Source organism: Acinetobacter sp. AKBS16 (assembly GCF_002899995.1).
In the GTDB taxonomy this organism is placed as follows: Bacteria; Pseudomonadota; Gammaproteobacteria; order Pseudomonadales; family Moraxellaceae; genus Acinetobacter; species Acinetobacter baumannii.
Window position 1 is genome coordinate 1 of record NZ_POYH01000006.1, and the last position, 46,479, is coordinate 46,479.

Genomic DNA, 46,479 nt, shown 5'->3' on the forward strand with positions numbered 1-46,479 from the left:
ATTCTCTAAACCACCTCATCATCAAATTCATCGCTTAAAGCAACTAATCTAATCACAAGTAACTGTTTTTCAACAAGTTTCTATCTGCATCACCGCCGATGGATGTGCATTATAGACCATTAATAACCCTTTGCAAGCGAAAATTAAAATTTAATGACTCGAGCGTTTATTTTTAAATCAAAGATAATATTAAGCCTTTGTTTTATATAAATAATTATTTTAATTTTTTATTTTTGACTTAAATAAGCCAGTATCATGCTCGATAATTCTCGCTTAAGTTGTTGTTCTGAGATAAGAAAATTGTTTTGGCTTACATAACGCATCATCGTAAAAAGCGTACTATTAATAATTACAAAGGACTTATGCTTCACCTGTTCGAAGTCCCATTGATGAGGATTTCTACTGAATGTATATAACCCTACTTCAAAAAAATGCTTTTCTAAAATCTGAGCGGCTTGCGAATGACTATAGTCATGCCAATGTTTCAACACTTCTATAAAAAATCCATGATCGGCTTTTAATGCATTAAATCCCAACTCTATTGCTAAGGGAATAAGCAGCTCTAAAGGAATGTTTTCTTGCTGTATAACTAATTCTTTAAGTTGTTGCCCCAACAATTCGCTTTTACGGCGCAATAGTTCTTCTATGATTTGATCTTTATTCTCAAAGTATTGATAAATCGAGCCAACACTTACTCCAGATTTCTCTGCAATTTTAGGCGTCGTCGTATGTAGTAATCCATACTGGGCGATACACTGCTGTGTCGCCTCTAAAATATGGTCAACAATAATTTTTGAACGCTGTTGCTGTGGGACTTTTCTCATCGTTTTTTATTCGTTAAATGCGAATTGAATGCGAATAATTATTCATATTAGCCTATTTATTACTCAGTTCAATAAGTAAGTAACGATATGCAAATGATTAGCCCGACTCGACTTGCTTCTTTTAATGACATGCAAGACAGTAATTTCTTTACTCAGTTTTTAAATATCTGTTGTGAAAAACCAGTACAACCAAGCTATACGGAATATGTGTCTTTACAACATGCCCTTTATGAAGGGGATATTGAAATGGACAAGGTGATTGATTGGGTTATGCAAAATCCCAAAGATCACCGAATAATTTTTGAGAAGATATTATTTCAAGGCCGTGATGAACTCTCTGAGCTTATACCTACTGAGTTAGAAAATTTCTTTAATTACATCGAACAAAAGCCTGAATGGTTAGATCAGCGCCAAATCGATGAGGCTGTTAAATTTACCCATCGTTTAGGAATAAATAATGGTTTTATTCTTAGAGATTTATCCTTAATGGCGGGATATTTATATCCGGGATTTAATCAACCCCTAATTTTAACGGGTGCATTAAAGAAAGAAGCGGGAACACGTTTAGCAGAAACCACAAAATGGTGGGTAGATATTACTGAACCCCAAGGGCTTTCTCGTTTGAGTGCAGGTTTTACGTCAACGATTTATGTTCGCTTTATTCATGCACTCGTTCGCCGGCAATTAAAAAAGTCTGACCGTTGGGATAGTGAGGTTTGGGGAATTCCTCTTAATCAATTTGATTTAGCAATGACTAATTTGGCTTTTAGCAGTGTCGTTTTACTCGGTATTAGAGCTTTAGGTATATGGCCAACAAAACAAGAGACAGGGAGTTTTTTACATTTCTGGCGTTATGTTGGTTGGTTAATGGGTATTGAGGAAAAATGGCTTATTCAGTCTGAACCTGAGGGTTGGAGGTTACTTTACTGGATGCAGTTTGCTCATCCTCGCTCCGATCACAGCAGTATTGAATTAGGATTGAGCTTGTCGAAAGAACCTTTTGAGAGAAAATATCTGCATTTACGCTCTTTACAGCAGAAACTTGCTTATCGACAACATTTAGAACTTACCCAATTTTTTATTGGTAAGAAAAGAATGAAACTACTCGGATTGCCTCAGCAATCTGCCTCATGGTTTGCTTATTATTTAATTGTGCGTAATTTACTACTTTATAATGGCGCAAAGCTTTCACCAAAAGTTGAAAAGTTTTTATCTAAATCAGGCCGTAATATACAAAAACTTGGCTTAACGCTTTATCAGAATCAAGGTAAGGCAAAAACCTTAGCAAGTATGCATCAATAATTCTGGAATCTAAAAAAGCAAAAAATGGAAGCCCGTTATCCAGACTTCCATTTTCAACTATTAAGAACCTTATTGAGTTGATGAACTATGCATTTCAGCGTGATTCATTTGCTCATGTGACTCCATCATCTGCTTCTTTTTTTGACTTGGCATGTAGTCAGGCTCATTGTTGATGGCCAAGTAAAAAATAATCATAAACAATACACTCAAGATAGAAGCCACAATAAGTAACTTCCATCCCCACCAAGACTGTTCAGGCGATAATTTATTAGTCATTTCATTTCTCTCATTAAATTAATAATTTCAGTTCTTTAATTCGCTAAAGCTTATTAAAACTTCATACTCATACGAACCCAGTAATTTCTTCCGATATTGTTAAACTGCTCTTCGCTCGCAAATCCAAAGCCTGCACTACCCGCTTTATTTAAGTGTTCGGTATAGGTCTTATCTAATACGTTATCGATGCCAACTGAGACATCAATATCTTTACGAAGGTTATAACTTCCGTTTAAAGAAAGTGTTGAGAAACCTTTACTTGGTTTTAGGTCATATCCCACGATATTACCTTGATGTAGACTCACACGGTTTTGCTCAGCAACAGCTCGCCATAACAGACCAAAGTTATATTTGTCAGCCACATAGCGAATATTTAAACGACCTTCTAAAGGTGAAATTTGAGGTAGAGGTTTGTCATCTGTGGTGTTTTTGCCCCACGCATACATCGCACTCAAATCTGCCTGAATACGGTCAGTGAATTGGTACCCAATACCCGCTTCTGCACCAGCGATGGTTGCATCGACATTTTTGGCTCCCGCAGTAATATCATGGCTCATATCATGTCCATCCATTCCCATACTTGGGTGATGGTGGTAACTCATTAATATGTAGTCATCTACTAAACCTGCATAGGCAGAAGCCCATGTGTTTAAAGCACCATGTTGTTGCTGAAAACCCAGGTCCACCTGTAGTGTTTTCTCAGGATTCACACCGTTAAAAGTATTGGTTGAACCCGCATTACCATGTTTAGGCGAGAAAAGTTCCCAATAATCAGGCATACGCTCTACATAACCTAAACCAATATAACTTTTTAGGTCATGCTCAGGATGTTGATTTTCCCAGCGAACAAATGCGCTTGGCAAAGTCTTTTCAAGCTTCGTGTTAAAGCCTTTTGCTTGAGAATCGGTACGTTCATCTTCAACTGTGACTCGATCTAAACGTGCACCTGTAACCAGCTTATTTTGATCGTTCCATTGATAACCAAGTTCACCAAAAGCACCGTATGATTGAAAATGCATATCTTGACGATATGGAACATTCATAGAAGGCATTGTTGGCGATGACATGCTGCCACCATGTTTATTAAATTGAGAGTCAACGCCTGTGATCAAACTCCATTTGTTCCATTCAGAAGTCATTGCCAAACGTGAGTTTAATGTACGGCGTGTCACCTGCATGGCCATTGCATTTGGCATCAGCATGGTCATACCACCATGATTCATTTCAACTAATGGTGGTGTACGCAAGCTAAAGTTATCCATAATATGGTCGTTATAGCTATAGTTCACCTGCCCTTCAATTTTCTTGATCACATCAGTGATATTTTTCTTTTCAAAACGAAGCCCTAAACTTTCACGCGCAAATTGAGATCCGTCCATTGAACGTCCAGCATAAAGCGATTCACCATCAGATTTCCCACCCGTGATTTCGACCCACGTGTTTTCATCTGGAGTAAAGCCAAGCGCTACATCAGCATTCCACTTTTTCCATGCTGATGGAACTGTATTGCCATCACCATCTTGATAACTATTCGACTCTGAACGGTTAGCATTTAAACGGATATATTTTTTCTCATCGCCAACGGCCGCTTCAATATTATGGTCAATACGCCCATATGAACCTAGTAAGACACTCGCTTGACCGCGATAGGGTTTTTCAGAGGTAAGCTTTTCAGGCTGACGTTCAAATAGAACTGTTGCAGCTGAACCAGTATTGGCATATTGAACCGTTTGTGGCCCCTTAATCACAGAAATCCGGTCATAACTTTCTGGAGAAATATAAGAAGTTGGAGCATCCATTCGGTTTGGGCAGGCACCCAAGTTCTCTGTGCCATCCGTTAGAATTTTAATACGTGAACCAAACATACCTCGGAATGTCACATCACCATTTGTTCCACCGCTTTGTATCGAGTTAAAACCCATAATACTTTGCAGATAGTCTGCGCCATCTGTGGCAGGGACTGGCTGAATCGGTTGCTTTGGATCTGCGTGTACGATCAGACCATTTGCATCATTGCCTTGCTGTGCTGTAACAACAATAGGTGCTAATGAATGAAGTGTGTTGGTTTCGGCATCATTTTTTTCTGATTCGGCAAACACTAGACCCGAATGAGAGACAGCAAGCATCGCAACCCATAAAGGTTGTAGTAAAAATTTAGAATGTGGCATTTTTTATACGCTCTAAAACATAAATAAAGTGATATCGAAGTCAGTTAAGACCCCAACAAAAATTGCTTTTATTTATGCAAATAGAGGCGGCGCACGTCCTTGCGGGAGTAGGAAAAGTCGCTGTAGCGCAAAGTAAACATGCCGGAAAGCTTGTTGATACGCGACTAAGCGAACTTGTATACGAACAAGCACCTCTTTTACGCCGAATTCAGGTGGTAAAACCAGATTGGCATAAACGGTACAATATTGACACTGATGGTTTGCATCATGGTGATCATGATGGTCAGGTACTTGCGCCTGTTCGATATGATGCTGGTGATGTGAATGGTGCATGGCATGTGACATGGCTTCCGTCTGTGCTTTTGGTTTAAGCAAAGCACGGGTAATAGTTTCACAGACCGGAGCAATTTGATATTGCTTCGGTAATAGCGGCTGTAGAAATACCGCAATCTGTAAAAATACTGCTGCACAGGCAAGCAGCAAACCACTACGAAAAACCAAAAATCACATCCACACTATATTGGTGTTTGAAAAATATTAACGTTTTACCGCAACTTTTTCACGTTCGCGTTGGCGAACAATTTTTTCGACTTTTTCACGCGCACGCTGACGCTTAAGTGGTGACAAATAATCCACAAACAATTTGCCATTTAAGTGATCCATTTCATGTTGGATACAAACAGCGAGAAGTCCGTCAGCTTCTATCTCAAATGCTTGACCTTCAAGGTTAATTGCCTCAATTTTCACGCGTGACGGGCGATCAACTTTGTCGTATATTTGTGGCACTGATAGACAGCCTTCTTCGTACGGCTGCGTCTCTTCAGTCAGCGGAGTTACTTTGGGGTTAATGAAAACCATAGGTTCATCTTTAGATTCAGACAAATCCATGACGATAAGCTGAATATGACGATCGACCTGAGAAGCTGCTAAACCGATACCTGGTGCCGCATACATGGTTTCAAACATATCTGCTGCAAGTTGACGAATTTCATCAGTAACTTCTTCAACGGGCTTAGCAATGGTACGAAGACGGGGATCAGGAAAACTTAAAATAGGTAATAAGGCCATACTGTCGTCCTCACTTATGCCATTGATTGAAAAACCAAATGAAGGAAATACTTCATCGAAAAATTGTGTGTAAGCCGCCCATTATAACGCAACTGCACACATAATTTTTAGGAATTATCATAATGAAAAAGGTTTTTAACGGCATGGTTAATTTTCATGCCTTGGGGATAAAGAAGCATTTACTTGCCTTGGCGCTCTGTACAGGTGTCGCAATCGGTACGATAGCAGAGGTTCATGCAACCAGTCCGAACCATAATCCACCCTCACTTAAAAGTAATGCACCCAATGTATATGTTGTAAAACGTGGGGATACTTTATGGGATATTTCAGAACATTTTCTAAATAAACCATGGCGTTGGCCTGAAATCTGGGCGAGCAACCAACATGTTAAAAATCCACACTGGATCTATCCGGGTGACCGATTACTATTATGTAGCCTAGATGGGCGTCCTTTAGTCGGTAAAGATGAGGGCGATGGTTGTGTCGGTATTATTCGCCGCTATACAGGTCAAACCACAAACCTACAACCACAAGTTCGCGTCGAAGCATTAAATAATAGCGTTCCGGTTATTCCACTTGAACATATTAAACAGTGGTTAGAGAACAGTACTATTTTACCAGCCGACTCAATTACCAACACACCTTATATTGTTGGTACAGCCGATCAACGTGTACTTGCAGGAAAAGGCCAGACTATTTATGCACGAGGACAAGGCTTAATTAATGGGCAGCGTTATGCCGTCTACCGAGAAGGTGAACCTTACTATTTCACAGACAATAAAGGTAAAAAGCATAGTTTAGGGATTGAGCTACTACAGGTTGCTTCAGGTGTTGCGGTATCTTCTGAAAAAGATATTACTACATTAGAACTAACAGATAGTTATAACGCTGAAGTACGTCGTGGCGATCGTGTTATGCCTGAAGAGCAAGCTACTTTGCCAACATTATTTTACCCAGTAGATGCGAAGCAAGTGACGGATGGTGGCAAGATTATTCGTGTCATGGGTTCAATTGGTAGAGCTGCAAAAAATAGTGTAGTGACTTTGGATCGCGGTACAACTCAGGGCATTCAAGTAGGTCAAGTTTTTGATATTACTCAACAAGGTGAATCAATTCGCGACCCTAAAACTAAAGAAGTAATTCAACTTCCTGGCCAACAAATTGGCAGTCTAATGGTTTTTAGAACTTTTGATCAGCTAAGTTATGCTTATGTTTTAGAGAGCGATTTACCAATTAAAGTTGGTTCAAGCATTCAGCCACCTCAATTTAATGATTAATGCTGGATGTACCTTTTACAATGCTCACTCAACTTTCTTCACACCACTACCACACACTTAAAGTGTGGTATTTGGTGCAGCACTCTTTAGTTAGCTTTAAAAAAATTATTGATTATTTTGGAAATTGTGAAAAAGCCACTCAACCTGATGGTTTAGCAAAGTGGTCCTCTCTGGGGCTACATGCTAATCACTTAAAGCGTGTAAACGAATTTCAAACGCCCCAAGGTCAGGCGCAGTTTGAACAACTTGTACAACAAGTTCGTCAGCATACGGATTTTATTTTAACGGCAGGTGACTCAGGCTACCCCTCTCAATTACTTCCTTATACAGATTATCCACCTATTATTTTTGGGAAAGGTCAAGCGCAAGCTTTATTGCAACCTCAGATTGCGATTGTCGGTAGCCGAAAACCAAGCCCACATGGACGACAGGTCGCTTATGATTTTGCTTACTACTTAAGTGAAAAGGGCTTTTTCATTAGTAGTGGTCTGGCTTATGGCATTGATGAAGCCGCACATCAAGGTGCATCTACTCATCAACGTACCATTGCAGTGACGGGTACGGGCTTAGACACTACTTATCCAGCTCAAAATAAAAAACTTGCAGAACATATTTTGGCTCAAAACGGCGCCATTATTACTGAGTTTTTACCGGGTACACCGCCATTACAACAGCATTTTCCACGTAGAAACCGAATTGTCAGCGGTTTGAGTTTAGGCGTTTTGGTGGTAGAAGCGACATTAAAAAGTGGCTCACTCATCACGGCCAATAAAGCTGCTGAACAAGGTAAAACCGTATTCGCGATTCCGGGCCATATTTATAGCGAGTTTCATCAAGGATGCCATCAACTTATCCGTGAAGGTGCAATTTTAATCGACCATCCTGAACAGATTATTGAGGATCTTGCTTTACCAACCCAATGGCAAAGTCAGCAACAAAATCAAACTGAAGAAGCTAATACGAATACTCCAGAAATTCCTGAGCATTTGATTGACCTTTATCAGTCTTTAGACTGGGTGGGACAAAATATTGACCAACTTGTAGTTCACCATAATATTCCAGTTTCTGAACTGACCTCTTCACTAATGGAACTAGAACTACTCGGTTTATGTATGCAACAATCAGGGCTGTATTTACGTTGTCGTTCTTAGTATTAGAGCGCACAATAGCGATTCTGTTTGATTGAAAGGAAAGTATTACCATGATTACGACCTCAGTGACCGAAGCAGCCGAATGTTTACAACAAGGTCAAGTTTTGGCATATCCAACTGAGGCAGTCTGGGGACTAGGCTGTGATCCATTTAATGAACAAGCTTTTCAAAAAATTCTTGAATTGAAACAGCGCCCTATTGAAAAGGGCGTCATTTTATTGGCTGGCCATATTAGTCAAGTAGAACATCTACTAACTTCCTTACCGCAAACTACTCAGCAAGAAATTATTGATTGCTGGACAAACCATCAACCCTCAGAAAGAGCCACAACTTGGCTATTACCTGCTGATCAACACATTCCCTCATGGATTAAAGGCGAGCATCCTCTTGTTGCAGTACGTGTAACGACACATCCTTTATGTGTCGCTTTATGCAATGCTTTTCATGGTTTTATTGTATCGACGAGTGCCAACCCTAGTGGACAAGAACCTGCACATTCTTTACAAGATGCCTGCCAATACTTTGGTTCACAATTAAACTATCTCAATGGTGATTTAGGCCAAAGCCAACAGCCAAGCCGCATCATTAACGCCTTAACTGGTGAAGTGATACGTCCTTAATTCCAGACAAAAAAAAGCTCAGTTATATAGGGATAACTGAGCATAAAAAAGGATGGGTATATACCACATCCAGAGGGTTTGGATATCTCTGGAACGAAAGAAAAATTGCTTAAAAGAGCATCTTTCGTAGTGGTCGCTATTATGTGGCAAGAGACTTAATGTGAGAAATATATTATTTCTCTAAAAAAAGCATGAAAAGTGTAGGGAATTTGGCGTTTTTAGCAGTTGAATTAAAATTATATTAATATTTTTATTGGCCTTTTTTAATATTTATGTTACACAATCTTTTCATAAATATATTTATAAATCATATAGAAAAGCTTAGATTGATAAAAAACTGGCATATTTTCATCACTTTTTTTAAAAATATGCCATAGTTTTTTTATGATTCTTAATTTTGCTCTGGCAAAAGATCTGATTTTTTAGAATTAACCTTCTTTTGTGCCATGATAATGCCCACCAGAATCATAATTCCGCCGAAGGTGTGATATATGGTCCATTGTTCAGATAACCAGATACTTGCAATAATGGCGGTGAACACTGGCACAAGATTCATAAAGATACTGGTTCTATTTGGCCCAAGTTGTTGTACGGCTAACATCCAAACTAACGGCGCAATTAAAGAAGCAAATACACCGGCATAAATTGCACTTGGTGCATTTTGTGCATTTAAGGCATCCAGACCAAACCAGAAAATTAAAGGAAGATGGAACAGCACGGAAAACCCAATCTGAACGTATAAGCTTGTCATAATTGGAAGTGGAAGCTGCCATTTCTTTAAGAAAACTCCATAAAATGCATAGAAAAACACAGCAATAATCATCAATGCATCGCCAAGGTGCCCACCACCACTTAAAAGCTTATTAATATTTCCTTGGGACATAACGTATAGCAGACCAGCAAAAGACAAAATACTGCCAAAAACTGCAAAGCGATTAGGCACATCTTTTAAAATGGCAAGCGAAACAAAGATCGTAAAGATGGGAATAAATGCATTCACAATCCCCATATTGGTTGCACTAGTATAATGGGCAGCCGTATAAGCCAAGCCTTGATAAAGCACCATCCCAAATGCACTTAACACAGCAAGCTTAGGTAAATAGGGTATTACTAGTCGTCTTTGTCTCCAAACAGACAAAAACATAAATGGAGTCAAAATAATAAAAGCGATTAACCACCGATAAAAGCTGATACTTACCGGAGAAATATAGTCCGAGACATAGCGGGTGACTACAATATTTAAAGACCAAATCAGTACTGCCAGAATGGGAAAAATAAATGCCCATTTGTGATATTTCATGACCTGACTCATAGTAATACACCAACTACAAAAGAGACTTTATTTTGAAGAATGTCTTAATAAATTGAAATATCGTATTTCCGACATTAATATTGAACTTAAGACATCATTTATTTTTTAAAATAATGTCCAAGCTTTCATGGCATGTTCTACCACTTTATGTAATTGTTCAGTACTTGCACCATCTCTAGCCTGAATGGTAAGCCCCTGAATAACAGTCGCATAAAAATCAGTCATTTCTTGCAAAGGGGCATTAGTAGGCAAATCGCCCTGCTCTACACCTTGTTCAAGACGTTTTAATAACTTTTCTTTGGTCTTTATTCGCTTATCTAAAAGATTTTGCTGTACCTCTTGTGTGGCATCAGAACAGTTCATAGCAGCGACTACCAACATACAGCCAGCTGGCTTATTGGGTTGAACCAATCGTTTTACATTGTCATAAAGATATAACTCAAAAGCGATTTTTGCAGTTTTTGCCTCTAAAAATATCGTTTCAATAGGACATGCTTCATGAGCGAGATAATAGTCAATACTTTTGTAAAACAAACCTGCCTTATCGCCAAAAGCACTATATAGGCTCGGCGCTGTAATTTCTAAAGCATGTGTTAAGTCACTAATAGAGGTTGCTTCATAGCCATGTTCCCAAAAAAGTAACATAGCTTTCTCTAACACTTGCTGCTCATCAAAGCATTTAGGACGTCCACGCTTCTTTTTTAACGTGTCCTCATTAACAAGATCTGTTTCATGCCTATTTGTCATAAAGATCACATCTATTTTTATAACAATCGTTATTAAATTAATTGACGTTCAATTTTTTATCAACTATTTTATTTTCATAATGATCGTTAGTTAATTATAAATTTGCCTTTCTTCACTTCGAATTTAGCAAAGTAAGGATTTCTTTATGGACCAATCTACTACTTCTAAAGCACGACCCATGACTTCCACACAAGGGAGCTGGTTTGCTATTTTGGCTGTTGCCATCGCAGCCTTTGCCTTGGTAACGAGTGAATTTTTACCTGTTGGTGTCTTAAATAGTGTTGCAGCCGATTTACACATTTCTGTAGGTACAGCAGGTCTTATTATTACAGTACCCGGCATTATGGCAGCGATTGCAGCCCCACTATTACCCGTTTCAGTAAAGCAACTTGACCGCCGTTATGTGCTTATTTTACTGACTGCTATTATGGTGATTGCCAATACCATTACGGCTTTTGCAGAAAACTTTCATGTTCTATTGTTGAGCCGTTTGATTTTAGGGATTTCGATTGGTGGATTCTGGGCAACAGCAATTGCCTTAAGCGGTAAGCTCGCACCTGCAAATTTACCTATTGCTAAAGCAACTGCTGTAGTAATGGCTGGTGTAACTTTCGCCACTGTACTAGGTGTACCGATTGGAACATGGTTAAGTGAGTTTTACGGGTGGCGCAGTGCCTTTGGAATTACAGCTGCTATCGGTCTTGTTGTATTAGTGCTTCAGCTTATTTTCTTACCAAAACTTTTACCAGAGTCAGCAATACATATTCGTGATTTACCTGCATTATTACGCACACCTAAAGCACGTAGCGGCATGCTTATTGTTTTATTAATTGGGCTTGCTCACTTCTGTGCATATAGTTATTTAGCCCCTTTCTTTAAAAATGTAGCCGGGTTTAATGGCACAACTATTAGCTCATTATTATTGCTTTACGGAATAGCCGGTATTTTTGGAAATGCATTTGCAGGGTACAGTGGTAATTTAAATGTTCGGTATACCTTAGCTTTCGTTGGAACATGTTTTGCCATTGTATTCTTTGGCTTCCCAATCTTTGCTATCCATGAGTTTGGTGCCATTGTCCTTACAGCATTATGGGGCTTCGCATTTGGTGCCTTCCCTACCTCTGCCAATATTTGGATGTTTGTACACGCACCTCATGCTGTAGAAAAAGGTATGCCGCTTTTTGTTGGTATGTTCCAAGTCATGATTGCTACAGGATCATTATTAGGTGGTTATGTAGTTGATCATTTCAATGAAAATACTTTAATTTATGGGGTATTAAGCTTCGTTGCTTTAGCTTTAATTAGTACATTTACCTTAGCCAAAGGTTTAAACAATCCCAAAGCAACATGTGAAAATTAGAATATTACTTAGAGTAGACCCATGAAAAATGAGGACCAACAATTTTCTTTATTGGAGAGTATAGAAGTTCATGAATTTCTATACGAAAAAGAAGATATTGTTCGTCCTCATGCTTCCCTATGGGGAGATTTTAATTTTAGTTTAAATGGTATTTTAGAAATACAGGTAGAAGAGCAAATATACTTGTCTCCTCCAAGCTATGGGCTTTGGATTCCCCCTCAAACGGTTCATCAATCTACCCATATCGATCATGAAATTCATTATATCTGTATTCGTTTACACCCTCGGCTTTGCTCTATTTTAGGAGATATTTGCCGATGCTTTAGTATTCAGCCCTTCTTTCGGACCTTAGTTTTACAAATATTGGAACAGCAAAAACAAACGGAAAAGCCTGAATATTTAGAACATCTTTTACAGGTTTTATTCGATCAATTACAACAAGCACCCGCCTATTCTCATTATTTACCACAAACACGGCATCCTGTTTTACTGCCAATTTTAGAAAAGCTTTCAGACCCATTACTTTTTAATCTCTCTTTACAGCAGCTACTTCAGAACTTTTCTGTCAGTGATCGTCATTTACTACGCTTAAGCCAACAAGAACTACAACTTTCACTATCCGAATGGCGTAATCGAGCCAAAATTGTTTACGCCATTCATCAGATCCGTCAAGGAACACCGATTAAACGCCTAGCATACGATTTAGGATATCAACACAGCTCAAGTTTTATCGAATTTTTTAAAAGATATACAGGCCAAACACCTGTTCAAATCAGAAATAATTAGATAGTAAAACTGCTTTTGTATATCTTTTTATTTTTTGAACACGAATATTATTGCACTACTCAAGAATAGCAGTTAAAACAAATGCGTTACTTGATATCAATTACAATCTTCAGGAAAGACTCATGACTCAATCTGTATATCATATTCCAGTAAAAGCTATTTCAGGCGAAACGGTTGACCTTGACCAATATAAAGGGAAAGTTTTATTAATCGTAAACACAGCGTCTAAATGTGGTTTAACTCCACAATACGAAGGCTTAGAAAAGCTGTATCAAGCAAAGAAAGATCAAGGTCTTGAAATCTTAGGCTTCCCTGCAAACAACTTTAAAGAACAAGAACCTGGTTCGGATGAAGAAATTCAACAGTTCTGCTCATTAAACTACGATGTTCATTTCCCACTTTTCTCTAAAATCTCTGTAGCTGGCGAAGATAAACATCCACTTTATCAAGCGCTAACAACAGCTCAACCAGAACGCATTGGAGAAGGCCCTTTCCGTGAGCGCTTAGAAGGTTTAGGTATTCCTACTAGCCCTGCCCCTGAAGTGTTATGGAATTTCGAGAAATTCCTAGTAAATAAAAACGGTGAAGTTGTTGCGCGTTTTGCACCTAACTTAACAGCAGACGATGAACAAATTGTAAAAGCAGTTGAAGCAGAATTAGCTAAATAATTTTTGCATCAAACTAATAAAAGGAGTGCTATAGCACTCCTTTTTTATTGTCTACTCAAAATGTTGTTCATTTGCAACAATACCTTATTTCTACATATTTTATGCATATAGTACCTACTTGCTTCAGTTGGTATTGTTTGTAGTTATGAAAAAAGTTTTACAAGGTGCATTTTTCCCATTTGTGATTTTTGCTTCAGGTATGTTGTTACTTGGATGTGATCAGGCACAAGACCACGCAAAGGAACAAGAATCCGTTCAGACTAACGATCAAATATCAGAACAAGCTGATGACTCTCAACAAGAAATCACAGCTACACAAAATAAAACTGAATTAAAAAATGGTAATGTTTTTTATATCGTTCGTGATGCCGCTAACTTACAGTTAAAGGCTGGCGACTATATCGAAAAGCTCAAGGACACTCAACTTGACGTTGAACAAGCTATTCAAGATAAAGATCAGCATGAGCTAAAAACAACTGTGACGACTTTGAAAGCACAGTTAGAAGGTTTAAACCAAGCTTTGCTTGGTTTAGATATCAGAAGTCAGGAAGTTGAAAATATTCGTCAAAGCCTATTACAGGCAAACCAGCAAGCTTTAAGCATGCCTTTATTAAATGGGAAATTAGAGCAAATTAATTTCGACCAAATTGAAAAGCAACTTAATACCATCCAAATGGATATGGTCAAGCTCGCTGCTATGATTATGGCAGGAGATGAAAAATCAGATTCAAAAACTGATTCTTAATTTTCTTTTTAGCAATAAAAAAAGCCACCGAAAGGTGGCTTTTTCAATCTCGAACCGCGTCTTATTGAGCGCGGTTTTTGATTTTACGGATAGTTTCAAGCTGTGCAGCGGTTTCTGCCAAGGCAGCCAACGCAGCAGCTGAGTCCAAATCACTCTTTTGGTTTGCAAGCAATTGTTCAGCATTTTTACGTGCTTCTAAAATTGCAGCTTCATCCAAATTGTCAGCACGGATTGCAGTATCTGCAAGAACCGTCACAACATGAGGTTGAACTTCTAAAACACCGCCAGATACATAGACGATTTCTTCTGTACCATTTTCCAACAGAACACGAATCGGGCCCGGTTGAAGCAAGGTTACAAGTGGAGCGTGACCAGGCAAAATACCAAGTTCACCACCTGCACCTTTCGCGATTAACATCGTCACTGCGCCAGAGTAAATTGACTCTTTAACACTTACGACATCACATTGCATAGTCGCCATGAGATGATCTCCTTAAATTAGAGTTTCTCAGCTTTAGCAATCACTTCGTCAATACCACCAACCATATAGAACGCTTGTTCTGGGATGTGATCGTATTCACCAGCTAATAGACCTTTAAAGCCACGAATCGTTTCTTTAAGTGGTACTAATTTACCAGGAGCACCAGTAAATACTTCAGCTACGTGGAATGGTTGAGAGAAGAAACGTTGGATTTTACGCGCACGGTAAACAACCAATTTATCTTCTTCTGCCAATTCATCCATACCCAAGATTGCGATGATGTCTTTAAGCTCTTTATAGCGTTGCAATACGTTTTGTACTGCGCGCGCAATTTCATAGTGCTCTTGACCAACAACTAATGGGTCTAACTGACGTGAAGTTGAGTCAAGTGGATCGATCGCTGGATAGATACCAGAAGATGCGATGTCACGGCTCAATACTACTGTTGCGTCTAAGTGAGCAAATGTAGTTGCAGGCGATGGGTCTGTTAAGTCATCGGCAGGTACATATACTGCTTGGATCGAAGTGATCGAACCAGACTTAGTAGATGTAATACGCTCTTGAAGAACACCCATTTCTTCTGCAAGTGTAGGTTGGTAACCTACCGCAGATGGCATACGACCTAACAATGCTGATACTTCAGTACCTGCAAGTGTATAACGGTAGATGTTGTCGACGAATAATAATACGTCACGACCTTTACCGTTTTCGTCTTTTTCATCACGGAAGTATTCAGCCATAGTCAAACCAGTTAACGCTACGCGTAAACGGTTACCTGGTGGCTCGTTCATCTGACCGTAGACCATTGCTACTTTGTCAAGAACGTTAGAATCTTTCATTTCGTGATAGAAGTCGTTACCTTCACGAGTACGCTCACCAACACCAGCAAACACAGATAAACCTGAGTGTGCTTTCGCGATGTTGTTGATCAATTCCATCATGTTAACGGTTTTACCAACACCAGCACCACCGAATAAACCAACTTTACCACCTTTCGCAAACGGGCAAAGTAAGTCAATTACTTTAATACCAGTTTCTAAAAGGTCAGTAGAAGCTGCTTGTTCAGCATAAGAAGGCGCTTGACGGTGAATCGGCAAACGTTCTTCAGTCGCAACAGGACCTGCTTCATCGATAGGACGACCTAAAACGTCCATGATACGGCCAAGAGTGGCTGTACCAACTGGAACAGAGATCGGTGCGTTTGTGCTAGTTACAGTAAGACCACGTTTAAGACCTTCTGTAGAACCCATTGCGATGGTACGAACAACACCATCACCAAGTTGTTGCTGAACTTCTAAAGTAGTTTCAGTACCGTCAACTTGGAGAGCGTCATAGATCTTTGGAACGCTTGTGCGCTCAAACTCGACGTCGATAACCGCGCCGATGATCTGAATGATACGACCGCTACTCATTGCTGTCTCCTCAATTCAAACTTAATAATGTTAAACGGCAGCGGCACCACCAACGATCTCAGAGATTTCCTGAGTAATCGCGGCTTGACGCAGCTTGTTATAGATGAGTTGTAAGTCTTTGATAAGCTGACCTGCGTTATCTGTCGCTGCTTTCATTGCGACCATACGTGCAGATTGCTCACATGCGACGTTTTCAATCACACCTTGATAAACCATAGACTCGATATAGCGAACTAATAAACCATTTAGCAATTCTTCTGCTTCTGGTTCATAGATGTAATCCCAACCATAAGTACGGTTGAGGTCATCGCCTTCTTCTGCTGGTGCTAAAGGAACAAGTTGCTCAACTTTAGGCTTTTGTGTCATTGCATTGACGAAACCATTTGATACGAGATAGATACGATCTAATTCGCCTTTATCAAATGCATCAAGCATAACTTGCACTGAGCCAGTTAACTGTTCCAAACTAGGGGCATCACCAATTTGAGTGGTTGCACCCAGCACTTTACCGCCGTAATTCTTAAAAAACGAAACCGCTTTTTGACCAATCAAAGCAAATTGAACTTCAATTGACTGCTCTTGTTGTGCTTTGACATGCTGCACAACTTTCTTGAACAAGTTAATGTTCAAACCACCTGCCAAACCGCGATCTGAAGATACAATGATGTAACCAACACGCTTAACTGGGCGGTCCACCATATAACGGTGTTTGTATTCAGGGTTTGCTTGTACCAAGTGAGCAATTACACGGCGCATATTATCGGCATACGGACGGCCCTGAGCCATGCGCTCTTGCGCACGACGCATTTTTGAAGCAGCTACCATTTGCATCGCGCGAGTAATCTTTTGCGTGCTCTTGATACTAGCTACTTTGGCGCGAATTTCTTTTAAATTTGCCATACGCTTAACCTAGTATTCGAAAGCCCTTTCGAGCTTCCGAAGGTTGATCCGTGAACCAAACTTAACTAAAACTGAACTTAGTAAGTTTGAGTCGCTTTAAAGCTTTCAATACCAGCTTTGATTGCTGCTTCGATGTCTTTGTTGTAGTCACCAGTTTCATCGATTTGTTTCATCAACGGAGCATATTCTGAACGGAAGTAAGCAATTAACGCAGCATCAAAGTCTACGATTTTCTTAACTTCTACGTCAGCCATATAGCCTTCGTTAGATGCATAAACAGAAACAGCTTGGTCAGCAATTGAGTAAGGAGCATATTGTTTTTGCTTCATTAACTCAGTTACACGTTGACCATGTTCAAGTTGTTTACGAGTTGCTTCATCAAGGTCAGAAGCAAACTGAGCAAACGCAGCCAATTCACGGTATTGCGCTAAAGCGGTACGGATACCACCAGACAATTTTTTGATGATCTTAGTTTGAGCAGAACCACCAACACGAGATACAGAGATACCCGCGTTCACAGCAGGACGGATACCTGCGTTGAATAATGATGTTTCTAAGAAGATCTGACCGTCAGTAATCGAAATTACGTTTGTTGGTACGAATGCAGATACGTCACCTGCTTGAGTTTCAATAATTGGCAATGCAGTTAAAGAACCAGTTTTACCAGTTACTGCGCCATTAGTGAATTTCTCAACGTATTCAGCAGATACACGTGAAGCACGTTCAAGAAGACGTGAGTGAAGATAGAATACGTCACCTGGATACGCTTCACGACCTGGTGGACGACGTAAAAGCAATGAAATTTGACGGTAAGCAACAGCTTGCTTAGACAAATCATCATAAATGATAAGAGCGTCTTCACCGCGGTCACGGAAGTATTCACCCATTGTACAGCCAGAGTACGGAGCTAAATACTGCATTGCAGCAGGATCAGCAGCCGCAGCAGCGACAACAGTTGTATACGCCATAGCGCCAGTTTCTTCTAGCTTACGTACAACGTTTGCAATTGTTGATTGTTTTTGACCAATCGCAACGTATACACATTTAATGCCAGAGTTTTTCTGAGCGATAATCGCATCGATCGCCATTGCTGTTTTACCAGTTTGACGGTCACCAATAATCAACTCACGCTGACCACGACCCACAGGAATCATGGTATCAACTGATTTATAACCAGTTTGAACAGGTTGGTCTACAGATTGACGCCAAATTACACCTGGTGCTACTTTTTCAACAGCATCAGTTAATTTTGCATCAATTGGGCCTTTACCATCAATTGGGTTACCCAAAGCATCTACGACACGGCCAAGAAGTTCAGGACCAACTGGAACTTCTAAAACACGACCTGTACAACGAGCTTTTTGACCTTCTTGAAGGCTTAGGTAGTTACCTAAAACAACGGCACCCACTGAATCCTGTTCTAGGTTCAGTGCCATACCAAATAAGCCGCCGTCGAATTCGATCATTTCACCGTACATTGCATCAGCAAGACCGTGAATACGCACGATACCGTCGGATACCATAACAATGGTACCTTCGTTTTTAGCGGTCGCGCTGGTGTCCAGATCTCCGATACGCTGTTTAATGAGCGCACTGATCTCGGATGGATTCAGTTGTTGCATTGCGCTATTCCTCAATCTTTTATTAGTTCAGTCTTCATCATTTGCATTATGCAAGAAGACGAGTACGCATTTTTTCAAGCTTGTTAAGCGCAGAATCATCTATCACTTGATCGCCTGCACGAATTACAACACCTGCAATAAGCTCAGGTTTAACTTCAACTGAAACAGTTACTGTGCTGTTAAAACGCTTTTCTAAAGCAGATTTCAACAGTTGCTCTTGTTCAGCAGTTAACGGGAAAGCCGATTCAATCACGACATCCACATTGTTGTTATTCTGTGATTTAAGCTGTTCATATTCTGCTGCAATTTCAGGTAACAACACTAATCGATCGTTATCTGCAAGAAGTGTCAAAAAGTTAGACACTGCTTGAGACTGATCTTCACCTAAAACTTTAGCAAAAAGCTTCACTTGCTCCGCAGGAGTAAGTTCAGGGCGATTTAAATAAGCGGAAAATGCTTCGTCTTGCACCGCAGCACTGAGCACTTGTAACGCATTCGACCAATTGTCTGTTGCACCTTGCTCAGAAGCATAAGCAAATGCTGCTTTGGCATACGGACGTGCCAACGTCAAGAGTTCAGCCATAATTCGCCTCGCTTAAAGTTTAGCAGCCAGCTGAGACAGCATGGCGTTATGAGCTTCTGCATCAACTTGTTGGTTCAGGATCTTTTCTGCACCAGTTACTGCCAAGGCAGCTACTTGTTGACGTAATTCTTCGCGAGCAGAATTGATTTCTTGATCAACAGCTTCTTTAGCCTGTTGACGAATACGCTCACCTTCAGCCGCAGCTTGAGTACGAGCTTCTTCGATCAATTGCGCTGCACGACGGTTCGCTTGTTCGATCAATTGAGCCGCTTGTGCTTTAGCCGCATCAAGCTCTTGCTTTACTTGCGCTTGTGCATCGGCAAGGTCAGCTTTCGCTTTTTCTGCTGCATTTAAGCCATCAGCGATTTTGCGCTGACGCTCACTAATCGCATTGATTAGTGGTGGCCAAACAAACTTCATGCAGAATGCGACAAAAAACGCAAACGCAATCGCTTGACCAATCAATGTGAGGTTGATATTCATTGCAATTCCTCAAATAGTGGATTTAGGAATTAAGCTGATTAACCTACAAATGGATTAGCGAAGATGAAGAACAAGCCAATACCAACACCGATCATAGGCACAGCATCAAGAAGACCCGCGATTAAGAACATACGAGTTTGAAGTTGTGGAGCTAATTCTGGTTGACGAGCAACAGCTTCTAAAAAGCGACCACCCAAAAGACCAAAACCAATCGCAGTACCCAAAGCACCGAAAGCGATCAAGATAGCAGATGCAATTGCAACTAGACCTAAAGTGAGTTCCATGAAAAATTCCTCAGAGGTTAGGTTATTACCAAATTAAATTAAAAAAATTCAGCCCAACCATCGTTTGACAGTTAGGCAATACCATTAATGTTTTTCGCTTGCCATGCTCAAGTAAACGATGGTAAGCATCATAAAGATGAATGCCTGCAACGTGATTACAAGAATGTGGAAGATCGCCCAAGGCACAGATAACGCCCATTGAATCCAGAACGGCAATAATGCGATCAGGATAAAGATCAACTCACCGGCATACATGTTACCGAATAGTCGGAGAGCCAATGAAATAGGACGAGCAAGGAATGTTACCAATTCCAAAATCAAGTTCACTGGAATAAGCAACGCTTTTGCAACTGGATTACTTGGGTTAAATGGGTTAAGTGCCAACTCGCCTACGAAACCGCCAACACCCTTTTCGCGGATGCTGTAGAACAAGATAAGTACAAACACAGATAAAGACATACCAAGGGTAATGTTTGGATCTGTAGATGGAACGATCTTGAAGTAAACGTGGTGAGGGTCCATACCAAATACGTTAGCACCCACAAATGCAGCAACTTGAGGAATCCAGTCAACTGGGATCAAGTCCATTAAGTTCATGAGGAAAATCCACACGAAAATAGTGAGTGCAAGTGGAGCGATTAAACGTGATTTGCCATGAAAAGTATCACGGACACTTGAGTCAACAAACTCAATGATCATTTCAATTGCAGATTGGAATTTTGTTGGAACGCCAGCATTTGCAGCTCTCGCAACTATCCAAAATAACAAACAGAAAATCACACCAAGGCCAATTGACCAACCCATTGAATCCAAGTGAATTGCAGTGAACCCCATCGAATGAGCTTCTTCAGCAGTCTCAGCCAATTTCCATGTACCATCTGGCATTTTGCCATAGGTCATATTGGTCAAGTGATGCTTGATATACTCTGTCGAAGTGAGGGCATGTTCTTCAGCAGCCATAAATCACACCTGGTCAATGTCAATTACTAAAAAGAAGGGAAACGAACATCGGCGTACTGTCGATATCTCGCCACCCTCCAAAAAATCTTCAATTCTTCTTGTTTCTATACCCGTTTTTGTAGACGTGACACCCAAAAAGGAGCAACCCACGACATCGCTTGAACGAGAATAAAACCAAACAGCAATGCTAACGGTGATAAAGGTTTAACATTGCTCAAAATCAAAATAAATCCAACGATCATGATTGCAAATTTGCCTAACATGCCCCTATACATGTTAGACAGCACTTGTTTAGATGCTCTCGCACCTGCCGTTCTGAAGGATTGCCACGCAAAATAGCTCGTAGCAAGCCAGCAGACCAATGCACCAAGTGCCGCACTTAATGCTGCTGTCATGTCTTTTATGCTCCACGCCACAAGTGCGGAAACAGGGATCATGCATGCTTGTAAGAAGACCAAAGCTTTTGCTAATCGTCGGTCAATCAAGCGACTAGTTTGGCTCATTTTTATCCACTCACAGCATAAATGCTTGACAAGTTTAGCTGATGATCGCTTTTAATCGCAGGCATTATAGAGTTACACCCCTGAACATGCAATCTTTTCCCGACTTTAGTCGGGGTTTTTCGTGACAGGTGGTGCTGACGCTACAGTCAGCCTTTGTTTACTTTTTATCTCACTTTTGCGTATTTAATACACATTTATCAGTTTTTATCGCCAGTTTCTTCCATGCTGTTACAAAATTATCTTCATTATTCATACTTTCATCAACGGGTTGGAAGGTAATACTACCCAGTTTTTGATATTGCCCTTTTGTTGTAAAACTTTCTGCAAGTAAACACATCTGAGCTTTTGGTCGACTATCATTAAGGTACTTTATTTGTGCCGCTGTAGGAGCTACATGCGGATCATCCGTTAAAGCACCCGCAAACTTTAAGTTTAGCGAACGCTCCAAATATTGATAAGCATCATGATAAGACCAATACGGTTTACCGTTGCTTGAGCTATCGTAAGCTTGAGCCGCCTGCAACATATTTCGTGCAAATGTATTTGCATTATTCCAATACTTCGCTTTGTTTTCAGGATGCTGTTGTGAACGTAAAGCTGCAATAAAAAAGCCAATACGTACTGCATTGTTTGGTTCTAGCCAGACATGCGTATCCACAGTATTTGGTAACGCAGCCCCACGTGTATTGCGCTGCGGCAAAATAGAAAGAATACCGCTATCTAACAAAGCAATTGCTTTCTTATTGTTACTTAGCAATTTGTTGAGCGGAGCTTCATGAGCTTTTCCTAACCAGATCACTAAAGAAGCATCGTTAATTGCTTTACGATGTGCTGGTGTTAACTGTACATCATGCCCACTTTGCCCTTGAAGCAATAACTGGGGTTCTTCAACTCCTTTGGTAATTTCTTTTGCAATCAAATAGATTGGGTGCGTAGAGACAACCAAACCCTGACTCCAACCTAACGTACTCATAAGAGAGAACATACTGAAAACAAAAACGCGGAACATGACAGACCATCAATTAGTAATAGCTCGAAGCATGTTATAATATAACAAAGTTACAAAAATACCTAAGATTAATCGAATGAAGCACCGCTTCATGCTAATATTCCATTAAAAATTTGAGGTTATGTCTATGAGTTCTTGCATGCATGAACATCATGATTCTTTGCATGGTGTACATGATCACCATAATGTCGCAAGTCGTTTAGCTGAAGCAGAAACTTTATGTACTGCGGTCGGTGCACGCCTTACGCCTTTGCGTAAAGAAGTTCTTGAACTCATTTTAAATGCTTCAGGTCCTATGGGTGCCTATGACTTATTAGCACGTATTAAAAGTCAAACAGATCGCCCTGCCGCCCCTCCTACTGTTTATAGAACTTTAGACTTTTTATTAGAAAAGGGTCTTATTCATCGCTTAACATCTATTAATGCTTATATACCATGCTGTCACCCACGTGAAGGTCATCAGGCTGCATTCCTGATTTGCACCGAATGTCACACGGTTAAAGAAGCATCTTCACAAGGTCTAACCCAACAACTTGACCAACTTGCAGCTTTAGATGATTTCGCAGCACAACACAGCATTATAGAAATTTCGGGGAAATGCCAGCAGTGCCGCACAGCTCGCTAAATCCTGTTTTGATTCAACTTGAACAGGTCTCTGTTCATCGTGATCAGCGGGATATATTAAAAAAAGTTGATTTTGCTCTGCATGAAAATGAAATTGTGACCTTAATTGGTCCTAATGGCGCAGGTAAATCAACTTTAATTAAAGTTCTACTTGGTATTTTAAAGCCAAGTAGTGGACGCGTCATAAGCAATAAAAAACTAAAAATGGCTTATGTGCCTCAGAAATTTAATCCATCTCATAGTCTTCCTTTACGGGTACAAGATTTATTAGATCTGGAAAAGTGTAGCCCTGCCCTTCGTCAGGAAATTATTCAAGACACCGGTATTACCAAACTACAACAATCAAAAGTTCAGCAACTTTCTGGTGGAGAGCGCCAACGTGTACTGCTCGCACGTGCTTTACTTAGAAAGCCAGATATCCTCGTTCTTGATGAACCCATGCAAGGCTTAGATATTCAATCAGAAGCTGAGCTTTATGAATATGTACGTAGTCTGCCGGAGCGTTATGGTTGTACTATTTTAATTGTTTCCCATGATTTACAGTGGGTCATGCAGGGAACTCAACGCGTTGTCTGTTTAAACAAGCATATATGCTGTAGCGGCTTACCAGAAAGTATTCAGCAGCATCCTGAATACCAAGCAATATTCGGTACTCAGCGAGTTTTCTATCAACATCATCATGATCACTGTGCGCATGGTGACGCTGCTCACCCCTGCCCTCACAATAGCAGACCTCACATTCACCCGGAACCGGAAGCTTAAGCCATGATGGAATGGTTACAATTATTGTTACCCGCATGGATTATGGGAACCTTATTAGTCTTTTTGACTGCACCACTTGGTTGTCTCATGCTATGGAGACGTATGTCTTTTTTTGCAGATACCATGGCACATGGAACCTTACTTGGGGTAGCAATTGCTGGTGCTTTAAGCCTTCCCCTCTGGCTTGGCGTGGCAGGTACAGCTATTTTATTAGTCGCTATTTTATGGGCACTACATGACAATCGTTTACCGAACGATGCTTTGCTTGCCCTATGCTCAGCAACATTACTATGTAGTGGCCTCCTGTTTATTCAACATGTTCCAAGTTTAAGACCGGAGCTTTTAAGTTATTTGTTTGGTGACTTGCTGAGTATTGACTGGCCAGATCTGCCTATTTTTACATTAATTATTGCAGTATCACTCGCCATTCTTTATCGCTATTGGCAACCACAAATTCAAATTGCCATTGATCCAGACATTGCAATTAGTGAAGGGGTAAATGCGAAATGGCAGCGTCTCATTTTTATGTTACTGCTAGCCTTATTTACAGTATTAGCTTTACGTGCAGTAGGTTCACTTTTAATGGGGGCACTACTGGTTATTCCAGCGTTGAGCGCTCGACTACTCGCTCACTCACCAAAGCAGATGGTTATTTGGGCCTTTGTTTTAGCTCAACTCGGTGTCAGTGTTGGCCTATGGTCAAGCGCAGCACTTAATATCTCGACTGGCCTCAGTATTGTTTTATGTATGGCGTTGAGTTTTGCACTTATCTTTATGGTTCAAAAAATCAAAAATCAAACTCAAGCGGCCTAAATCAGGCTGCTTGATGGACCGTACTTAGCAATAACGCTGCACAACTAAACATGACAGCAAAACCACGGTTCAAATATTTTTGTTGCTTAGGAGAACGTAGCAATCTTAAAACTTTTGAAGCTAGCCCTGTATAACCAGCCATTACAATCAAATCAATCGTAACCATAGTAGCTGCCATAATCAGGTATTGTATCCATTGAGGTTTGCTTAAATCTAAGAACTGAGGCAAAACTGCCAATAGAAATACAATCGCTTTAGGGTTACTGATATTGACCACAAATCCATTTAACAGCAGAGCAGAAACAGATTTATCCTTTTTTTCGTGTTGAATCTCTATGTCTTTTACAGGTGCTGTCCACTGTAAATAAGCTAAATACAATAAATAGGCTACCCCGAACCACTTAACGGCTTGAAAAGCCAACGGGGTCGTTGCGAATAGAACACCTACACCCGCAGCTACAATCATGATTTGAATTAACAAGGCGATTTGCAAACCGATCGCATTCCAATAGCCATGTCTAAAGCCATAATTTAAGCCGCTCGACATAGAAGCAATTGCCCCTGCTCCCGGAGAAATACTAATGACCCAACAGGCCAACATATAAGCAAACCAAACTTGCAAAGACATAGCGAAATAGATAATAAAAGTGGAATTATACCGTTTTATAAAACTATCGTGGCGATAATTCAAACAATAAAATCAATAAATAGACTACTAACGGCTCTTCGCATCAGGCACAATAATTGAAGCTCATACTAAATTATAATTGAGGAGAGATCTTCTAATGACTGCTCAATCTGTCATTTTGCCATTACCATCAGATCATGCCCGTTTTATTGTTCTTCGTTTAAAAGATTTAACAATTGCTGAATTAAAAGAACAACTCGAAGCTTTATTCGAAACACGTGACCGTCTCATTACTCAACATTCAGACGCACAAATTAAGACAGCAGTCGCTTTTGGTCCAGAACTTTGGAAGCAACTTTACAGTCAATCTCCTGCTGGTTTTAAACAACTTGAACCAGAAAATGGCGCATTCAATATGCCAGTCGTACCAGCTGATGTGCTTATTCACATTGCCAGTATGCGTTCTGATATCTGTTTTGCTTTAAGCCAAGCATTTTTTGAAGGGATTAAAGATAAAGTTGAAGTTCTGGATGAGCGTGTATGCTTCCGTTATTTCGATGGTCGCGATATTACTGGCTTTATAGATGGTACTGAAAACCCTCAATTTCCAGATGACCGCGCAGAAACTGCTCTCCTCCCAGAAAGTGCTGGAGTATTTGCAGATGGTAGTTTCATATTTGCGCAGCGCTATGCACATGACTTGGAAAAATGGAAAAAACTTAAAGTCGATGCACAAGAAAATGTCATGGGCCGTACCAAGCTTGAATCTATTGAATTAGATGATGATGTTAAACCGGAAAATGCCCATGTCGCTCGTACTGTCGTTGAAGATGAGGAAGGCGAAGAAATGGAAATCCTACGTCACAGCTTACCTTATGGTGACGGTCGAGGTGATCAAGGTTTATTCTTCATTGCTTACACTAAAGACCTGAGCATTATTGATGCGATGTTAAAGCGCATGTTTGGTACAAGTGGGGATGGCATCCATGACCGCTTATTGCACTTCGTGACACCGCTTGACGGGGCATATTACTTTGCACCAAGTGAAGAACTATTAGAAGAAATTTTAGAGGCTTAAAAGAAAAAAAGAGGAGCTTAAGCTCCTCTTTTCACATTCTCATTCTTAGAAAGGAATACGCTTATATTTACGGTATTCTGGTTTCCAGAACGATTGATCAATCTTCTGCTTAAGCAAATCATCACTAATGGTTACAGCCACACCATCTGCCATTGCAGCTTTTGCCACTTCAAATGCAATTACTTTAGACACTTGTTGAATTTCACCTAAAGGTGGCAATAAATCCGCTTGTGGATCTTTCAGCAACGGTGAACAGTCTGCTAAAGCACTACTTGAAGCCATGAGCATGTTTTCTGTAACGCGTTTAGCGCCTGATGCTACTACACCTAAACCAATACCAGGGAAGATGTATGAGTTATTGCACTGCGAAATATTATAAAGCTTGCCGTGATGATTTACAGGTGCAAATGGGCTACCCGTTGCAATTAATGCTTTACCTTCAGTCCATTCCACAATATCCGCCGGTACTGCTTCTACACGCGAAGTCGGGTTAGATAACGGCATCACAATTGGTCGTTCACAATTGGCAGCCATTGTTTTAATAATTTCTTCGGTGAATAGGCCCGGCTGACCAGAAACACCGATTAATACTGTAGGCTTGGCATTTTTAACAACATCAAGCAGTGAAATCACTTCTTCAATATTGCCCCATTGGTCTACTACTTCAGCTTTTTGAGCTAACTTACGTTGGAAGTCTAATAGGTTTGGCTGATTTTCAGTGATCAAACCAAAACGATCTACCATGTAAACACGAGCACGTGCTTCAGCATCGGTTAGACCTTCTGAAACCATTTGTGCAACGATTTGCTCTGCAATACCACAACCAGCCGAACCTGCACCTAAGAAAGCAATTGTTTGGTCTTTTAATTGTTTACCTGCTGCACGGCTTGCAGCAATTAAACTACCAACAGAAACCGCTGCTGTTCCTTGAATATCATCATTGAAACAACAAATTTTATCGCGATATTTTTCTAAAAGTGGCATCGCATTTTTTTGTGCGAAATCTTCAAACTGGATGAGTGCTTTTGGCCAACGACGTTTTACAGCTTCAATCACCATATCTACAAAGTCATAATACTCATCACCACTAATACGTGGTTGACGCCATCCCATGTAGATCGGGTCATTTAATAATTGAGGGTTATTCGTCCCTACATCAATTGTGATTGGCAATGTGTAAGCAGGACTAATACCACCACATGCGGTGTAAAGCGAAAGTTTTCCAATTGGAATACCCATGCCACCAATACCTTGGTCACCAAGGCCTAAAATACGTTCACCATCTGTAATCACGATGACTTTGACATTATTTTTATTAACGTTTTGCAAAATATCATCAATCACATCACGATCTGGATATGAAATGAAAACACCACGATGACGGCGATAGATATCAGAGAAACGTTGACATGCCTCACCCACAGTTGGCGTGTAAATAATTGGCATCATCTCTTCAAGATGATTTTCAATTAAGTGGTAGAACAGAGTTTCGTTGGTATCTTGGATATTACGTAAATAGATGTGCTTATTAATATCATCATTGAAAGCACAATATTGCTGATAAGAGCGTTGGCTTTGCTCTTCGATAGTTTCAATAATATGTGGAAGTAACCCGTGTAAGTTAAAGTTACTTCTTTCTTCTTGAGTGAAAGCGGACCCTTTATTCAAAAGGGGTAACTCTAAAAGTGTATAGCCTGCATAAGGGATATAAAGGGGATGTTTACTTGGGTGACCTGATATCATTGCCTATCTCATTTTCCAGCTTAGAACTCAGAAAAGTACAGTTTCAGCACTCTCTAAAGCTTGTTGTATGCGTAAGCTTAAGACTATTTAATACAAAATAGGTATTTTAAACTGTGATATTGAAATTAAATACTATTTAGAAAAAACATATAACAAAATTAATATTAAAAATTAATTACTTACATTTTTCATATTTTTTTAAATTATTCTTTCTCAACTCTATATCTGACTTAGAATCTTATATTTTTACCCTATCTTACATTTCTATAAAAAATACCAAGTGTTTTACTATCTTATAATTTCAAAAATATTACCTAAAAAGCCTGTATTTACGTATTTTTAGAATTTAATTATGTTCATTTTTTAATATTTACAAAAAAAATAGTTCCATGAAACTTCAAGAAAGAAATTAAATGAAAGCGTTAAATGCACTCCCCTAACTCATAGGAAATTTGCTATATTTGACGTTTTTCTGCGACATCTATTTTCGATTGATATGAATACGGCAATACAAGCAGCTCTCGACCATGCAGTGCAAACCCTTCAGCAAGAAGGTGTGCTTCCTTCGGATTGGAATAATTCAAGCAATTTAACACGCACCAAAGACCGAAGCCATGGCGATTTTGCTTCTAATATTGCCATGATCGGCTCTAAAGCTGCTGGTATGAAACCACGCGATTTAGCTGAGAAAATTCTAGCAGCGCTACCAGAAGTTGCAGACATCAGCAAAGCTGAAATTGCAGGCCCTGGTTTTATCAATTTCTTTTTAAATGCAGATCAACGTTTTGCAATTCTTGACCAGATTCAGGCTCAAAAAGAAAGCTTTGGTCGTAGCCAATCAAATGCAGCTAAAAAGATTCAAGTTGAATTCGTTTCTGCAAACCCAACGTCTAGCCTACACGTAGGTCATGGCCGTGGTGCTGCTTATGGTATGACTGTTGCAAACTTACTTGAAGCAACAGGTGCTAAAGTTGATCGCGAATATTATGTAAATGATGCTGGCCGTCAAATGGATATTTTGGCGACTTCTACTTATTTACGTTATTTGGAATTACTTGGACAAAACCTTGTATTCCCTAAAAATGCATATCAAGGCGATTACGTTAAAGAAATCGCACAAGGCATCATTAATAGAGATGGCGATGCTTACGTTCATGAAGTTGCGAATGTTTATAAAGATGTACCAGAAGACGTGCAATATGCTGAAGAGCTAGATAGCGAAGGCAACAAAGTCGTATTATCTGGCGACAAAGAAAAACACATTGACGGTCTTATTGCCAACTCACAACAATTATTAGGTGAAGGCTACCGCGTATTCCATCAAGCAGCACTTCATGCCATTTTAGATGATATTAAAGATGACCTTGCTGACTTCGGCGTAACCTTTAACCAATGGTTTAGTGAAGCATCTCTTAGCGCAAAAATTGACGAAGCGTTAGAAACACTTGATCAACGCGGCTTCTTATATGAAAAAGATGGCAACATCTGGTTTAAATCAACTGAATTTGGCGATGAAAAAGACCGTGTTGTGAAGCGCCGTAATGGTCAAACGACTTACTTTGCATCTGACATTGCTTACCACTTAAACAAACTACAACGTGGTTATACTGACCTTGTTGATATTTGGGGTTCTGACCACCACGGTTATATCTCTCGCGTAAAAGCTGCGATTGATGCAATGGGTTATGACTCGAAAAAATTAACTGTTCTTTTAGTTCAGTTCGTAAGCTTATGGCGCGGTGGTGAGATGGTTCAAATGTCATCTCGTTCAGGTCAATTCGTGACTTTACGTGACTTGCGTAAAGAAGTCGGCAATGACGCAGCTCGTTTCTACTACGTGATGCGTAAAAGTGAACAACACATTGACTTTGACCTTGACCTTGCTGTTTCACAAAGTAAAGACAATGCGGTGTATTATATTCAATACGCTCATGCACGTATTTGCCGTATGCTAGAAAAAGCAGCGAGCACTGGCTTACAATTTGAAGTAAGTGCTGCTCGTTCACATGCTGCACGTTTATCACTTGATGCAGAAACTGAAATTCTTGCTAAACTGGCTGCATATCCAGACGTTGTGTTACGTGCTGCTAATGCATATGAACCACACCAAGTAGGTAACTACTTAAAAGAATTAGCTGCGCTATTCCACGGTTGGTACAATGAACACAAAGTTTTAAGTGATGATGCTGAACTTACACAAGCACGCTTATTACTTTCAATCAATGTACAGCAAGTATTGCGCAATGGCTTAGATTTACTCGGTGTTTCTGCACCTGAAGCCATGTAAGTTAGTGTTGGGGTGTTTGGTCAAAGCCATATACCCCTTCATGCTGTAAGAAATAACGCTTTGCAAGGAAATCTATCTATGCGAAGCGATGTTTTAAAGTAAACGAGAACTAAACTCGAAATAAAACAATCAAAATACAGAGGAATAATCCACGTGTTTGGCAAAACGCAACGCGGTGTATCTGAAAGACCTAACAAGCCTAAAAAGCCTTTAATTCCTAAATGGTTAGGGACACTTGTCGCTATTTTAGCGGTCTTATGTATCGCAGTAATGCTCATGCTTTGGAAACCGTGGCAACCTGTTTCCTCAAAAAACCAGATTACTTCTGAGCACTATAAAGAAGAAGAAACCAATAAAGATTACCGCTTTTATGATCTATTGCCTCAACAGCAGGTCACTCCTATTCCGGAACAGGCAATTCCAGAAAGTAAAAATCAGGGTACTGCCATGATTGTAGAAGCACCTAGTACAGCTCAACCTGCCGCTTCTGAACCTGCAAGTGTAAGCACTGACGACACTACTGACTCAACAGCTGCTATACCTCAACAACCAAATTATATTTTACAAGTTCGAAGCTATACTGACCCCGATCAAGCAGATGCTCGACGTGCAGAAATCATTTTAAATGGCTTATCGGCTGATGTAATTAAAAGCTCTGAGAATGGAAAAACTTGGTATCGTGTTATTTCTGGTCCATATGACACTCAAGAAGCTGCTCTCGCTGCTCAACAAACATTGCAGCATAGCGGTATTGACTCTATTGTGATTAAACGCAGATAAAGATTAAGCAATAAAAAAGGAACAAATATTTGTTCCTTTTCTTTTATATATCAGCACAATTTCTTTCGTTTGACCCTAAACCTTTCTGTCTCGCTTTTTGAAAAGCTGGTCTTTGCTGAATCCGATGTAAGAATGCTTGAATATGCGGATATTTACCTTGAAGACGTGACTGTAAAGCCTCTAGTGGAAAACTCATTTGAATATCTGCAAATGAAAAATCCCCTGCAAAATATTCATGCTCAGCCAAATAATTTTCTAAAAAACTAATATGGTCTTTCATACGTGGACGAACAAAATTTGCTTTAACCCCTTCTGTAATTTTCTTTGCCATAGGCTGAATTAGCCAAGGTACATGTTTATTGACGTTGTTCATGACCAAAGTCATCACTAATAACGGCATAAGTGAGCCTTCGGCATAGTGCATCCAGTAAATATACTGCTGTAAATCCTGAGCTTGCTTAGGTTTAAACTGCTGTTTTTGATCATATCGCTGCTGCAAATACTCTAAAATAACAGCCGATTCTGCGATAACTTGCTCATCATCTGTCAAAATAGGTGCCTTGCCGAGCGGATGAATACATTTCAATGTTTCTGGTGCTGAATAGTTCGGAAGACGTTGATAAAAATGAATATCATAATCCAAGCCTAACTCTTCTAAAGCCCATAAAATCCGAAACGATCGCGAACATTCCAGGTGGTGTACACTAATCATGGTATTGCCTACTTTTATTTTTCTTTTTTACATAAAAAACAGCATGTGATCATGCTGTTTTATTCCATTTTTGGGATGGATATAAATCATCCACCGCAACAAAATAGCATTTTTATGCTGTAACAAGCACAGTATGAATGTCTAAACTACGTAACAAAGTTTTAGTGACTGGGGTTTTACTGCATATGGTTAAGATTTTTTGCTGAAGTTCTTCGTTTGGAAGTTCTTTAAAAACAATACGACGCTCGATATGTTCTTCATGCTCTCGATTGGTATGAAAATCAATTTCAACCGAGTACTCACCAAAATCATAACCCTTATGTTTTGCATACATTCTTAAAGTAATAAGTGTACATGCTGCCAGACTTCCGGTAAGCAAATCATAAGGTGCAGGCCCTTGATCATGCCCTTCTAGCTTTTCAGGCTCATCACAAAAGTATTGATGACGGCCGCTGGTAATTTCACCTTTCCATTGTTCTGCAAGAGGCTTTGCTTTACTACTCGCAATTACTGCTGTCATTTTGATGCTCTCATTTGATCTGGAAGAACTGGTGCTTCTAAGCGGGCACCCACATAATCTGGAATTTCACCAAAACGCACGTCATGATTAACCCATTGCTCACGTGCTTCTTTTAAATCGTCCATCGTACGTGCAACGAAATTCCACCATAATAAGATCGGAGTTTCAAAAGGTTCACCACCGATTAATAGCACACGGTTCCCTTTCTTTACTTCAATCTCAATTTCGTTCAAACCTGTATCTAATACAACCATATTGTCAGCAGTAAGTTCATGGCCATTCACATGAGCTACGCCATCTAATGCCATAAAACCATATTCAAATTCAGGATTTAGTGGAATACGTGTTTTAGTATCTTGGGTAGCAATGAGATCAACCCCTACTAACGGTGTATGAACCACAACTGGAGAAGTCGTCTCTAAATATTCACCCACTAGTACAGTAAATTCTAGACCATCTTTTTCAACAACAGGAAGATCGGGATAATGTTCAAATTTCGGATCCATGTTGCGCTTATGGTCCGGTAATGCGATCCAGAGCTGTGCCGCATGCATTTGAGTTTCAGTATCAGGTGCAACCTCGGTATGAGAAATACCATGTCCCGCTGTCATTAAATTAACTTGTTTAGGACGAATTAATTGCTTTGACCCTAAACTATCTGTATGCATCATGGTCCCTTCAATCATCCAAGTGAAGGTTTGCAAACCAATATGTGGATGAGGTCCTACATCTAAACCATTGCCGGCAGGAAATGTTACTGGTCCTGCATGATCTAAAAAGCACCATGCCCCAATCATTCTTTTTTGTCGACTAGGTAAAGCCCGCTTAATCACCGTCCCCTGTCCAATTTCGGCAGAGCGAATTGGAAATTCCTGAATAAATTGATTGGCAAATTTTTCGCAATCCTTTGAATCCGAAATATCGTAATCGTTATTATTGCTCATGATATTACTCTCTTTTACCTATGCTTGTGCAATGAGTCGTTATACTGATCTTAACAATACACTCATTATTCAATATAGTCTTTTAGTAATACACAGGGTGCCATGAATGAGACAATCAATTTTTAACAATCGAAAATTTAAAGGTATATGGCCAACTTAAGGTGATTGAGTCTTAACTTGTTGTTTTAAATTCTTCATAAATTGCCCAAACTGTGGCAAGAATTCTTGAAACAATGGATGGTCTCGATTTTCTAACATGACTTCACTAAATAACTTTAGACCGACCGCAAAAGACTTTGTGGTTTGATCATCAAAAAATTCTGCGTTCTTTAACTTTTCAACAATCTCAAAAATATCGTCATGATTACCAGTATAGAACTCGAGCCTTTCCGTATAGGTAGAAACTTCCCCTTTGGCATCTTTTAAATGTTGTACCGTAACGTGATATTGATGCTGTTTCATACATAAACTCTCTATTAAAGTTGATAGTTTTTGGATAATTTCAACCTGTTTAAGGCCCACTTATAGGCGCCCAATCGCAACAGCAGCCTGATCAATTTTTTCAGCAATTTGATAGATCTGCTCTTGCTTCAAGTCAGTGGTATTCAATTTCAAACGTAAAGCCGTCTTTAAGTTTTCCATGGCACGGTGAATTTCGATTAATTGATCATTACTGTGAATTTCACGTCTCAAACGCAATTTCTCTAACAACCCACTTAGCTTGTCTTGGTGTTCATTTAAATAAGCTTCCCCAAATTCCGTAATTTGATATTGTTTACGCTCTACATCTAGCAAGTTAATGAGGTTCATTTCTTCCAGGCTAGTTAAAGTCGGATAGATTGTTCCTGCACTTGGCGTATAGCCATCGCCTACCAAATCACTTATTTCTTTAATAATTTCATAACCATGCTTAGGACTTTGCTGAATAAGATGAAGGACTAAAAGTTTCATACGTCCAGCTTCAAAAAGTCTCCCACGACGCCCCGAACGGTGATGGCCGTGATGATGGTCATTATGTTCAGCATGATGATGTTCTGATTGTTGTCTCATCTTTGAAGGTTCTCTGATATACTAATTTATAACCATTAAGATATATCTTAATGTATCTTATATCAAGAAAAAGTAATAAAAGCCAATCTATTACTTTGATAATTATTAAAATTAATATTATTTTCTTTAAATGCTAAGTAATAAAAAAAGAGTGCTTAAGCACTCTTATATAGCCGTATGTTTAGTAAAGTCGGTAAAAAAGCCAGAATCTAAAAAATTATTATGTGATCAAATTTCTTTTCTGCTCAAACTGCTCTTCAATTTTTGAACTCAGAAAATTAACAATAGGCTGCAAAGCATAATGTTCCTCTTGCCAATTTTGTTTGCCTATTTCCCCTCTATATTCCTGTATAAGCCGCTGCAATACGAATTTCTGCTCAGGAGGAAGCTGAGGCATAACCCATCGAGCTGCTTTGTCTTTTGAAGCAATACCCTTCATGACTAAACTAAAATAGATCCGGCATAAAGCTAAAATCTGGTTTCTTTCATCTGCATCCTCATCCCAATGAGCTACAATTTCGGGATAAGTATCAGACATTGCTTGCCATAGTTCTTGATCAGAAATTTCAGGTGCCCATTGGTCCAAAGCTGGACCAAATAAAACTGTATGATGAAATCTCGCTTTTCTAAGCAATATACTAATATCTGGGTCTTTCTGCGAACTTAATGTTCCACCTTCTTTAAGTTCTTCACGTAGCCATTCACCAAACTGCATTTCATAACTTAAAGGATAATTTCCAGACTGAATCTCGTCTTTTAATAAAATAGTAACTTCTAATGGTCTTTGTAATTCTCCAACAGGCTGTGAAATTTTTAGTAATTCTTGTGCAAGCTGCTCGCGTAAAGCAGATGTTAATGGTTGAGTAACCACGACCATAACATCAAGGTCACTTTCTGGCCCTAAGCCACCATCAACAGCTGAACCATAAAGATAGATTGCAAATAATGATTTCGCTAAAAGTTGCTGTAATTTTTCTTGTAGATATTCTAACTGAATGAAATCAGACATCTCTCACCTCCTTCGGAAGAAACAGATATAAAAAAGGCAGGATTTAATCCCGCCTTTTCATTTGATTATTCCCACTCAATCGTTGCTGGTGGTTTAGATGACACGTCGTATACCACACGTGATACATCTTTAATTTCGTTCATAATGCGTGTTGAGATTTTATCAACCAATTCGTATGGTAAATGTGCAAAACGAGCTGTCATAAAGTCAACTGTTTCAACTGCACGAAGCGCAATCACCCATGCATAGCGACGGCCATCACCGACTACACCTACTGATTTAACAGGTTGGAAGACAGCAAATGCTTGAGCTGTTTTATCATACCAACCGCTGTCACGAAGCTCTTGCATAAAGATATCATCAGCAAGACGAAGAATATCTGCATATTCTTTTTTCACTTCACCCAAAATACGAACGCCTAAACCTGGGCCCGGGAATGGATGACGGTAGATCATGCTGTGCGGTAAACCAAGTGTAGTACCTAATTTACGTACTTCATCTTTAAACAAATCACGTAAAGGTTCAACCAATTCAAATGCTAAATCGTCTGGTAAACCACCCACATTGTGGTGAGATTTAATAACGTGTGCTTTACCTTGTTTGCTTGCAGCAGATTCAATTACGTCTGGGTAAATTGTACCTTGCGCCAAGAATTTCACGCCATCAAGTTTACGTGCTTCTTCAGCAAATACTTCAATAAACTCACGACCAATAATTTTACGCTTCGCTTCAGGATCGGTAACGCCAGCTAGAGCATTTAAGAAGCGCGCTTCTGCATCTGCACGAATAACACGAATACCCATGTTTTCAGCAAACATTTGCATCACTTGGTCACCTTCGTTTAAACGAAGCAAACCATTATCAACAAATACACATGTTAATTGGTCACCAATCGCTTTGTGTAAAAGCGCAGCAACAACAGATGAGTCAACACCACCAGACAGGCCTAAAAGTACTTTCTCGTTACCAATTTGCTCACGTAACTGCTCTACACGCAAATCGATGATGTGTTCAGGTGTCCAAAGGCCACCGCATCCACAAATTTTGTGAACGAAATTAGAAAGTAGCTCTTCACCTTTTGCCGTGTGTGTTACTTCTGGGTGGAACTGAACACCGTAAAAACGGCGTGTTTCATCACTTACAGCAGCAACTGGACAGCTTGGTGTGCTTGCAGTAATCGTAAAACCTTCTGGAATCTGGCTCACTTTGTCGCCGTGGCTCATCCAAACGTGTAGTTGGTTTTCGCGGTCTTGTAAGTTGCCAATAAGTTGGTCACGTTTAACGATATCAACTTCGGCATAACCAAACTCATGTACAGTACCCGGCTCAACTTTACCGCCTAACTGTTCAGACATGGTTTGTAAACCATAGCAAATACCCAATACTGGAACGCCTAATTCAAACACCACTTGCGGTGCGCGAGGGCTGCCCTCTTCATGCACACTCTCAGGTCCACCTGATAAAATGATACCGTTTGGCTTAAAAGCACGGATGTCTTCTTCAGACATATCAAAGGCATACATTTCAGAGTAAACACCAGCTTCACGTACACGACGTGCAATGAGCTGACTATATTGAGAGCCGAAATCCAGGATCAGGATACGATCTTCAGTAATTTGAGTATTGGTAGTCATGACAAACCACTAAATGGCAAAAGAATTAAGCGCGCCATTTTAACATTTTTCACGCTTCGACGCACCGCAAATCATCATATATCTTATTTTTTTCATATTAGAATCATTTTAATAGTTAGAATAATCGATATAAAATATTATTTATTTATATTTATCAACACCCTAAAAGTTACTTTAGAACTTCATGCACATTGATAAATTCATCACATTCTATGCAACATCATAATGAATTTGATGTTAAGATGACCCGATAAAACAGGCATTACCATGGAAAGGTAAATACCATTAAGCGATATTTGTCTGACCTTAAACAGTTATCCGTTTTTTATGGCTTGTTGCCCCATATCAAAATCAATAGAAATCTAAGGAACAACAATGCTTCAAACTATGATTGCAGATTTCCAGCAACATTTTTGGTTGTATGTCTCTATTCCTTTCATGAGTGGTTTAATTGGCTATGTCACTAAAGTGATTGCCATTCAAATGATGTTTTCACCACTTGAATTTAAAGGTATTAAACCGTTTTTTGGCTGGCAAGGTATTGTGCCTCGTAAAGCCGAAAAAATGGCAACGACTGCTGTAGAGCTTATGACGGCTAAGCTCATTAAGCCCGAAGAAATTTTTGCTCGCCTTGACCCAAAGCGTATTGCTAAAGAAATTGAAAAACCATTAATGGCAGCAGCAGAAGATATTACCCGTGAGGTTGCTCAAGAATATCAACCAGGCTTATGGGAAGGCATGCCTGAGTTTGCCCGCCAAAGACTGATCCGCAGAGTGCAATCAAAAGCCCCGGAAATTGTCGAGCACATCATGAGTGAAGTGCAACGTGACGTAAATCGTTATTTTGATATTAAACATTTGGTCATTAGTAATTTACTTAAAGACAAACGCCTACTGAACAATATTTTTAAACGTGTAGGCAAACAAGAGTTTAAGTTTTTCAGTAACGTTGGTTTTGTATTTGGTTTTGGTATTGGTGTAATCCAGATGCTCTGCTGGATTGTCACACAAGGAAAATATCCTTGGATGCTACCTCTGTTTGGCGGATTTGTAGGTTTTTTTAGTGACTGGATTGCCCTACAAATGATGTTTAGACCCCTCTATCCGAAAAAAATATTGGGCTATACATGGCAAGGTCTATTTATTAAACGTCAAAATGAAGTGGCAGCTGACTATGCAGCTTTAATTTCCAAACAACTTTTGACTTCACGTCATATGATGGAAGAGTTGTTTTCAGGTACACACTCTGCACGTGTTATTGAGCTGGTTAACCGTCATGTCAAACAGGAAATTGACATGCAAGCAGGTGTAATCCGCCCACTCGTTGTTTATGCAATTGGTGGAGAAAAATACCAGAATATGAAAACTCAGGTTGCGGAACGTATCATGCAGCAACTTCCAGAGACCATGAAATATGTTGAGTCTTATGCAGAAGATGCCATGAATATTCGCAATACCCTGATTGAGCGTATGCAGAAATTAACGCCTTCGGAATTTGAAGGTATGCTACGTCCAGCCTTTAAAGAAGATGAGTGGGCACTCATTGCAGTAGGCGCGGTACTTGGTTTTGTTGTTGGTGAGCTACAAATCCAGTTTATGCTTTAATTTTTAAATATAAAAAAACCGGATGAATGAATCATCCGGTTTTTATTTTGCTTTAGATATTATTTTTCAATTGCATGGTCGAGGCTAATACGTCCAGCACCGTGAAGCATCAAGAAGAATAAACCACCTGCCATTGCAAGATTTTTCATAAAGTGGATGCCATTGTTATATTGTGCTGCTGCATCAGCCCCACCTTGGTGAAATAAGAACGCAGTTAAGATGCTAAAGATCCCAAGACCAAAAGCTGCGAAACGTGCTTGGAAACCAAATAACAACGCTAAACCACCACCGAACTCAACCAGAATAACTAATGGTAGAAGTCCACCTGGAACACCCATTGCTTCCATATATCCTGCAGTTGCTGCATAACCGGTAATTTTCCCCCAACCAGCAGCAAGAAAGATATAAGCGATAAGAAGACGAGCAACAAGGCTAATAAAACTGTCTGCGCCTGGTTGCGTCACGATATTTTTGACCACCACATTTGGATTAAACATATTGCCACCTTTATTTAATGCTTATTTGTTGATGAACTCATTCTAGGTTTGGGACATTGATAATTAAATACTCAAAATCCATATATATCGTTGCACAAATAGGATGATCAATTTGTATATTTTTGATGTTTTATACTGACTTTCTATAGGCTCACTGCTAGGATTTGAGCACGGTTTACCACTTAATCATCTCATGGAACTTCTTGATTTTATTCTACACGTTGATCAGCATCTCGCCGAATTTATCACAAATTACGGGACGTGGATTTATGGCATTTTATTTTTAATTATTTTTGTCGAAACCGGTTTAGTGGTTATGCCGTTCTTACCGGGTGACAGCTTACTGTTCGCAGCAGGTGCTTTAGCGGCTTCTACAGGCACAATAGACCCTTGGTTACTGGGCATTCTACTCTTCATTGCCGCGGTTTTAGGCGATACAGTGAACTATCATATTGGGCGTTTTATCGGTCCACGCGTATTTGAGATGAATTCACGCTTTATTAATAAGCAACATTTAATTAAGACTCAAGAATTCTTCGCCCGTCATGGTGGCAAGACTATTATTTTTGCACGTTTCATTCCATTTGCTCGTACCTTTGCACCTTTCGTTGCTGGCGCTGGCAGCATGAATTATAAGTTTTTCTTAACTTATAACATAATTGGCGCATTCTGTTGGGTAGCTTCTTTTGTCACTTTAGGCTATCTCTTCGGTGGACATCCACTTGTAAAAGATAACTTTACCCACCTTATTTTTGGCATCATTATTATTAGTATTTTACCGGGTGTGATCGGCTTCATACGTCAAAAGCTAAAAAACCAAAAAGCTAACGTTTAAAGAGCAATTAGAAAAAACGGAATACCACCGGAAGCATACATAAAATAAGTAACATGGCCGATCCTTTATATAGATGATCGGCCTTTATTTTTTTCATTGATCCTGTCAATAAAGCACGTCCGAAAAACATCCAGAAACTTGCTGCTGGAATAAGAATCAAAGTAAAAGCAGCCAGAACCATGAGAAAATTCTCAGGCGAATTCCATGTTTCAGCGGGGAAAATACCTGCGGCAAAAAGTAAAGACTTAGGATTTTTTAAAGTTGAGAAGAATAATTGACGTGGGCGAATATTACGATGATTTTGACTAAATTGTTGTAAATGCGTGGTTTTCCATAAACGGAATGCCATCCAGAATACATATAATACGCTAGTGATGTGCAAAATAAGCAGTAGTGCAGGCCAAACCGGATCTGCCAAATGAATGAACACTGCCCAAAAACTAATGCCATAAGCGTAGCCCAACCATTCCATTGGAATAAGCCAGAATGTTTTAGATAAACCTTGTGAGTGAGCGGCGGTTGCAAGTAATGCGTTTGTCGGGCCCGGAATAAGTAAAACAGCCAACATTGCTAATACAAAAAACCAGCTCTCAATCATATAATTTCCACATTAGTAAAGATGCGGCAACATTAAACGAAATGGGCAAAATATAGCAAGTTTAGAGCGTATTCCGATTAGAAAGAATACAAGTTATTCTAAGGCTTATTTTTAAAAAATTATTGATTTATAATAATTTTGTTATGAAACATTTTGCTAAACTTTATTCATCACAATATGCAATTAGTTAGCATATTGTGATGCAAAACTGATGATTAATTCGTCTTTTTCCGAACAATAATTGGACAATTCTTAAACTGAGCAGCCTGAACAATGGCTTCTTGTTGACCTAATACACGTGAAAGTTCGGTGTTTTTGGTTGAAGAAGATTGTCCCATATTGACAGAGATGGATGGGCCGAATCCCCAACCGCCTCGTCCCCAGCCACCGCCAAGCCCAAGTCCAACACCCATACCTGTACTTTTTGGTGTCTGTACACCATTGTCGATATATTGTTGAATACGGTTATATTCACTTTGTAGCTGCTGGCAACTCAAAGATTGATACTGCGTCGGAGACACATAAGTCGGTTTTACCGTTGTAGCACAAGCGCCCAATAGTAAAGTGGCCGCTGCCAAAGGCACAATATATAAGCCTTTCATCATTTTTCTCTTATCGTTTTGGTTCAATTTCGCTGAACAATGCCTCATAAGACTGAGTCAATTTGTGTTCTGGCGCTAAGTGAGCCAAAGGTAAATTTTTCTGATGTGATTCTTTCATCAAAATCGAAGGCGGTAACATGCTATTGAGCACTGGTAACCCTTCATCTTTTAACTGTTGAACCACTTCCCGAGGTAGTTTTGCTTGGGACTGGAACTGATTCACCACAATTCCTTCAATTTCCAAGCGATCATTATGATCATCTTGCGTTTCGAGAACATTTTCAATCAATGTTTGTAAAGCACGCTTTGAAAAGACATCACAGTCGAAAGGAATCAGAACCTTATCTGCTGCAATTAATGCAGACAATGTGAAAAAGTTAAAGGCTGGAGGTGTGTCAATATAAATGCGGTCATAGCGCCCGACCAAGCTTTGAATAGAGTCACGCAATTTATAAATTTTATGTTTGCTTTCAAGTGCATGTTCAAGAGCACCGAGCGTAGGGCTAGCCGGAAGCACATCTAATTTTGCAAAGGATGTAGAGTGTACAAAACTGTCGAGATCTTTGTTGCGTGGAGCTTTTAGAATTGAGCCCAGTGCGTTCCCAATTAAACCTTTTTGTTGATTATTTCCCAACACATCTTCAAAGAAGTTTTCAATATTTGGTTCTAAAACTGCTTTATCAGCAGCGTATGTTGCTTCTTCGCCTAAAAGGTATTGGCTTGAGTTGGCTTGAGGATCAAGATCGATAACCAAGGTCCTTAAGCCATGTTTGGCACTAATGGCAGCCAAATTTACAGTAATACTTGATTTCCCTACACCGCCTTTTTGGTTAAACACCACACGAGTTAGCATGTTTCCCTCTACATATTTTTTTACTGTATGCAGTTTAACCTAGAGCTTACGCAAAAAGGCAAAGAATGTAGAACAATTAAGCAAAAACAGGTTTCACTATTACCAAAATAATAATGGCGACAAATGCGATTGCACTAATGACCAAACCCGCACGGCGCTGAGCTAGTAAAATAGTGTCATCCTTTTTAAAGGCTTTCATTAAAGATGATAAGAGCACTAAAAATAAGATAATTTTAGCGTAGAACCATGGCTGTACCTGAAAGTTCTTCATCACCAGTAAAATTGCTCCGGTAATGAAAACCACGGTAAATGACAAATGCTGTAAAGCAACTAAAGCTTTACGCCCTGCTGGGTTAGGTTGTTCACCTTGTACACCAATAAATAGTGTAGAAGCGCGTAATACAAAAACCATAAGTGCGGCTGCTACCGCAGTCATATGGATAATTTTAGTGAGTAAATGTGCATCCATAAACTAAGCCCTTAGCTTTTAGGTGCATGTGCACATTCTGGACTCGCTGGCGCTTGGCCTTGCCACTCACTTGGTAAATAAGCGTGGATTGCTAAAGCATGAATTTGTCCTGGATTCATTAAATCAGAAGCCAAGGCATAAACTTTTTGATGACGCTGAACCAAACGCAAGCCGTTAAATTCTTCACTCACCACAATCACTTTAAAGTGGGATTCTTTACCAGGAAAATAACCACCGTGGCCGGCAGACTCATTAATGACTTCTAAATGGCTAGGTGCAAGGGTCTGTAACCGTTCAATCAACTGTTGTTCAAGGCTCATAGCTTTTCCTTTTACGATTATTCGTATATTTAGACCTAGTATACCCTGTCTACACACAAACAAAAGTTGCTCTTGTACGCTTTGACTTCAAACAAAATGTCTATTTATTCGGCAACTTATCAATAAAAATAACTCTAAATGCTCATTTCTGTTTTTATTTTATGCAATCAGCATAATTATTTGCATAAAGTTGTTGACCCTTGTTTTGCTTAATGTATTATAAGCGGCACGCGGGAATAGCTCAGTTGGTAGAGCATAACCTTGCCAAGGTTGGGGTCGCGAGTTCGAGTCTCGTTTCCCGCTCCAGATTGGTTTTTTTTGAGAAAGTTTTAGTAAAAACTGCTCATACATGCGGGAATAGCTCAGTTGGTATATATTTAGAATTTCAAAATCACTCATTGCAGTGATTTAAGTTAGTTATGTTCGCAAGGTTCTAGAGTTATTCGATGTGTAGATATATAAGGTAATAATTGAAAACAATCTATATTAAAGCTTTCTAGGCAATGACTCTGCTGTAAACATAGGGAAAAGATAAAACTATAATTGTAGATATAACTTTTAAAATGATACTGCTCGGTTCTTTGCACATCATTCTTGGTTAAATCGCAAAATTGTATATGTTCAGGTGATACATGAAAGTTGAGCTTCTTTAAATGACGGCTCATTCCTTCACCAGTACATTTAATATAGGATTCTTTTAAGGTCCATATTTGAAAAAAACGTTGATATACACTAGTTGGATTAGTCCATTCATTTTGCTGAATCCATTCAATTTCACTTGGCGCTAACACGCTATCGACACGCCTCCATTCGAACTCATGGTTCATTCTTTCAACATCGACTCCTATTTCTCCTTTTTCTGTCACAGCAAAGACAATAAGGTCCGCTGAGTGACTAAGATTAAAATAAATAGCCTTATTGCCTCGTACAAATGGTTTGCCGTTAGGTTGTAATTGAATGATGACCTCATGGGGTGAGATACCCAACTTATCTGATAAAACAGACTTCATTAACACACGAGAAATTAAGAAAAGTCGTGCAGCATGAGAATGATATTGATCATATCTCAACTTTTCTGCCTCATTGAGAAAGCTGAGATAATGACTCAATATGAGATGGTTGTCTGGTACCCGTAAAATTGGGCAAACATAAACCTGTACGTTCGCTACATCAGACATCACTAAGCTGTGCTGTAGTGCTAATGTACTTTGTCAGAACCGGTGTAAGGTAATCATAAACCGCTTCTACATGGGTAACGTGTGGATTATGACCTGCGCCAGCGATGATATGTACAGGAATCTCAGGACTGATTGGAGTAACAATTGGATCTTTCTCTCCCACAATAATCTCGATTTTAGATCGAAGCTCAGAAAGCAAAGCTGTCTGTGCTGCGCGCTGCTGCGGCAAATTAATGTGGTGCATGTACTCACTAATATGCTTAGACACTGACATGCGGCGTAGTGAATCCATCGCATATCTCACTGACAGATTTTGTTGCCCCTCTGGATGTAAATCTTTAGCAATCACATCTTTCGGCACAAAACGGAAAATGAGTTTAGATATCGCTTGTATCTGAAACATTTTTGCAGCCTGTGCCTGAACAAAATAAGGCGATATAAGGATAAGGCGTGCAACTTTATCTGGATATTTCTTTGCAAGATTTAATGCAAAAAGACATCCTAATGAGTGGGCAATCACCACACTATTTGGTGCCAAAAGCTCTGCCGCAGTATCAATAAATTGATGGTTATTATCTTCCATCATTTCATAACTACCTGAACGCCCAAGTCCCGGTAAGTCCATCATAGCGACCTGATCATAAGTAATTTTATTGATGATTGGAGACCAACATGCACTATCAAATGGAATGCCGTGTAAAAATAATGCAGAAACTTTTTCTGAACCAACTGGCTGTTTAGTATAAATTTCTGTCCAATAGCGGTTCTGATAGCTAAAAGAATTAGGTGTTGGTACTTGCATACGACCAAAACGTGTAAACACCAAGCGATCAATCCAACGAGAAAAATAAGGCATGATACTGATCAAGTCTGCGATGCCCATCTTCGCCGCCATCGCCTCTGCCCCAGCAACATGGTAGTGCTCGGTAGAAATGAAAGAAAGTTGCTCTTTAGAACCGTCAAGTAATACCTCTGGTAATTTCTCGAGCAAAACTTTAGGTATTTGTAAATGTGGTGAGCTAACTCCCAAATGCTCAGCAGCTAGGTGAACTAGGCGATGAAATTTGGGTGTCGCAGGATCAAGCAGCATATATTCCTGAGCAATAGTTTCAGGATAAGACATCGTTCGGATCAAAAAGCTCACGATATACTGCATATTGCATAGAGGTAGGAATGTGTCACGACCACCTGGTAATGCCAGTAAACGTCCCTGATAGAGCTTATCAATCATGTCCGCAATACCAATATATTGCATATCGCCATAATTATAAAAACCATCAATGACTGTGGCTGGATTTATTGCAGTCCATGGCACATTTAAACGCTTACAGGCCTCAATGAAAGCTTGATGCCCTAAAATTTTTGAAGCCTCATAACCACCATGTTTGCAATACAACTCATCAGCCGATTCTTGTGGCGGCGCAGCCACACGATACCCACCAATCCAGATAAATCGCTCAAGCTGCTTCAATGTTGCAGCCCATTCAATTAACGCCAGCCCTGACTTAATATTGGTACGCTCAGCTTCAGCTTTGCTAATGCCCCAATTAAATGATGCTGCGAGATGATAAATTACATGAATTTTTGTCTGAGCGTCCGATAATAGAGAGTCCAGCTTAAAATCGCGGCTTAAATCATATTCAACAAAAGATATAGATGGATCAACCAGCCCTTGGGTTGCAATGAAACCTAATAGCTTATCTTTCTTGGTTGCGGCATTACGCAGCGCAGCAATCACCTGATGACCTTCACGCAGAAGTTCAACGATCAATCTGCTGCCAATAAAACCTGCTGCACCTGTTACTAATATGGTCTTCCGTGAAAAATTATCTTTTTTTGCGTTATTTAAATTATCCATAAATCACCTTATTAGGTGCTGGGCACTCCAGCATTGTTTTGAAGCGAGTTATCTTAAAAGTTATATCGAACCTGGGCATACACCAGACTGTTATCTCTAAATTGTCCTAGTACCGTATCATTTCTGCCCCAGAAGCGATCTCCACCTGCATTTAACTGCCAGTGATCATTGAGGTTGTAGTTAATACGTACTCTCAACAACTCATTAGGCTCTGGTGCAAAATAGAATCCTGTAAACTCTAACTTTAAATTGTCATTCAATAGGTTAAGCGCATAACGCAGCATAGCTCCATACTGATCTTGCTCATATTGATCACTAATCGTTTGCTGATAACGGTAAACTTCTTTCACTAATGGATTTGTTAGGCTATCGGCGGACTTCACATCCTCCGTATGTTTGTACACGCCTACTAAACTCAGCGTAGAATTTTTTAATGACCATTCCGGTCCCATAACTACAGTTAAATTATTTTTCTTATGGGTAAGATCTTCGCTGCCATTCGAGTTAGTCTTTGTATATGCAGCTTCACCGCGCCATAC

49 protein-coding genes, 1 tRNA gene and 2 pseudogenes are annotated in these 46,479 nt (G+C 39.6%); 17 read left to right on the forward strand and 35 right to left on the reverse strand.

Translation table 11 applies throughout. The features are described 5' to 3' along the window. Positions 1-253: 253 nt before the first annotated feature. Positions 254-824: pseudogene (locus tag C1642_RS00560) on the reverse strand (TetR/AcrR family transcriptional regulator). Positions 825-911: 87 nt separating this feature from the next. Here C1642_RS00560 and C1642_RS00565 point away from each other — a divergent pair. Further along, positions 912-2,126 (forward strand): oxygenase MpaB family protein, encoded by a 1,215-nt coding sequence (locus C1642_RS00565; protein WP_103235756.1) that lies wholly within the window; start codon positions 912-914, stop codon positions 2,124-2,126. Positions 2,127-2,195: 69 nt separating this feature from the next. Here the strand turns inward: C1642_RS00565 and C1642_RS00570 are convergent, their stop codons facing one another. The 4 genes from C1642_RS00570 to def form a co-directional block, all read right to left on the reverse strand. Next, positions 2,196-2,402, reverse strand: coding sequence for a hypothetical protein (locus tag C1642_RS00570; RefSeq protein ID WP_021510391.1), 207 nt, complete (start codon positions 2,400-2,402; stop codon positions 2,196-2,198). A 53-nt stretch (positions 2,403-2,455) separates the two neighbouring features. Next, the gene (locus tag C1642_RS00575) at positions 2,456-4,570 is read right to left on the reverse strand and encodes a TonB-dependent copper receptor (protein ID WP_103235757.1); all 2,115 of its coding nucleotides are present in this window, start codon (positions 4,568-4,570) and stop codon (positions 2,456-2,458) included. 72 nt (positions 4,571-4,642) lie between these two features. Further along, on the reverse strand, positions 4,643-5,071 hold the full coding sequence (locus tag C1642_RS00580) for a DUF2946 family protein (RefSeq protein WP_000231981.1): 429 nt from the start codon (positions 5,069-5,071) through the stop codon (positions 4,643-4,645). A gap of 36 nt (positions 5,072-5,107) precedes the next feature. Continuing rightward, a complete protein-coding gene (gene def / locus C1642_RS00585) occupies positions 5,108-5,638 on the reverse strand; it encodes a peptide deformylase (protein ID WP_001196539.1) in 531 nt (176 codons plus the stop codon). 122 nt (positions 5,639-5,760) lie between these two features. Here def and C1642_RS00590 point away from each other — a divergent pair, with 122 nt between their 5' ends. From C1642_RS00590 to C1642_RS00600, 3 genes are read left to right on the forward strand one after another with little or no spacing between them, the layout of a single operon-like run. Beyond that, positions 5,761-6,915, forward strand: coding sequence for a LysM peptidoglycan-binding domain-containing protein (locus tag C1642_RS00590; protein ID WP_086266906.1), 1,155 nt, complete (start codon positions 5,761-5,763; stop codon positions 6,913-6,915). Between the two features lie 20 nt (positions 6,916-6,935). Continuing rightward, positions 6,936-8,066, forward strand: coding sequence for a DNA-processing protein DprA (gene dprA / locus C1642_RS00595; protein WP_103235766.1), 1,131 nt, complete (start codon positions 6,936-6,938; stop codon positions 8,064-8,066). A 50-nt stretch (positions 8,067-8,116) separates the two neighbouring features. Continuing rightward, positions 8,117-8,686 (forward strand): L-threonylcarbamoyladenylate synthase, encoded by a 570-nt coding sequence (locus C1642_RS00600; RefSeq protein WP_000633612.1) that lies wholly within the window; start codon positions 8,117-8,119, stop codon positions 8,684-8,686. A 391-nt stretch (positions 8,687-9,077) separates the two neighbouring features. Here the strand turns inward: C1642_RS00600 and C1642_RS00605 are convergent, their stop codons facing one another. Both C1642_RS00605 and C1642_RS00610 read right to left on the reverse strand, forming a co-directional pair. Continuing rightward, complete coding sequence (locus tag C1642_RS00605) at positions 9,078-9,998, reverse strand: DMT family transporter (protein WP_000084546.1); 921 nt, start codon at positions 9,996-9,998, stop codon at positions 9,078-9,080. Positions 9,999-10,103: 105 nt separating this feature from the next. Continuing rightward, entirely contained in the window at positions 10,104-10,754 is a 651-nt protein-coding gene (locus tag C1642_RS00610; RefSeq protein ID WP_001984979.1) for a TetR/AcrR family transcriptional regulator, read from the reverse strand. A gap of 136 nt (positions 10,755-10,890) precedes the next feature. On the opposite strand from C1642_RS00610, the gene C1642_RS00615 reads away from it, so the two are divergent. From C1642_RS00615 to C1642_RS00630, 4 genes are all read left to right on the forward strand, one after another. After that, complete coding sequence (locus C1642_RS00615; RefSeq protein ID WP_000372838.1) at positions 10,891-12,105, forward strand: MFS transporter; 1,215 nt, start codon at positions 10,891-10,893, stop codon at positions 12,103-12,105. A 21-nt stretch (positions 12,106-12,126) separates the two neighbouring features. After that, on the forward strand, positions 12,127-12,891 hold the full coding sequence (locus C1642_RS00620) for an AraC family transcriptional regulator (protein ID WP_000786954.1): 765 nt from the start codon (positions 12,127-12,129) through the stop codon (positions 12,889-12,891). 122 nt (positions 12,892-13,013) lie between these two features. Then, entirely contained in the window at positions 13,014-13,559 is a 546-nt protein-coding gene (locus C1642_RS00625) for a glutathione peroxidase (protein ID WP_103235758.1), read from the forward strand. A gap of 145 nt (positions 13,560-13,704) precedes the next feature. After that, the gene (locus tag C1642_RS00630) at positions 13,705-14,304 is read left to right on the forward strand and encodes a hypothetical protein (protein WP_000757144.1); all 600 of its coding nucleotides are present in this window, start codon (positions 13,705-13,707) and stop codon (positions 14,302-14,304) included. A 61-nt stretch (positions 14,305-14,365) separates the two neighbouring features. Here the strand turns inward: C1642_RS00630 and C1642_RS00635 are convergent, their stop codons facing one another. From C1642_RS00635 to C1642_RS00680, 10 genes are all read right to left on the reverse strand, one after another. Then, a complete protein-coding gene (locus C1642_RS00635; RefSeq protein WP_000224542.1) occupies positions 14,366-14,785 on the reverse strand; it encodes a F0F1 ATP synthase subunit epsilon in 420 nt (139 codons plus the stop codon). Positions 14,786-14,802: 17 nt separating this feature from the next. After that, on the reverse strand, positions 14,803-16,197 hold the full coding sequence (atpD, locus tag C1642_RS00640) for a F0F1 ATP synthase subunit beta (RefSeq protein ID WP_000094481.1): 1,395 nt from the start codon (positions 16,195-16,197) through the stop codon (positions 14,803-14,805). A 30-nt stretch (positions 16,198-16,227) separates the two neighbouring features. Further along, positions 16,228-17,097: a F0F1 ATP synthase subunit gamma gene (gene atpG, locus C1642_RS00645; protein WP_001284971.1), complete on the reverse strand. Its 870-nt coding sequence runs from the start codon at positions 17,095-17,097 to the stop codon at positions 16,228-16,230. Between the two features lie 77 nt (positions 17,098-17,174). Next, positions 17,175-18,719, reverse strand: coding sequence for a F0F1 ATP synthase subunit alpha (gene atpA, locus C1642_RS00650; protein ID WP_001186635.1), 1,545 nt, complete (start codon positions 18,717-18,719; stop codon positions 17,175-17,177). Positions 18,720-18,765: 46 nt separating this feature from the next. Continuing rightward, on the reverse strand, positions 18,766-19,302 hold the full coding sequence (locus tag C1642_RS00655; protein ID WP_000818995.1) for a F0F1 ATP synthase subunit delta: 537 nt from the start codon (positions 19,300-19,302) through the stop codon (positions 18,766-18,768). A gap of 12 nt (positions 19,303-19,314) precedes the next feature. Then, positions 19,315-19,785 carry a F0F1 ATP synthase subunit B gene (locus tag C1642_RS00660; RefSeq protein WP_001024691.1) on the reverse strand — a complete coding sequence of 157 codons (471 nt, stop codon included), beginning with the start codon at positions 19,783-19,785 and terminating at the stop codon, positions 19,315-19,317. Positions 19,786-19,823: 38 nt separating this feature from the next. Beyond that, the gene (atpE, locus tag C1642_RS00665) at positions 19,824-20,069 is read right to left on the reverse strand and encodes a F0F1 ATP synthase subunit C (RefSeq protein WP_000424060.1); all 246 of its coding nucleotides are present in this window, start codon (positions 20,067-20,069) and stop codon (positions 19,824-19,826) included. An 84-nt stretch (positions 20,070-20,153) separates the two neighbouring features. Beyond that, positions 20,154-21,029, reverse strand: a complete 876-nt coding sequence (atpB, locus tag C1642_RS00670; protein WP_000718586.1) for a F0F1 ATP synthase subunit A — start codon at positions 21,027-21,029, stop codon at positions 20,154-20,156. Between the two features lie 104 nt (positions 21,030-21,133). Further along, positions 21,134-21,532 (reverse strand): ATP synthase subunit I, encoded by a 399-nt coding sequence (locus tag C1642_RS00675; RefSeq protein ID WP_000084237.1) that lies wholly within the window; start codon positions 21,530-21,532, stop codon positions 21,134-21,136. Positions 21,533-21,701: 169 nt separating this feature from the next. After that, on the reverse strand, positions 21,702-22,541 hold the full coding sequence (locus tag C1642_RS00680; RefSeq protein ID WP_000490209.1) for a metal ABC transporter solute-binding protein, Zn/Mn family: 840 nt from the start codon (positions 22,539-22,541) through the stop codon (positions 21,702-21,704). A 127-nt stretch (positions 22,542-22,668) separates the two neighbouring features. On the opposite strand from C1642_RS00680, the gene C1642_RS00685 reads away from it, so the two are divergent. Genes C1642_RS00685 through znuB form a run of 3 tightly spaced genes read left to right on the forward strand, consistent with a single transcriptional unit; the run spans position 22,669 to position 24,740 of the window. Then, a complete protein-coding gene (locus tag C1642_RS00685) occupies positions 22,669-23,166 on the forward strand; it encodes a transcriptional repressor (RefSeq protein WP_000093118.1) in 498 nt (165 codons plus the stop codon). Continuing rightward, complete coding sequence (gene znuC / locus C1642_RS00690) at positions 23,139-23,927, forward strand: zinc ABC transporter ATP-binding protein ZnuC (protein ID WP_103235759.1); 789 nt, start codon at positions 23,139-23,141, stop codon at positions 23,925-23,927. Before C1642_RS00685 ends, znuC begins: the two co-directional genes overlap by 28 nt. A gap of 3 nt (positions 23,928-23,930) precedes the next feature. Further along, a complete protein-coding gene (gene znuB, locus C1642_RS00695) occupies positions 23,931-24,740 on the forward strand; it encodes a zinc ABC transporter permease subunit ZnuB (protein ID WP_000970831.1) in 810 nt (269 codons plus the stop codon). Between the two features lies 1 nt (position 24,741). Here znuB and C1642_RS00700 read toward each other — a convergent pair whose 3' ends face one another. Further along, complete coding sequence (locus C1642_RS00700) at positions 24,742-25,368, reverse strand: LysE family transporter (protein ID WP_000058354.1); 627 nt, start codon at positions 25,366-25,368, stop codon at positions 24,742-24,744. A gap of 157 nt (positions 25,369-25,525) precedes the next feature. On the opposite strand from C1642_RS00700, the gene C1642_RS00705 reads away from it, so the two are divergent. After that, on the forward strand, positions 25,526-26,446 hold the full coding sequence (locus tag C1642_RS00705) for a Dyp-type peroxidase (protein ID WP_000126807.1): 921 nt from the start codon (positions 25,526-25,528) through the stop codon (positions 26,444-26,446). Positions 26,447-26,491: 45 nt separating this feature from the next. Here C1642_RS00705 and C1642_RS00710 read toward each other — a convergent pair whose 3' ends face one another. Next, complete coding sequence (locus C1642_RS00710) at positions 26,492-28,189, reverse strand: NAD-dependent malic enzyme (protein ID WP_000623101.1); 1,698 nt, start codon at positions 28,187-28,189, stop codon at positions 26,492-26,494. Between the two features lie 496 nt (positions 28,190-28,685). Between C1642_RS00710 and argS the strand changes: the two genes are divergently transcribed. Next, complete coding sequence (gene argS / locus C1642_RS00715) at positions 28,686-30,476, forward strand: arginine--tRNA ligase (protein WP_103235760.1); 1,791 nt, start codon at positions 28,686-28,688, stop codon at positions 30,474-30,476. Positions 30,477-30,629: 153 nt separating this feature from the next. Continuing rightward, positions 30,630-31,256 carry an SPOR domain-containing protein gene (locus C1642_RS00720; RefSeq protein WP_000467262.1) on the forward strand — a complete coding sequence of 209 codons (627 nt, stop codon included), beginning with the start codon at positions 30,630-30,632 and terminating at the stop codon, positions 31,254-31,256. 43 nt (positions 31,257-31,299) lie between these two features. Here the strand turns inward: C1642_RS00720 and C1642_RS00725 are convergent, their stop codons facing one another. From C1642_RS00725 to guaA, 7 genes are all read right to left on the reverse strand, one after another. Next, positions 31,300-31,968 carry a glutathione S-transferase family protein gene (locus C1642_RS00725; RefSeq protein WP_103235761.1) on the reverse strand — a complete coding sequence of 223 codons (669 nt, stop codon included), beginning with the start codon at positions 31,966-31,968 and terminating at the stop codon, positions 31,300-31,302. A 112-nt stretch (positions 31,969-32,080) separates the two neighbouring features. Next, on the reverse strand, positions 32,081-32,488 hold the full coding sequence (locus C1642_RS00730) for an OsmC family protein (protein WP_000127662.1): 408 nt from the start codon (positions 32,486-32,488) through the stop codon (positions 32,081-32,083). After that, on the reverse strand, positions 32,485-33,432 hold the full coding sequence (locus C1642_RS00735; protein WP_000069626.1) for a pirin family protein: 948 nt from the start codon (positions 33,430-33,432) through the stop codon (positions 32,485-32,487). Before C1642_RS00735 ends, C1642_RS00730 begins: the two co-directional genes overlap by 4 nt. Before the next feature lie 156 nt (positions 33,433-33,588). Beyond that, entirely contained in the window at positions 33,589-33,894 is a 306-nt protein-coding gene (locus C1642_RS00740) for a DUF3861 domain-containing protein (protein WP_000809284.1), read from the reverse strand. Between the two features lie 60 nt (positions 33,895-33,954). Further along, complete coding sequence (locus tag C1642_RS00745) at positions 33,955-34,482, reverse strand: PadR family transcriptional regulator (protein ID WP_001249777.1); 528 nt, start codon at positions 34,480-34,482, stop codon at positions 33,955-33,957. A 220-nt stretch (positions 34,483-34,702) separates the two neighbouring features. After that, entirely contained in the window at positions 34,703-35,491 is a 789-nt protein-coding gene (locus tag C1642_RS00750; RefSeq protein WP_103235762.1) for an ANT(3'')-II family aminoglycoside nucleotidyltransferase, read from the reverse strand. A gap of 65 nt (positions 35,492-35,556) precedes the next feature. After that, the gene (guaA, locus tag C1642_RS00755; protein ID WP_000210750.1) at positions 35,557-37,125 is read right to left on the reverse strand and encodes a glutamine-hydrolyzing GMP synthase; all 1,569 of its coding nucleotides are present in this window, start codon (positions 37,123-37,125) and stop codon (positions 35,557-35,559) included. A gap of 387 nt (positions 37,126-37,512) precedes the next feature. Between guaA and C1642_RS00760 the strand changes: the two genes are divergently transcribed. After that, a complete protein-coding gene (locus C1642_RS00760; protein ID WP_169518027.1) occupies positions 37,513-38,730 on the forward strand; it encodes a DUF445 domain-containing protein in 1,218 nt (405 codons plus the stop codon). Between the two features lie 59 nt (positions 38,731-38,789). Here C1642_RS00760 and C1642_RS00765 read toward each other — a convergent pair whose 3' ends face one another. Next, the gene (locus C1642_RS00765; protein ID WP_000483007.1) at positions 38,790-39,227 is read right to left on the reverse strand and encodes a DoxX family protein; all 438 of its coding nucleotides are present in this window, start codon (positions 39,225-39,227) and stop codon (positions 38,790-38,792) included. A 193-nt stretch (positions 39,228-39,420) separates the two neighbouring features. Here C1642_RS00765 and C1642_RS00770 point away from each other — a divergent pair, with 193 nt between their 5' ends. After that, positions 39,421-40,062 carry a DedA family protein gene (locus tag C1642_RS00770; RefSeq protein WP_103235763.1) on the forward strand — a complete coding sequence of 214 codons (642 nt, stop codon included), beginning with the start codon at positions 39,421-39,423 and terminating at the stop codon, positions 40,060-40,062. A 7-nt stretch (positions 40,063-40,069) separates the two neighbouring features. Here the strand turns inward: C1642_RS00770 and C1642_RS00775 are convergent, their stop codons facing one another. From C1642_RS00775 to C1642_RS00795, 5 genes are all read right to left on the reverse strand, one after another. Next, positions 40,070-40,660: a LysE family translocator gene (locus tag C1642_RS00775; RefSeq protein WP_000573143.1), complete on the reverse strand. Its 591-nt coding sequence runs from the start codon at positions 40,658-40,660 to the stop codon at positions 40,070-40,072. Between the two features lie 215 nt (positions 40,661-40,875). Next, a complete protein-coding gene (locus C1642_RS00780) occupies positions 40,876-41,262 on the reverse strand; it encodes a hypothetical protein (RefSeq protein ID WP_000677529.1) in 387 nt (128 codons plus the stop codon). A gap of 10 nt (positions 41,263-41,272) precedes the next feature. Then, complete coding sequence (locus tag C1642_RS00785; protein ID WP_000957990.1) at positions 41,273-42,115, reverse strand: ParA family protein; 843 nt, start codon at positions 42,113-42,115, stop codon at positions 41,273-41,275. A 76-nt stretch (positions 42,116-42,191) separates the two neighbouring features. Then, positions 42,192-42,584: a SirB2 family protein gene (locus C1642_RS00790; protein WP_000338675.1), complete on the reverse strand. Its 393-nt coding sequence runs from the start codon at positions 42,582-42,584 to the stop codon at positions 42,192-42,194. Positions 42,585-42,595: 11 nt separating this feature from the next. Continuing rightward, positions 42,596-42,904 (reverse strand): BolA family protein, encoded by a 309-nt coding sequence (locus C1642_RS00795; protein WP_000051228.1) that lies wholly within the window; start codon positions 42,902-42,904, stop codon positions 42,596-42,598. A 230-nt stretch (positions 42,905-43,134) separates the two neighbouring features. Here C1642_RS00795 and C1642_RS00800 point away from each other — a divergent pair. After that, positions 43,135-43,210 (forward strand) — tRNA-Gly (locus C1642_RS00800). A gap of 107 nt (positions 43,211-43,317) precedes the next feature. On the opposite strand, the gene C1642_RS00805 is transcribed toward C1642_RS00800, so the two are convergent. From C1642_RS00805 to C1642_RS00815, 3 genes and pseudogenes are all read right to left on the reverse strand, one after another. Further along, the gene (locus C1642_RS00805) at positions 43,318-44,082 is read right to left on the reverse strand and encodes a 4'-phosphopantetheinyl transferase family protein (protein WP_103235764.1); all 765 of its coding nucleotides are present in this window, start codon (positions 44,080-44,082) and stop codon (positions 43,318-43,320) included. Continuing rightward, entirely contained in the window at positions 44,075-45,940 is a 1,866-nt protein-coding gene (locus tag C1642_RS00810; RefSeq protein WP_103235765.1) for an alpha/beta fold hydrolase, read from the reverse strand. Before C1642_RS00810 ends, C1642_RS00805 begins: the two co-directional genes overlap by 8 nt. Positions 45,941-45,993: 53 nt before the next feature. After that, positions 45,994-46,479, reverse strand: a pseudogene (locus C1642_RS00815) (porin); the annotation flags it as partial.

Coding starts and splice junctions, on each gene's coding strand:
- C1642_RS00565 (WP_103235756.1), top strand. CDS start 912: ATGCAAATGATTAGCCCGACTCGACTTGCTTCTTTTAATGACATGCAA.
- C1642_RS00570 (WP_021510391.1), bottom strand. CDS start 2,402: ATGACTAATAAATTATCGCCTGAACAGTCTTGGTGGGGATGGAAGTTA.
- C1642_RS00575 (WP_103235757.1), bottom strand. CDS start 4,570: ATGCCACATTCTAAATTTTTACTACAACCTTTATGGGTTGCGATGCTT.
- def (WP_001196539.1), bottom strand. CDS start 5,638: ATGGCCTTATTACCTATTTTAAGTTTTCCTGATCCCCGTCTTCGTACC.
- C1642_RS00590 (WP_086266906.1), top strand. CDS start 5,761: ATGAAAAAGGTTTTTAACGGCATGGTTAATTTTCATGCCTTGGGGATA.
- dprA (WP_103235766.1), top strand. CDS start 6,936: ATGCTCACTCAACTTTCTTCACACCACTACCACACACTTAAAGTGTGG.
- C1642_RS00600 (WP_000633612.1), top strand. CDS start 8,117: ATGATTACGACCTCAGTGACCGAAGCAGCCGAATGTTTACAACAAGGT.
- C1642_RS00605 (WP_000084546.1), bottom strand. CDS start 9,998: ATGAGTCAGGTCATGAAATATCACAAATGGGCATTTATTTTTCCCATT.
- C1642_RS00615 (WP_000372838.1), top strand. CDS start 10,891: ATGGACCAATCTACTACTTCTAAAGCACGACCCATGACTTCCACACAA.
- C1642_RS00620 (WP_000786954.1), top strand. CDS start 12,127: ATGAAAAATGAGGACCAACAATTTTCTTTATTGGAGAGTATAGAAGTT.
- C1642_RS00625 (WP_103235758.1), top strand. CDS start 13,014: ATGACTCAATCTGTATATCATATTCCAGTAAAAGCTATTTCAGGCGAA.
- C1642_RS00630 (WP_000757144.1), top strand. CDS start 13,705: ATGAAAAAAGTTTTACAAGGTGCATTTTTCCCATTTGTGATTTTTGCT.
- C1642_RS00635 (WP_000224542.1), bottom strand. CDS start 14,785: ATGGCGACTATGCAATGTGATGTCGTAAGTGTTAAAGAGTCAATTTAC.
- atpD (WP_000094481.1), bottom strand. CDS start 16,197: ATGAGTAGCGGTCGTATCATTCAGATCATCGGCGCGGTTATCGACGTC.
- atpG (WP_001284971.1), bottom strand. CDS start 17,097: ATGGCAAATTTAAAAGAAATTCGCGCCAAAGTAGCTAGTATCAAGAGC.
- atpA (WP_001186635.1), bottom strand. CDS start 18,719: ATGCAACAACTGAATCCATCCGAGATCAGTGCGCTCATTAAACAGCGT.
- C1642_RS00655 (WP_000818995.1), bottom strand. CDS start 19,302: ATGGCTGAACTCTTGACGTTGGCACGTCCGTATGCCAAAGCAGCATTT.
- C1642_RS00660 (WP_001024691.1), bottom strand. CDS start 19,785: ATGAATATCAACCTCACATTGATTGGTCAAGCGATTGCGTTTGCGTTT.
- atpE (WP_000424060.1), bottom strand. CDS start 20,069: ATGGAACTCACTTTAGGTCTAGTTGCAATTGCATCTGCTATCTTGATC.
- atpB (WP_000718586.1), bottom strand. CDS start 21,029: ATGGCTGCTGAAGAACATGCCCTCACTTCGACAGAGTATATCAAGCAT.
- C1642_RS00675 (WP_000084237.1), bottom strand. CDS start 21,532: ATGAGCCAAACTAGTCGCTTGATTGACCGACGATTAGCAAAAGCTTTG.
- C1642_RS00680 (WP_000490209.1), bottom strand. CDS start 22,541: ATGTTCCGCGTTTTTGTTTTCAGTATGTTCTCTCTTATGAGTACGTTA.
- C1642_RS00685 (WP_000093118.1), top strand. CDS start 22,669: ATGAGTTCTTGCATGCATGAACATCATGATTCTTTGCATGGTGTACAT.
- znuC (WP_103235759.1), top strand. CDS start 23,139: ATGCCAGCAGTGCCGCACAGCTCGCTAAATCCTGTTTTGATTCAACTT.
- znuB (WP_000970831.1), top strand. CDS start 23,931: ATGATGGAATGGTTACAATTATTGTTACCCGCATGGATTATGGGAACC.
- C1642_RS00700 (WP_000058354.1), bottom strand. CDS start 25,368: ATGTCTTTGCAAGTTTGGTTTGCTTATATGTTGGCCTGTTGGGTCATT.
- C1642_RS00705 (WP_000126807.1), top strand. CDS start 25,526: ATGACTGCTCAATCTGTCATTTTGCCATTACCATCAGATCATGCCCGT.
- C1642_RS00710 (WP_000623101.1), bottom strand. CDS start 28,189: ATGATATCAGGTCACCCAAGTAAACATCCCCTTTATATCCCTTATGCA.
- argS (WP_103235760.1), top strand. CDS start 28,686: ATGAATACGGCAATACAAGCAGCTCTCGACCATGCAGTGCAAACCCTT.
- C1642_RS00725 (WP_103235761.1), bottom strand. CDS start 31,968: ATGATTAGTGTACACCACCTGGAATGTTCGCGATCGTTTCGGATTTTA.
- C1642_RS00730 (WP_000127662.1), bottom strand. CDS start 32,488: ATGACAGCAGTAATTGCGAGTAGTAAAGCAAAGCCTCTTGCAGAACAA.
- C1642_RS00735 (WP_000069626.1), bottom strand. CDS start 33,432: ATGAGCAATAATAACGATTACGATATTTCGGATTCAAAGGATTGCGAA.
- C1642_RS00740 (WP_000809284.1), bottom strand. CDS start 33,894: ATGAAACAGCATCAATATCACGTTACGGTACAACATTTAAAAGATGCC.
- C1642_RS00745 (WP_001249777.1), bottom strand. CDS start 34,482: ATGAGACAACAATCAGAACATCATCATGCTGAACATAATGACCATCAT.
- C1642_RS00750 (WP_103235762.1), bottom strand. CDS start 35,491: ATGTCTGATTTCATTCAGTTAGAATATCTACAAGAAAAATTACAGCAA.
- guaA (WP_000210750.1), bottom strand. CDS start 37,125: ATGACTACCAATACTCAAATTACTGAAGATCGTATCCTGATCCTGGAT.
- C1642_RS00760 (WP_169518027.1), top strand. CDS start 37,513: ATGATTGCAGATTTCCAGCAACATTTTTGGTTGTATGTCTCTATTCCT.
- C1642_RS00765 (WP_000483007.1), bottom strand. CDS start 39,227: ATGTTTAATCCAAATGTGGTGGTCAAAAATATCGTGACGCAACCAGGC.
- C1642_RS00770 (WP_103235763.1), top strand. CDS start 39,421: ATGGAACTTCTTGATTTTATTCTACACGTTGATCAGCATCTCGCCGAA.
- C1642_RS00775 (WP_000573143.1), bottom strand. CDS start 40,660: ATGATTGAGAGCTGGTTTTTTGTATTAGCAATGTTGGCTGTTTTACTT.
- C1642_RS00780 (WP_000677529.1), bottom strand. CDS start 41,262: ATGAAAGGCTTATATATTGTGCCTTTGGCAGCGGCCACTTTACTATTG.
- C1642_RS00785 (WP_000957990.1), bottom strand. CDS start 42,115: ATGCTAACTCGTGTGGTGTTTAACCAAAAAGGCGGTGTAGGGAAATCA.
- C1642_RS00790 (WP_000338675.1), bottom strand. CDS start 42,584: ATGGATGCACATTTACTCACTAAAATTATCCATATGACTGCGGTAGCA.
- C1642_RS00795 (WP_000051228.1), bottom strand. CDS start 42,904: ATGAGCCTTGAACAACAGTTGATTGAACGGTTACAGACCCTTGCACCT.
- C1642_RS00805 (WP_103235764.1), bottom strand. CDS start 44,082: ATGTCTGATGTAGCGAACGTACAGGTTTATGTTTGCCCAATTTTACGG.
- C1642_RS00810 (WP_103235765.1), bottom strand. CDS start 45,940: ATGGATAATTTAAATAACGCAAAAAAAGATAATTTTTCACGGAAGACC.